Origin of the sequence: Paenibacillus sp. GCM10027630, assembly GCF_042676305.1 — a bacterium.
In the GTDB taxonomy this organism is placed as follows: Bacteria; Bacillota; Bacilli; order Paenibacillales; family NBRC-103111; genus Paenibacillus_S.
The window spans coordinates 230,686-288,356 of the sequence record NZ_JBHTGY010000098.1 but is presented as its reverse complement, the minus strand read 5'-3'; the positions used below and the strand labels follow the sequence as shown (position 1 = coordinate 288,356).

Here is a 57,671-nt window from a genome sequence, read left to right as displayed (position 1 = left end):
TTACAGCTGTACCTACGGGATATTGTGATGGATGCGGATTCCTCTTCGGCTCTGAACAAAAGCGTAGACGATTTAATGAATGTTTCACCTGAAGGTGTACGTGCAGCTACAGTTATTGCTTCTACGATTCCTATTTTGCTGGTGTATCCGTTTTTGCAGAAATATTTTATAAAAGGTGTTCTCATAGGTTCCGTGAAAGGCTAAGCAAGCATTCAATCCTTGTTATTGAGGGGTTAATGATACAGAGATTGTAAATTAAACTAGGAGGGTTTTCTATGAATAAAAAGAAATGGCTCCTCATTACATTGGCTGCAATGACACTGACTTCTGCTGCTTGCTCATCCAAAGGGGGAGATTCTCAAGCGACGGCTCCCGCAGCATCTGGATCCACACCTGCACCCGCTGCCAAAAATGAAGTGAAACCAACGTTGAAATCACTGCAAATTTGGCAAAAGGACGATTACAACACGTATCCCGTAGCCAAAGTGCTGGAGGATAAAACCGGCTATAAAGTACAGTACGAAATGCTTCCTCAGGATAAGCCTCAAGACAAGCTTAATTTGTTGATTGCGTCTGCAGAACCGTATGATGCTATTACGACCGCTGGCGGCAGTGATTTTAAAGCGCTTTATTCAGATTATGCCAAAAAAGGGGCTTTAGTTGATTTAACGCCTCTGATCGATAAGTTTGGTCCGAACATTAAAGCATCCGTGTCCCAGGAAACATTCGATGCTGCCAAAGTGGACGGGAAAATTTATGCCATTCCCACCAAGTCCATTAATTTTTCCAGCACCGGCCTGATGATTCGTCAAGACTGGCTGGATAAGCTAGGCCTGAAAATGCCGACTACATTGGAGGAGCTGACGGCTGTCCTGAAGGCATTCAAAGAGAAGGACCCGGGCGGTAACGGAGATAAAAATGTGGCTTTAACACTCAGGGGAGACGATCCGTTCCTGCAAAATGTGGTCGGTGCGTTCGGGATGCCGAACTTTTGGAATCCGGTTGATGGCAAGCTGACTCCGCGTACATTGGACCCGGCCTTTAAAGAATATGTGGGTTACATGAGCGAGCTGTTCAAGCAAGGGCTGCTGGATAAAGAGTTTGGCGTCAATAAAGATGCTACGATGAAAGAAAAATTCACAAGTGGCCGTGCAGGTGTTATTCCACTTAACTGGTCCGATGTGCCAACCATTGCGGATGCACTGAAAAAAAATCAACCTGACGCCAAAATGGTGTTTGCTCCAGCTTTGAAGGGTCCAAGCGGCAAAATGGGCTTCTCTGCATCATCAGGCTTTGACCGAATCACCTTTATTCCTAAATCCTCCAAACACATTGAGGATACCATTAAATGGATGAATGCCAAGCTGGAGAAGGATACTTTCAAAACGATGGCAATAGGTGAAGAAGGCAAGCATTATACGTTCAAAGACGGAGCCTATAACCCTATTCTGCCGATATTCACTGATGAGCGGAATCAGGCGAACAATTATTTGATGGGCGTTGACGAGAAAAATTATCCGATCTACTGGCAGGCTCGTGTGCGTAAGGATCCGCGTTTGTTTGAAGCCTGGGAATTTCTGAATGTGAAGCAGCCTGCGGAAGTACGCATTATCGACCCGTTGGGGATGGCGCCATTCATGCCTGAGTATTCAAAAAATTTCCAACAGCTCAACACGATGATTAACGATTATACAGTCAAATTGATTTTTGGCGCAGAGTCTGTATCGGGCTTGGAAGCTTTCCAACAAAAGTATAAAGCAGCCGGCAGCGATTCGAGCTATAAAGAAGTTAATGATTGGTATACTACTTTGAAAAAATAACATGCGGCGAACAGAAAGCAGCTTATCTTATAGGCGGTTGTTTTCTGTTTGCTTCCCATTTTCAGCGTAAATTTGAGGAGGAAATCAAATGACTATCAAGTTGATTACGGTTACCATCCCACAGCAGGAGCTTCCGGTATCTTATACACCGGATGTCGTTGTGATCGGCGGAGGAGCTACAGGCATTGCTGCGGCTATTGCAGCTGCAAGGAATGGCGCGGATACGCTGCTAATTGAGCAGCGAGGTTACATGGGCGGTATGGGGACTGCAGCGCTCGTTCCCGCATTCTGTCCTTATACCGATGGAGAGAAGCCGGTAATACGAGGTATCGGATTGGATCTGATGGAGAAGATGAAACAAGCCTCCGGCGATATCTATATGAGCATGCATAAAGACAGGCTGGACTGGGTTCCCATTGATGTGGAAGTATTGAAGCGCATTTATGACCATGAAGTGACTCAAAGCGGAGCCAGGATGCTGTTCCATACTTTTGTTGATCAAGTGCTTACGGAAGGCGAACAGATTCAAGGAATAGTGATCAGCAATAAAAGCGGCCGTTCGGTTGTCCAAGCGAAGCTGTACATCGATGCTACGGGTGATGCGGATTTGGCAGCATTGGCTGGGGTACCCTTTCACATCGGCGGTGAGGAAGGGGAGCTGCAGCCGGGGACGATGTGCTTTATCTTATCCGGTTTGGACAAAGATAAATTTGACAAATTTATCCAAAAAACCGGTCAAGGCGGCCAATTGCCGGATACCGTCACGCAAGCACAGCAAAATGGCGATTTGCCGGAGGGACGCAAGCGGATTTCCGGTACGGCCTGGCTTTCGAAGTCAGTGGCTGGCTTTAATTTCGGCCATGTATTTGGTATTGACGGTACGAAAGCAGAGGATTTAACTTATGCTGCTATCGAAGGCAGGAAATTGATAGAGACGCAGCTCCGCTTTTTGCACAAATATGTGCCAGGCTTCGAGAACGCGCATCTGGTTCATTCAGGTGATCAAATTGGAATTCGTGAAACACGCCGAATAGTTGGTGATTACACCTTGGTGGTAGAGGATTTCCTCCAAATGCGCACCTTTGAGGACGATATTGCCCGGAATTCCTACTTCATTGATATTCATCTTGCGAACGCGCAGAGCACTATGGCAATCAAACATTTGCCCAAAGGGCAATCGCATGGCGTTCCTTATCGCTGCATGCTGCCGCAGGGCAAGGAGAACCTGATTGTAGCCGGTCGTTCGGTTTCCTCGGATCGTCCAGTACAAGGCTCTCTGCGAGTCATGCCGAACTGCTTCGCGATGGGGCAGGCCGCAGGCACTGCTGCTGCCATGGCGGCGAAATCTAATACCGGGTTTCGCGGGATCGATATTCCGACGCTGCAAAATACATTAATGGAGCAGGGAGCTTGGCTCGGTGATCGTACGGAAGCGTCATTGGAAGCTGTGACGGCTGGGATGAACGAGACAGCTCAAGTTATTTTTGATGAAGAAAATTGACAAGGAGTCCGCAACGGATCCGTTCATTCCCGAAGCAAATAGATGGAGAGGTAGGAGCTGGGGGACGCTAGGCGATAGCCTAACAGAGGCCAACGGCTATCAGCCGCTTGTATGCAGCAGGCTAGGATTGAGCCGAGTGATGAATTACGGCAAAAGCGGCTGCACCATGACGGCTGGCGGAGACAGAGATTATGGGGCAACCGTGAATGTTGGTCGGAATATCGATCAAACGCTCGATTGTGTGACCATTTTTGCCGGAGTGAACGATTTTCGCTTGAATAAACCGTTAGGAGAACCAGGCAGCTATGATATCCTGACTTTTATTGGGGCTTACCGAACGCTAGTTGAACATATTTTAACTAATAATCCGGGCTGCCGGTTAAATCTTTGGACTCCATTGCCTAGAGATAAGGACGGTTACGATATATTCAGCACGAACGAAGCAGGCTACCGACTCTTTGATTATGTTCAAGCCATCCAGATGATCGGGCTTAACTATTCTTTGCCATTGCTGGATTTGTATGCAATTAGCGGTTTTAATAAGCTAACGATGCATTATTATACATCCGATGGGCTTCATCCGAACGAGAACGGGCACCTGCGAATAGCCGATTTGGCTGTTGCTTTTCTCGCGCGGCTGTAAAGCATTGTTAGCAGCATTATGTGATGTGAGGGATTAATCCTGGCATTTTGTTGTGCTTGTTATGAAATAATCACATAGCTATGATCACAATTGCTGCAACCGTGGGTCGAGAAAATAGTGGTGGCAACGAACGAAACCGATCGTACTTGGCATTACTTAGGTTAACAGCGGAAGTAACCGTTCCGTTATTGCCCAAAAAATCATAAAAACAGAGAAATAAAGGAAGCACTTCTTCCGTTAACTTTTAAATTTTGGCGTAAGCTGCCCGAATTCTTCCTAATAACGGAACAGCGGCTTCTGTAATCGTCTCGTATTTGACGAGGCCGATTGAATAACGGAAATTTTAGTTCCGCTAAGGTCATTCTTAGCTTAATCCGGTGCCAACCCAATTTCACGAAGGTTCCATTTCGATAAAGCGCCGAATTCACAGAAAAACAAGCTTCCAATTTCCACTTTGACAGTGGTTATGGAAGCTTGTTTAATTTGGCGACTGGCTCGTTCTATGCTTGTGAGACAGCACCTTAACATACAGGGATTAAAACATTTTTGTCGTCCAGGATTCACAATTCCAAGTATCTGTAACGACATCGCGATAAAATTCAGGTTCGTGAGAGATCAGCAGAATGCTGCCTTTATACGCTTTGAGGGCGCGCTTCAGCTCGTCCTTTGCATCCACATCCAAGTGGTTGGTCGGCTCATCGAGCACGAGCAGGTTTGTTTCACGGTTTATGAGCTTGCAGAGGCGCACCTTAGCCTTCTCACCGCCGCTAAGAACAGTAATTTTGCTCTCGATATGCTTCGTTGTTAGCCCGCATTTGGCCAGTGCCGCACGCACTTCGAACTGTGAGTAAGAAGGGAATTCCTTCCATACTTCCTCAATACAAGTATTGTAGTTGGCTTCCTTCATTTCCTGCTCGAAGTAGCCGATACTCAGGTGCTCCCCAAGCTGAACGGAGCCCGACAGCGCTTGGATCTCGCCTAAGATACTACGCAGCAGCGTTGTTTTACCGATACCGTTGGCACCTACCAGGGCGATCTTCTGACCGCGCTCCATACGAAGGTCCAACGCTCTTGATAGGGGTTCCTCGTAGCCGATGACAAGATTTTTAGCTTCAAAAATCAGCTTGCCGGACGTTCTGGCATCCTTGAAGTTGAACTGCGGCTTCGGTTTTTCTTTGGCGAGCTCTATGACATCCATCTTGTCCAGCTTCTTTTGTCTCGACATCGCCATATTCCGAGTCGCGACACTAGCTTTATTCCGGGCTACGAAGTCTTTCAAATCTGCAATTTCCTGCTGTTGGCGCTTGTAGGCTGATTCCAACTGCTGCTTTTTCATTTCATGGACCTGCTGGAAATAATCGTAATCGCCAACGTATCGGTTCAGCTCTTGATTTTCCATATGGTAGATCAGGTTAATAACGCTGTTAAGGAACGGAATGTCATGAGAGATTAATATAAATGCATTCTCGTACTCTTGCAGATAACGTCTCAACCATTCGATATGCTGCTCATCGAGATAGTTCGTCGGCTCATCGAGAAGCAAAATGTCAGGCTTTTCGAGCAGAAGCTTAGCCAATAATACTTTGGTCCGCTGTCCGCCGCTAAGATCATTAACATCTTTATCCAGTCCTATATCGGTAAGTCCCAGTCCGCGGGCAGTTTCTTCGATCTTGGCATCGATCATGTAAAAGTCTTGATTCGTCAAAGTATCCTGAATCGTACCGACATCCTCAAGCAGTCGATCGAGCTCCTCCGGAGATACATCGCCCATCTTAACGTACATGTCGTTCATCTCTTGTTCCATGTCGAACAGATACTGGAAGGCCCCCTTCAGAACATCGCGGATTGTCATGCCCTTGTTGAGCACCGCATGTTGATCGAGGTAACCTACGCGCATGCGTTTGGACCATTCTACTTTTCCTTCATCCGGCTGGAGCTTGCCTGTAATAATGTTCATGAAGGTGGATTTACCTTCACCGTTAGCACCGATGAGTCCGATATGCTCACCTTTGAGCAGACGGAAGGATACATCTTTGAAGATAGCGCGATCTCCAAATCCGTGGCTAAGTTTTTCTACATTTAATATGCTCATGAATGACACCTTTTCTTTTAAACTTTTTTCTCATTTAGGGCTTCGAATAGAAGCTTTTCTTATTATAAGCGTTAAGGGGCGGTCAACTCAATATGGGAGACTATACAAAAGTTTTGTCAATAAATAAAGCTACTATACTAAAGGTTACTTATTGAAGCCGAATTCAGTCCTTATTAAATTGTGAGAAATCGGCTATGATTAGGAAAGCTGTTAAAATTGGAAGCTGCTGGTGGAAAATACGCCTAAAGAATGGAAACGAAGGTGACTGCATGAAAGCGCGAACAAAAGATGAACAACCTTCCGAAGCAGATGAACAGATGGATGCTCCTGAGGCGGCCTTAGCCGATCCAAACGATCGTAAAGCTATTCGTAAAATTATTTTGAAGCTGGCAGGCCCATCGTTGGTGGAGATGCTGCTGATTAATTTTATGCAGATGCTTAGCATGATTTTGGTAGGGAGGGTAGGTCCAGAAGCAGTGGCGACGGTAGGATTAACGAGTCAGCCGTATTTTCTGTTGTTAGCTATTTTCATGACCTTAAATGTAGGCACTACGGTTATTGTAGCAAGATCAGTCGGTTCAGGAAAGATTATGGAAGCTAACCGGGCTGCGAGTCAGGCTTTTGCACTAAATATTGTACTTTCTGTGCTGGTCGTTGCGCTTGGATACTTCTTTGCAGCGGACTTGCTCCGGATGATGGGAGCAGGGGAGGACGTGGTGGCGCACGGGCTGCGTTATGCAGAAATTATTTTCTTGTCCGTCGGCTTTAATACGATTTCGATGGCGTTAACTGCAATATTACGCGGAGCCGGCGATACTCGTACACCAATGAAAATCAACGTGTTATCGAATGTGCTTATTGTTATTATCGGATTCCCTTTGATTTACGGGGTCTGGGGTTTGCCGGAGATGGGCGTTACCGGCGCAGCGGTTGCAACGATCGTATCGCAGCTGGTTTCCATGGTTTGGGTTATTGCTGTTATGTTCAGCGGCAAATATACCATTCGTTTAACAGCGCGCGGCTTATTTCAAATAGACCGTGTGATGATTGGGCGTATTCTCAAAATTGGGCTGCCCACGGCAATTGAACAAATCGTGATGCGGCTTGGAATGCTTGTGTTTGTAAAAGTTGCCGCAAGCCTTGGAACCGTAGCGTTGGCAGCAACGCAAATAGCGTTTAATGTGTTTGGGCTGACCTTTATGCCGGGAATGGCTTTTTCCATAGCGGCCTCTACTTTGGTCGGTCAGGCACTCGGGGCCAACAATCCGGATTTAGCCGAAAAGTATGGATGGCAGGTACGCAAAATTGGGATGGTTGTAGCAGGGGCTATGGGTGTAGTGTTTATCTGCTTCGCCCCTTATATTATGATGCTGTACACGCCAGACCAAGCTGTAATCGAACAGGGAGCTGTTGGGATAAGAATTATGGGCTTTATTCAAGTGTCTCAGGCAACCCAGTTTATTTTGGGCGGAGCCTTGAGAGGAGCAGGGGATACCCGGTACCCGCTGTACTCGACTTTAATCGGGGTATGGGGCTTCAGAGTTGCTTTGAGTCTCTTGTTTGTATTTGGGTTGAAATGGGGTACCGCCGGCATTTGGATAGCAGCTGCTGCAGATCAATTTGTGCGCTCGGTGCTCATATATGGACGGTTTAAGAAGGGAATTTGGAAAACCACCCGTGTATAGCTTGTCGCCTATGATAAGAACATTGGAAACAGCAATTATTTTTACTTAATTATAAATAGAAGGGTTGGGGAAATGTATGAAACACAGAAGTTTGGGAAGAACCGGATTGAAAGTATCGGAGGTTAGCTTGGGAACGATGGCTTTTGGCCGGTGGATTGATGAGACGCAGTCTCGAAATGTGTTCGATGCAGCGTTGGACGCTGGGATCACATTGTATGATACAGCAGACGTCTACGGCAAAGGAATGGATCGTGATAATCCGCTTGAATCTGGAGAATCCGAAGAGATTCTGGGGAAAATTATGCAGGGTCGACGTGATCAAATTATTCTCGCTACTAAAGTACACGGCAAAGTTGGACTAGGTCCCAACGATTCGGGTCAAAGCCGATACCATATATACCGTGCCGTGGAGGCGAGCTTGAAAAGGCTGCAAACCGATCATATCGATTTGTATCAAGTGCACCGGTTCGACTCTCAGACTCCGTTGGACGAAACACTTCGTGCACTCGACGACCTGGTGAAGTCAGGTAAAGTCCGCTATATCGGCTGCTCCAACTTTGCAGCATGGCAGATTGCCAAGTCGCACGGGGTTAGCGCTTTGAATAATCTTCACCGGTTTGAAAGCGTGCAGCCGGAATACAGCATCATTTCCAGAGGCATCGAGGATGAGCTGCTCCCGTTCGTTGAATCCGAAGGAGTAGGGGTTATTGTATACAGTCCGTTGGGAAGAGGGCTGTTAACCGGCAAATACCGGCAAGGTGAAGCTCCGCCGGTAGGATCACGTGGTGCTGCCGGAGAGAGAAGGCTGCAATCGTTGCTCGGAGTAGACCGCAATCTTGCCATTGTAGAGGCGATCAAGCCTATGGCTGATCAGAGGGGATGGACATTGGCCCAATTCGCATTGGCCTGGGTGCTTAGCAATAACAATATTAGCTCCGCCATACTGGGAGCATCCCGTCCCGAGCAAATTGAAGATGCGTTATTGCATATCGGAGAAACGTTGACGGCCGAAGAATTAGCCGAAGTGGACCGTGTATCGAAACAACGATGAGCACTGAAAAATCAGCAAAAGCCACTTACGTATATGTATCCTTTTATTATGCGCTTATGTTTATGGCATTAGGCGCATTCTCTTCTTATATTAGCTTGTATTATAACAAAATTAATTTGGATCTTTTTACGATAGGCTTGCTTACCTCAGTGGGTTCGATTATTGCTTTATTCATACAGCCCTTGTGGGGGCTAGCGGCTGATCGGGCCAAATCGAAGAACGGTATTTTATTGCTAAGTCTATTGCTGACTGCTGCTACGATATGGCTGGTTCCGTTATCAGGTAACCATCTTTGGCTGCTGCTGCTGTCCACCACTTTGTTTTCTGTGGTTCAATGTGTTGTCAATCCGCTTAGCGATACGATTGCATTGGAGCTGGCTAACAAATCGAGATTTAATTTCTCAAGGGTCAGGACAGCAGGCTCTGTCGGCTATGCCGCTATGTCGGCGGTTGCAGGGTGGATATTGGACAAGAACATCGATTATATGTTTCCCGTATTTTCCATTATGATGTTTATCGCTTTTTTATTTGCGTGCGGCATTCCAAAAGTAGAAGGCCATCAACGCAAGGCGAAGGTCAAGCTGAAGGAGCTTTTTAAAAACAAGCCGCTATTATTCATTTATATTTATACGTTCACGATTGAGTCTACGATGGGCTTCTTCTTCACCTTCCATGCCGTCTATAGTCAAGAGCAGGGAATCACCACCAGCTTGATCGGTATTGGAATTATGATCGGTTCCATCAGCCAGTTTCCTTTTATGATCTTCTTTGATCGGCTGTACAGAAGGTTTGGCATTTATAAAATATTGATGTTTTCAGGCTTGATTCACATTCTTAGATGGCTGCTGTATGCGGTCGCTGTTACCAAATTTACCGTCATATTGTCATGGGTGTTGCATGGAGGAACGTTCATATTATTTTACTTATGCCTTGCAGAATATGTGAATCGGTATGTTCAGAAGGAATTGAAGGCGAGCGGGCAAATGATGAATTCCATCATGCTGCTGGGAGGAAGCCGGATTTTTGGTGGATTGGCAGGTGGAGCTTATGCAAGCTGGTTTGGTATGGGCTCTGGGTTCGCTGTTTGTGCAGTTGTTTGTGTGATGGCTATGATTTATTTTGCCTTGTTTGTAAAAAAGCATTTACAGACACAGGTGAAGCAGACCCAGATAGGGGTTTCTTCTTAGTGGTAAGTGGAATGCGATGTTTAATAATTGCAAGAAGAAGGCTGCCAACAGGAATGGTTGGACAGCCTTCTTTGTTTATCTGGCTTGCATATAGGTACGGTTTGAGGCGATGAGTCCAATTGAGAGGGCTCTGAAGCTATTTTCCGCTAAGTCAACCAGCTGTTCCGGTCACTTAATCGACAAGAAAGCCGCAGGTGAGATTAGCCACCGTGCCCGTCATAGCACCAGCTTGATCCGAAGCCATGAAAACCGCTGTGTTGGCTACTTCGGCAAGCGTCGGGAGCCGCTTTAACAGTGTGCTGCTTGCGGCCCCTGCCAGCATCTGATCCAATGTGATGCCGGCGAGCTCGGCGTTGATCTGGAAGATATCGCGGCTATGAGAGCTAACTTCAGTGGCCTCAGGAATCATATGGGGTCTGAGGCAGATAACGCGGATGCCATTGGGTGCGAGCTCGCCTGCCAGATGGCGGGAGAATGATTCGACACCAGCGCAAGCAACGCTGTGTCCCATGAATCCTGGTCCGGCCATTCGCGACACGGGTGTTGACAGAGTAAGAATGACACCTGATCCTTTGTTCACCATGTGCCGGGACACGGCCTTAGAGGTAATGAAATTGGTCCGTGTATAGGTCGTGATCGGGGACATATAGTCCTCGAGGGTCAGTTCCGCGATTGGTGTGCCCTGAACGTGAAAAACCCCGATGGCATTCAATACGATGTCGATACTGCCTGCCTTCATCGCCACGTCATCGGCATGATTCTGGACCGACCGCTCATCAAGAGCATCGACTTGAGCGATATGGGCTGCTCCTCCAGCTGCGGTAATATCTCTCGCCACCGCATCGAGTTTATCAAGCGTGCGGCCGGCTAGGAAAACATGTGCCCCTTCGCGAGCGAAAGCACGGGCAATAGCGCCGCCAATCACTCCACCTCCGCCGTAAATTATCGCGTTCTTATTGTTAAGTAGCATAGTCATTTCCTCCTTTTCCACTATCATAGCACGCATCCTAAATATTGGTTTCTTCTCGATTGCTGTTTTGGATAAGGTTGCTAACGGTCTCAAGCTTGAAGGCCAACCGCTTCCCTTAAATCCAAGTATACTGGGGAATTTCAATTCAACCCTAATATGGTATGATAAGGTAGATTTGTATCACGAGCTCGGAGGTTAGTCTGTGAACCGTTTTTACTTCGCATTTTTGCTAATTGTTACTACTGCTTTAATGGGTTCATCATTTGTGGTGGGCAAAATAGGTGTATCTTACATCTCACCGCTTCTTTTGGCAGGGCTTAGATTTTTTATGGCTGGAGCTTTAATGGCTGTTTTTGTAAGAAAATATACGCACCCTCATCTTTTAGCTGACTGGATAAAAATTATTGTAATCGGGTTGTTTCAAACTGTTGGGGTTATGGGCTGCATATTTGTCAGCCTTCGTACGATCACAGCTGGTGAATCTTCTATTCTAACCTTTATGAATCCGTTATTTGTTGTTATTCTCAGCACTATATTTATAGGGATAAAATATAAACCTGTTCAGTGGCTTGGAGTGGTTTTGGGTTGTATTGGGATGATAATTTTAGGTCTTTTACAGTGGAGTAACGGAACCATTATTGGTTTAATAGGGGGATTATGTTGGGCCATTGCGACTTTGCTTATTAAAAAATTTAATCTCGCTTGCAGCGTTTGGGTTTTGACTGCGTATCAAATGTTATTTGGCGGATTAATATTAACGATGGCAAGCTTTTTTATGGAAAACATAAGGTTAACCGTTAATTTTATTTCCGTTTCTTCGTTAGTCTACTTGGTGTTGTTTGGTTCCATTGCTCAGTTTGCTTTATGGTTTTATTTGCTTTCTATAGGCGACTCCACTAAAACTAGTGCATTCCTGTTTCTTGCTCCGTTTTTTGGCGTTTTATTCGGGTATTTATTTCTGGATGAACCGTTACACAAAGAAATAGCTGTAGGAGCCATATTGGTTTGCATTGGTATTTTTCTAGTTAACAGGTCTTATTCTAAAAGCGATAAAATAATCAAGCAAAACCTGAGTAAACAGGGGGATCATTAATCCCTTATGGAAGTAATGGGAAGCAACAGCTTAATAATCACGATCGAGGCTGCTGATTTCGAATGAATGGGCAGCTTTGTTGTATAAATAATGATTGATGCTGGCGCAGAACGCCAGTCGAAAAAAGCAGTGTCAGTCTGGACTCAGCTCATGTCCGAGGCTCTCACTGCTCTTTTTTGATGAGTGTAAAATTATTATTTAAGACTAGGCCTCTTATTGCTACGAAAGACAACCTCACCTCAAGTATTTTATAAATTGCTGGAAATAGGCATCTGTCCAATCCAAAAATTCATACCTACATACATTATATTAGCCCACTTTAGAAAAGGAGTGAAATCTAATGTCGTTTATGCCACCACCCGGACCTCCGCCTGGACCATCGCATGGTCAGCAACACGGACCTCCACATGGACCACCGCATGGACATGGACCGCAACACGGACCCCATCATGTGCCGCCACATGGACATGGACCGGCATTCCCGCCGCCATCTTTTGAACCGACCATATCTGCTTTTGCTGTTGACCCCCGAGCTATTTCGCGCTGCTTGTTTCGAAATACTTTTGTTTGGCTAACTAATGGAAACCGCTTTTGGTTTTTTCCGACTTTTGTCGGAAACTTTTCGGTTTCAGGTTTTAGGTGGACCGGCAGGTTTTGGGTGATTTTTGGAATCAGTTTAAGAGAAATTAGTTCATTTACTTGCTTTTAGAAGACATAAAAAAAGGGCCCTTTGATCCATTTTCTTTTCTTAATTCTTCGAGAGAAAAGGAAAGGTGGAAATTAGGGCCTTTCTGTTTACGGGATTGGATATTATGTGTTGCAACCTTTACAAGCGAACGTATATTCGCTAAAATTAATGTGGGTATATTTTCCATTTGAAAAGGAGGCATTTTATAATGAAAACTCATCAAGTCGTTACGATGGAAAGAGAAGAGATCAAGTTGGTTGGGTTTACAATAATTGAAAGCTTAAACAATGTTTTAGAATCAAAGATTATTGGAACGTTACGAGAAAATTTGGTGAAACAAATGGATGGAATTGAAAATAGGAACGGATCCGGCATTTATTTAATTCAAATTTACCCTCATGAAGGTCAATGGACTCCCGATATTCCATTTCAACATGTGATTGCCTTCGAAGTGACCTCCTATGGTGAGATTCCTAATGGCATGATAACTTATATTGTACCTTCGGGGCGTTTTGTGAAAATTATACATACAGGTGCAGAATCACAGATTGGTGCAACTTATGATTTTATTAATAAAACGTTTGGAGAAAGACCGATTGATATAGAATATTGGAACGATATTCATACATTAGAAAGTGATGACGGTCAAATTGATATTTATATACCAGCGAAATAATACAATTTGAACCAGTAACAGGCAGGATCACTAACTTTGAAAGGTGTGTGTTCCAAATGGACCCATTGACCTCACTAATCGAAAGTTTTTTATGGAAATTTAGAGGGGAAAGGAAGTGGATGCCTATACTGATCGAACAATTGTCAGAAGAAGATATAGTTTGGAGACCTACTGCAGAAAGCAATAGTATAGCCAATTTAGTGGCACATATATGGGGTACCGTACATCAACGAGTTGAAATTATATTTTTTAATATTCCTGATACTAGGAACAGAGATGAAGAGTTCAAAATTGGACTTGTTATGTCTAAAGAAGAAGCGTTAGGACTGATCATTAGATCTTTTGATATTATTATACATGTGTTGGAAGATATGAAGTCGAAACCGGAAATACTGCTTAGTCAACCTTACATAAATATGGCACCGCTTGAATATAGTGCTTTAAATAATCAATCCACTGTACTTGATGTAATGATGCAGATGATGAATCATCTGCCCTATCATACGGGCCAAATCACATACATAGCTAAAATGAGGAAAGGTCAGCTGAATTGGTAAGCATGAAACAATGAAGTCGAAATGGAATTTGATTGAATACCTGCAATTTTACAGGTTTTTGTTACATGAACGACCTCTTTCGCAAAATTCCTGCTTAAATGCAGGAATCTCATCTTCTACTCCTCAATGGATCCATCTGCGGGTACAAAGCCTGCACAATCGCAGGAAAATGCTCTTCTCATCCATTTTGAACCAATAATTCCTGTATATTAGCAGGCTTATGTATATGTTCGATGGACGACTACCATTGCCTTACTTAACTTCGGAATTAAACGTTGAACTTGAAGCAGGCTTAAAAAGTATTTGGGCTGGAAAGAGTAAAGAAGGGGCCATCCGGATATTTCCAGCTTAGCCGATATTGTGTGTAAGGTGAACCTTATCACAAAAAGTGGTAAAATGAGGTAGAGTGGATAGATTGGTCACTGTTACATTCGATAGATCCAAGCAGCTTATAAGTGAAAGGTGAATTAATAATGAATATAACTATCGATCAACAAGGTAATTCAAAGGTCGCCATTGTAGAAAGCTCTGACATCATAATAAGCGATGTTCAAGGAGCGTTGGATTTGATGGCTTCCGTTAGGTACAATCAGGATTGCGATAAAATAATGATTGAAAAATCGAACGTAACGGCAGAATTCTTCGAGCTAAGAACGAAACTTGCAGGTGAGATCTTGCAAAAATTTGTGAACTACAACGTTAAGATCGCTATTGTAGGAGATTTTGATGAGTATAATAGCAAAAGCTTGAAGGATTTTATCTATGAGTGTAATAACGGCAATCAAATATTTTTCTTAAAGGATAGACAGGATGCACTAGACGCTCTGCACAGGACCACATAAACACATGATCAAGGGAATCCGTAACATTAGGTACAAGTGTGGATCATAAGTGGAAGTGTAAAAAATCTACAAAAACCGCATGTCCACTTCATGCGGCTTAACAAGGATTTTAGCGATGCAAGTCTTGAATGAGCTCCACTTTTATTTTTCAATTGCACCAGTATCAACGACTTCGAAATCGCTGCCTTTGAGCTTGCTCAGTTTATGCAAGTCATCGTCGTCCCATTTGGGATCAGGCGCTCCGCTTACATAGAGATCACTGCCGTTGTCAGCGACTATCATACCGTATTTCTTCATCGCGCGAAGGATCGCCTGATTTGTGGAGGAGTAACTGGATATGTCGAAATCGTCACGCAGCCTGAGCCGTAGTCCCATTGGTGGAAGATTGGGATCTGTACTGTTCGAGGCATAGTGGGTGGCAGGAGCGATGAATCCGCGTTGTGTTTTTCGAACAGTGAAACGCAGCGCATGGTTGATTTCTCCTGATAACGCTTCCTCATACCGGACGAGTCCGGGGAATATTGGCAAGCCCGCTGCGTCAGCGGATGTCCAATATTTAGGCCTCAGCGCGTTTGAATTCAAATCCCATTTGGCCCCGTTCGAAGCTTTCCAACCATCGGGTGTGGAGTGTGCGTTATACAATTCATACAGCATTTGATTGTCTTTATCGACAACGATAACATGACGGTCGCCATCACTATTCGGTCCGCCCTCTATAGGCGCATTTGCCGGTATTGGGTAGGGTCCCGGATCGCTCTCGTCTCCGTAGTCCGTGAAGGTAACATTTACTTTTGGTTGATCGCTGCCTACGATTGAGTAAGGAATCCCTATGGGGGCTCCTTGCCACGTGGTGCCAAAATCAGCATGAATGCTGGTATTGGTGCCAATAGAGGCGATATACTGCTTGGATTTCTGGTGAATAGGATATTTCGAGATATCCGTATTCCATGGATTATCCTTAGGAAATACTTGCAATGCCGCCGTTCCAGGTGATGATTTTTTATTTTCCGCCGAAGGAGTCGGATTTTGTACCGGTTTGTCCCCGACATAAATGGAGCTTGTAGCATCATCCCAGCTTACTGGCTTACCCAAAGATTCCGATAGAAATCGAAGCGATACATAGGTCGTATTTTTGTAAATGAATCCTTGCAGATCCTGCGGTGGCTGCTTGTTCTCTCCGTTGAAATAGTACTTTATGTTGCGAAAATAAACGTCAATACCGACCGCATCGGCCGCGTATGTAAGACTCGAGAAAAATAAGGCGCCACAAATGAATCCGACTGTTCCTGATTTCCATTTGCCCATTGTATATTCACTCTCCATTTTTTTTCTGTGCAGCAGCATTCCCTAATAATTTGGCCTATCAGAATATTCGTAGAAGGATCAATAATTTATGTCCCGTGTCTAAAATTGTTTTATGATCATGGAAAAATCGATAACAAGCGTACTGTTGTCTTGAACAAATGGCAGTAGTCGAAAGGACAAAAGTATGATATTTTGATCCTGTAAATAACGAAGCAATATTATTTTTTTTCCATTTATAATGAAAATCGGTTATTATGTGTAGTGAAATCAAAATAGAAAGTGGGATCAATCGTGGGCCGTAAGTGGAATAACATTAAAGAAAAGAAAGCATCTAAAGATGCAAATACAAGTCGAATTTATGCTAAGTTTGGACTTGAAATTTATGTAGCGGCACGGAAGGGTGAACCGGATCCAGAAGCAAATCGTGCTTTGAAGGTTGTTCTCGAACGGGCAAAAACCTATAATGTGCCAAAAGCGATTATTGATCGCGCTATCGATAAAGCAAAAGGGAGCTCAGATGAAATTTATGAGGAGCTTCGTTATGAAGGCTTTGGACCAAACGGTGCGATGGTCATTGTAGACACACTAACGAATAACGTGAATCGCACAGCTTCAAGCGTACGTGCAGCATTCAATAAAAATGGCGGGAATATGGGTGTAAACGGTTCAGTCGCTTACATGTTCGATGCCACAGCAGTCATCGGTATTGAAGGCAAGAGCATCGATGACATCATGGAGATTTTGTTGGAAGCGGATGTAGACATTCGTGACCTTGTTGAAGAAGATGAGATGGTTATGGTATACGCTGACCCGGAACAGTTCCATGCTGTTCAAGAATCATTTAAAAAGGCTGGCATTACGGAGTTTTCCATTGCTGAACTGACCATGTTAGCTCAAAATAGCATTGCCTTGCCGGAAGAAGGACAAGCCCAATTCGATAAGTTGATTGATGCTTTGGATGATTTAGAGGATGTGCAGCAGGTATATCATAATGTGGAATAAGTTATAGCAGAATAAGCAGTTTATTTCCGCGCATGGCGCGGTTTTTTTTAGGTAACATTTAATATTATTAGATCAGGGGTGAGCGAAGCTTACCCTTATTTGTCTATATAGCATTTATATGTTACGGGCTCCCTGCAAAGTATCTGAATCAACTTCGAAGCAATTCCCCACTTTGTGGGGATTTTTTATAGGCTACTACCCTAATTTTAAACGAGCACATTCAACGGTTATTCAGCAGTTTCTCCCGAAAAATTCACTATTCATTCAAGGTTAGCTTCGATGCTAAGTGATCGATATGCTCTTTTACCTCAATCCAGTTTGAAGCGCGAAGTACGAAGTCGTTGGTTACGGCCAAATTATAGGGCTGCTCGTATAAAATAACCGGCTTATTTACTAGGGCAAACTCTTCAGCATAGTGAGGGCCATCATCAATCAACACATCTATTTTGGAGTTCATACATTCTTGGAGTTTATTTTCTATAAGCGTAATATTGTGATAATTAATCTTATGATGTTGAAGCCATTTAATAGTAACCTCACGAAAAAGTAAAGGTCGAGCCGTAATGATTGATATTTGATGCTGATTAAATAATTGCTGTAATATTTCTACGGCCATTGGTAAAGGTGATGAGTTCCAATGAATATCATGTCCGTATTTGTTATAAATGACATTACGTTCTGCCTCGTCCCACCCATATAAACGATATATATAAAAATCATTAACATCATCAGGTGTAAAAGACAAGCCGGACGCTATATTATAGTAATGTAAATGAGCTGAAGTGGCATCAAGAATGGTGTTGTCCAAATCTATTCCAATATGCAAAGGTTAGCAGCTCCTAACTAGAATTACTAAATTTTTAGTAACCCTATTGTACCATATGTTGGGTTCTGCTTTTATATATGTGTTATTAATCTTATCTAAAAAAAGAAACCGCCCATGTGGCGGGTTTTAGCTACTTGATGGCGGCGCCGCATGATGCAGCGCCTCTTTTTTGTCTCTGGCAGGAAGGGAAGCCTCAGTCCCTTGGGCCTATCATTTTCTGCGCGAAATCGGGGTCTTCAAGCAGCGGTCGTCCGATAGCGACGGCATCTGCCAGCCCATCCCCAATGATCCGGTCGGCAAAGCTGCGGGTATAGATTTTGCCGACAGCGATGACGGGTACGTTAAGATGCTGCTTAATGGCGGCTGCGTCAGGCAGTTGATAGCCTGGATGAACATCCGTCGGTTGGATGGGAAGCAGACCGCCGGATGATACGTCAATCGCGTCTAGCAGTCCGTCTGCTTCGAGTGGTTTGAGCATCAGCGCCAGCTCCTGCGGATTTAGACCGCCGTTGATATAATCGGTCGAGGAGACTCGCACAATTATTGGATAATTGCGGCCGGTTTCGGAACGGATTGCAGCAAGCGTGTCTTGCAAAAATTTGGTCCTACCGCGAGGTGTTCCACCGTATGCGTCATTGCGGAGATTGGAGAGCGGCGACAAAAATTGATGAATCAAAAACCCGTGTGCCGCATGCACCTCAATCCCATCGAAGCCCGCCGCAATGCTGCGTCTGGCAGCGATTCGGTAATCGTCAATGAGTGTCTCGATTTCGGAGACCGACAATTCAGAAGGGTTTCCGTAAGAGTCGTCATAGGGAATCGCACTTGGCGCAATGAGCCGCTTAGTCACTTCCGGTGCTGATTTTCTTCCTCCATGGGACAATTGAACGAATATCGGTGTATTTTGGTTATGAACGGGATCGGTTACTCTTTTCAAAGCATCGGTATGTCGATCCGAATAAATGCCAATGTCGTTCGGCCACAGTCTGCCGTTATCGGACACTGCCGTCGATTCCACTATAATTAATCCAATCAAGTTAGCCCTTCTCGAATAATGCTGAATATGATGCTCTGTCGCATAACCTTCCGGCGAGCCTTTGTACTGCTGCATAGGCGCCATAATTAACCGGTTGCGAAGCTCCATACTGCCAATGGTAAGAGGGGTGTCGAGAGTAAGTGATTTTGCCATTATCATTTGTTTTCTTCTCCTTCAAATCTCTTTTAATGACATTTTATAAGGTTGGATATATAATTTACATACATAAAACAAGTTATAAAGATGTTATTATCTTCATATTAAAGTTAAAAGAACGAGTATAGCGTATAAAATAAAGGAGATCACTCGTAATGGACAAAATCGACAGTCAAATACTAACGCTGCTGCATGAGAACGCGCGAATGCCAGTTGCCGAAATCGGGCGGACGATCGCGATGACACAGCCGGCCGTTACCGAACGAATGCGCAAGCTTGAGGAACAAGGGATCATCGAGGGCTACAAAGCGATTCTCTCACCCAAAAAGCTCGGCAAAGACGTTACAGCATTCGTGCTGTTCAAGACGAGCAATTGTTTGGATTTCCAGGGATTCTGCATGCAATCCCCGGATGTCATAGAGTTGTATCGAATTAGTGGAGAGTATAACTTCATGATGAAAATAATTACCGCATCGATGGAATCGTTAGCCACTTTTCTCGATTCGTGCAGCCCGCACGGTTTCTCTTCTACGCTTATCGTGCTTTCTGCGGCGATTGAGAATAAGCGGATGGTCGCTGATAATGTCGATTAAAAAGTCACTTAAAACTTAAAGGATTCAACTTGCGAAGGATTAATGGTAATGACAACGCAAAAAACCTGCCAAATGGCTCTAATGGCAGTTTTTTTGCGTTGCCGGATCAATCAATCTCCCAATATCGCCAGATCGAGCTGGCGTATCCTTTCGGGGTCAGAGATCAAGTCAATCTCGGTAATTTTATCGTTCTTTATTGTATATTTAAGGATGTAGAGCAGTTTCCCGCGAGGAGCGACGATAACTCCTACCGATCCATTTACGAGGGCTGGTTGCGAAGCTTGTACACGGCCTGAAACTTGCTTGGCGAGAGATATTGCGCCTCTAGTTACCCTTGAGGCAGCTGACTGTCGATCATCCCGAAGCACAACCTCAGGATCGAGCGCTGCTACAAGCGTATCGAAGTCGCCGGCGTGAGCCGCAGCAAGGAAAGCGTTAATGAGCTTGCGGTGACTAGCAAGGTCGGCTTCGGGGGCCGTTCGTACCCCCTGAACCCGTCGGCGTGCACGGCTTGCAAGCTGCCTGGTTGCGGTCTCGGATTTACCGACAATAGCAGCAATCTCGGTGAAGGGCATGGCAAATATATCGTGCAGTACGAACGTGATACGTTCAGTCGGATTCAGATTGCCAAGCACAACAAGCAGCGCGAGACCGACAGAATCAGCAAGCAGCGCTTCATACTCGGGATTGCCTTTGTCCTCATGGCTCGCAAATGTATCGGTGAAGAGCGTTTCTATCGATTCCTCTCGCCTTGATTTCCGTGATCGTAGCATATCGAGGCACACCCGCGAGACAACTGTAGTCAGCCATCCTACTAGGTTCTCGACACTGCTCGTATCCGAACGGCTAAGCCGCAGCCAAGACTCCTGTACAGCATCCTCCGCTTCACTCAATGATCCTAGCATTCGATAAGCCACCGCCTGCAAATGATTTCGGTGCGTTTCGAATTGCTGGGCCAACCCTTCATAATCGCTCATTATTCTAATCCCTTCTTAATATAAAATTAGCCTCTATAAATATTGACGAACCAAATCCAGCCGATGTGACAAGATTGCCAAATATTCATTGAATTTCCGTGTCTCATACAAACCTGTCACACTCCCGATGCTTGATTCGTCATTGTAGAGAAGGGCCGAATAATCGGCTCCAATCAGAAAGAGAAGGAGTGTTTCCTATGCAATCAAGAATGAACAGCCCCGCTATGATCGTACCCGAAGCCATCCAAGCCCTGCAATCACTGGGCAAATCCCTGTTTGCTTCCGCAGAGACAACCGGCGTTCCAAAGCGGACGCTTTTCCTTGCCTATCTTCGGGCAAGCCAAATCAATGGAGACAGCGTCTGCGTTGAGCTTCATTCACGCAATGCTTTAGCGGCAGGTGAAAAGGCAGAGAGGCTTCTGGCCGTATCGGCATGGCGTGAAACACCACACTTTACCGACGCCGAACGTGCTGTTCTGGCGCTCAGCGAGGCGGTTACCCGGCTCAGCGACAGAACAGACCCGGTGCAAGACGAGATCTATAACGAGGCTGCCCGGCATTACGATGAGCAGGCGCTGGCTACTCTCATCACCGGTATCGCCACGGCCAACCTCTGGAATCGCCTGAACGTCTCTACAAGGCAGATGGTCAGCGTTTCTTACGGCTAAATGCGCCTGCCAGTGCGGTCGTTATGGACGAAAAAGGTCGTCCACCATTGGCTGTCTTTATCTTTTTGTTTTCTATAAAAAATTGAAGGTGGTAATTATATAATGGCAACTGTTTTATATATCACAACAAATCCAAATGACCATGAAACTTCATATAGTATGGCTGTAGGCGAAGAATTTGTACAGGCTTACCGCTCCGCAAATCCGAATGACGAAGTCGTTCATCTGGATCTATATAAAATAGATATTCCGCAGCTTGATGCCGACGTTTTTAGCGGTTGGGGGAAACTCGGAGCAGGCACTGCTTTTGAAAAATTGACCTATGCAGAAAAATCGAAAGTAAGCCGTCTAACTGAACTAGTAGATCAATTTGTTGCTGCTGATAAATATGTATTTGTAAATCCCGTATGGAATTATTCATATCCACCTGTTATGAAAGCATACATCGACTCCATCTGCGTTGCGGGCAAAACCTTTCAATATATTCAGGGTAAAGGGCGGGTTGGTCTACTGAGCGATAAAAAAGCAGTTCACATTCAGGCGAGCGGAAGCGTTCTGTCTCCTAGTTCAGCTGCCGGCGACTTTGAAATGGGTCATCGCCACCTGGATATCATCATGGAGTTCCTTGGGGTTCCAAGCTTTGAAGGCATTTTTGTAGAAGGTATGGCCGTGGCTCCTGACCAAGCACCAATGATTAAAGAAAAAGCGATCCAACAGGCGCGCGAGATTGCCTGGAGCTTCTAACGACTTTTGCACATGACGGCGGTCAACAAGTAACAGCAGTGGAATAAGGATGTAAGCTGGAACTACAGATTTAATATGAATAAGGACGGTACTCTGGAGATTGTTCCCTCTGGGTATTGTCCTTTTTTAATGGTTCATGCAGTGGAGCTGAGATGATGAATATGTTCTTCCATTGACTGTGCTTGTTTTGGCTTTAGTTTATTGAATTAATCAAGCTGATCAGGAATGACAGCAGGACTTGTGTGGAATTATAATTGAAATGGCAATAAAAGTGGAGGGAACAAGAGTCGATGGTAAAGGGCAATAGCATGGGCGTTATTATTGCAGGTCTGCTGCTGGCCATTCTTATGGCATCGATGGATAACACCATTGTAGCAACAGCAATCGGTACGATTGTCGGCGAGCTAGGCGGCTTTGACAAATTGATGTGGGTGACCTCTGCTTATCTGGTAGCTGAGATGGCAGGTATGCCGATTTTCGGTAAATTATCAGATATGTATGGCCGCAAACGTTTCTTTATTTTCGGAATCATTGTATTCATGGTCGGGTCAGCTTTATGCGGTACTGCAGATTCTATCATCCAGCTGAGTATTTATCGTGCAATTCAAGGTATTGGCGGCGGCGCTCTAGTGCCTATAGCTTTCACTATCATGTTCGATGTCGTTCCTGCAGATAAACGCGGTAAGCTTGGCGGTTTATTCGGAGCCGTATTTGGTCTTTCCAGTATTTTTGGACCGCTTCTTGGAGCCTATATTACGGATTACATCAATTGGCCATGGATTTTCTATATTAACCTGCCGTTAGGTCTTATCGCATTCATAATGATTGCATTCTTTTACAAAGAGTCTGTGGAGCATTCGAAGCAAAAAATTGACTACCTCGGCGCATTTACGCTTGTAGCTTCAATTGTTTGCCTGATGTTTGCTCTTGAGCTAGGCGGCAAGCAATACGCTTGGGGTTCCAGCATGATTATTGGTTTGTTCGCAGCTTTTGCAGTGCTTGTCATTGGTTTTATTTTCATCGAGCGCCGTGCAGAAGAGCCAATCATTACCTTCGGTATGTTCAAGAACCGTCTCTATGCAACAAGTAATGTGATGGCTATGTTCAGCGGCGCGGCTTTTATAACTGCTTCTATCTACATTCCAATATTTATCCAAGGTGTTCTTGGCGGCTCGGCCACGAATTCAGGGCTTGTTTTGCTTCCGATGATGGTCGGCTCCGTCGTTACCGCCGCGGGAGGCGGCTCCTTACTTACCAAGTTTAAATATCGCTCGATCATGATTCCAACCTTAGCGCTGCTTGTTGTCGGAATTGCGCTCCTTACAACATTAACGACCAGTTCCTCGCGCTTTATGGTTACGATCTTTATGATTCTGATTGGTCTTGGAATAGGCGCTTCGTTCTCCGTATTAAGCAATGCGGCGATCCATGGGTTCGCAGCAAGGCAGCGCGGTTCTGCCAGCTCGACGCTTAACTTCTTACGGTCATTGGGTATGACGCTGGGTATTACGGTATTTGGTATAATTCAAAGCCATACCTTTACAAATAAATTGGCTGCCGTGTTCGGCGGAGGCGGCCAAATGCCGCAAGGTGTCGATCTAAGCGATCCGCGGAAAATTTTGACTCCTGAAACTCGTGGCCAAATTCCTGCTCAGGTTCTTGATAAGATTACAGAGGCACTTTCCTCGTCTATCGTTCATACCTTTGCCTGGGCGATCATCCCGTCTGTTCTTGCTCTTCTTGCTGCATTCGCCATGAGCAAAGAGAAATTAGATCCGGCTGCCGAGCTGGAACAATATTCGGCTTCTCATTAGCAGAATTGTATAGGCTAGCCCCAAAAGCCCCGCTGATTGCAGCGGGGCTTCTTCACGCGCACACCGAGTCCATTCCATTCGTGTATCGAAGGATAAAGTTATCTTATAGGGTAAACATCCAAGGTCTGAAGCCGACTCCGTAAAGATTTGTCTCCAGTGAGAGTTTCGCGAATATTTTTCGTCTATATGGTATAGAAACTCCAAGGAGGCTTTAAGGTGGAGAAATGGAGAGATCAGGATGAGAAAAATAATGAAAAACAATGGATTCATAATGTACTAGAGGGCCATAAAGAGGATTACGCCTTTCTTGTAAACCGATACAAAAATAAAATATTCGGAATTTTACGCGGGATGGGAGCGGATCATCAGGATGCCCAGGATCTGACTCAAGAGACCTTTATTAAGGCTTATCGTAAGCTGGCTTCGCATGACCCTAATAAAAGCTTTGCTGCGTGGATATATACAATTGCAACGAACCTGCTGAAGGATCTGCGGAGAAAAACACGTCACACGGAGTCGTTAGCGCATCCTCCCCCCGACCCTTCAACACGCGACAATCCGGAAGCTACTCTGCTGCAGACAGAGTACCGAACGGAGCTTCAGGTCCTAATTCAGCAGCTCCCTCCCAATTATCGCTTGGCGCTTCTGCTTCGTTATACGAACGATTTGAGCTATGAAGAAATAAGCGAAGTTCTGAATATTCCAGTGAACAAAGTCCAAAATGACCTTTACCGGGCTAAAAAGAGATTAAAACAAATACTAACCGTCGAGGAGGTGAGAACCGGTGCAATGCTTTAGCTCCATTGAGATTGATCAATACCTTTTGGAAACTGCATCGCCCCATAAACAGGAAATGGCCAAGCATATCGCAAATTGCCCTCGATGCCGCTCTCTCTATCAGGAGCAATTCGAAGAGCAAGCGCTTTGGTCTACAGAACTGTTTGTTGAAGCTTTGCCTGATTCATTCACCATTAACGTGATGGCTGCGCTGGAGCATGAGGAGTTGGATTCTGAGGCAACGAGAGCCGCGATGTCGGGGACTAAGTCATCATTGTTCCAACAGGAAATTGAAAGCAGCTCAGCTCGCATGACAGTCACTGAAAATCCATCTACCGTAGCAGCAAAAGGCTTGCATAAGCGAAGAGCTGCAATCTTCTGGAAGCCAATGATTGGAGCGGCATCGCTATTGATTCTTTTTAGCGCTGTCATTTTATATTCCGTTCCAACGCTAGCAGAGACGCTCCGCTCCCTATTTACGCATAAAAACGTCGATATCGGGCTGCTTCGGGCACAAGAGCTTGGTCTGGTGGAGCATCCCAATATTAAGGTGAAGGATAAAGGCTATACCGTTATAGTTAACGAAGCGGTAGCAGATCCAACCCGCGTGGTTATGGCCTTGCAGTTGTACGGACCTGATGGAAAGCATGATAGAAATCGGTTGGTTTTTGGCTCGGAGAATAGCATTAAGATTAAAGATGATCAGGGAAAAATCGTAGGAAAGATGTACGACATGGGGGCAACGAATGATTTTTACTATCTAGTCGCCTTTTTCCCCGAACCTCTACAAACAGACCGAATTACGATAGAAGGCCGACTTACCCAGCTAGGTAATCCAATGGCCAATATACCATTAAGTCAAGGACGGTGGAATTTTGATTTTTCCATCGATATGAAGGAGGCTAATAAAAAGACAGCTATTACCCCGCTGAAGGGAAGCTATACCGCACCGGACGGGATGACGATTCGTTTGAAGCGGTTGACCCGGATGGTGCAGGGGGTTCGCTTAGAACTCGACACCGAACTTAGTGAGGAAGCACTTGCCCGTTCTCCCAGCGAATTATGGAAGCAGCAGGGCTTAAGATTTCATCTAGAGGACATGCATGGCGAGGTCATTCAAACTGTTAACACGAGAAATGTGACAAAAGGGCGAGGAATGGTGATGACTCAATCATCTCACTCCGGGGATAGGCCAGGTTTGATGCATTTGAGCTATACGTTTGAATATTTGCCTATGGATAGACCTTACACCTTTGTATTTGATGGGTATTTTATCTCAGAGCGCGACGATGCTTCGGTCCAGTTTGAACCGTCCAAGCTAAAAGCGCAGCCTGTTCCCTTCCATTTTGACGGTGACGAACTCCTGTTAAGGGATTTCACTGTGGAATCCCCACCGAATACGAATGGCGAGGAAGTAGAGGGAGCCTTGCATTTGGATGGAAAGCTGCGCAATGAGAATTTGCAAAGCGAATGGACGCTAAAGGCTTTCAATAACAAAGAGTATGCGATCACAATGCGCGGCGCTTCAACGACAGAGAACTCTTCTGGATGGAAAGACGGTTATATTCGGCTCGGCGGACCTGATTTAGGCGGTTTATTTGAATTCCGCGCCAAGGGTCTTGCACAGATTCCGGATCGGCTGCAACTGACTCGGACGGTAGTGGATCGCCTTTATACTAATGTGGATTGGTCCGCACAGATCAAGGAAGAAATTAAGAAACCGTAGAGGTAAACATTTCATAGACCAAGCTCTTGTCGAAATCCAATGACAAGAGCTTGGTCTATTAGTGCTGTTCCGAACAATCAGATCTACCTAGTCAGAAGCAACGCTATAAACTAAACGATAAATTTACATGAAATCTTGTAAAATGATAACAAATTGCTGTCACAAGTTAGAAACAGGAGTTGAATTTATGAAAATGTCTATTGTCAAGCAAGTTGTTATCGGGTTTCTGATATCTCCGCTTTTGCTCGGATGTATCGGCGGTATGTCCTATTACTTTTTGCAAAAGGTCAATGAATCGTATTCGAATCTCGTCAATCACCAAGCTAGGGCTGCATTTGATTCACATGTCATTCAATTTGACTCGATTCAACAAATGAACTTTTTAAATGCCTACTTTGTTGTGAATGAGAGTCAATACTTGGAGGGGTTTAAACGGACTAATATTGACTTGAATGAACTGGCTGTCAAAGTAGCTCCGAATTTATCTGGCGATGGTCAAGTCAGCTTAACACAAATAAAGGAACTGAATGCCAAGCTGCAAGCTCAAGCTGATAAGGTCGCGGGTTTGCTTAAATCTGATCCTCAGGAAGCACAGCGGATTATACGGCAGGAAGTTCTGCCTGCTGGCAGTGAAATTAACAATCTGTCCAAAACCATTGTCGACCAGCAGGAACAATTAATGAAAGAGGCTTATGACAATAACTCCATACTGGTGGATTCCATTAGAAATATGATTTTGCTAGCCAGTGTTCTCGCAATTATTATTGCTCTTACATTTGGCTTAATATTAGGGAGCAAAATATCCCGACCTTTATCCATTGTAAACCGGCAGCTTAAAAATATTGCCCAAGGAGAAGGTGATCTCACACGGCAAATTGTTATTCAATCCAAGGGGGAGTTTGGGGAAATAGCTGCTTATTTTAATCTGATGGTTCAAAATTTACGTAAGCTGATCCAACAAATTGGTTCTCATGCAGAACAATTTACTTTTAAAGCAACGCAATTGAAGCAAAGTGCTGTTGATTCTGGGATTGCATCTGAACGGATTACGAAAACCGTCCAAGGATTGGCTGTTGGTTCGGAACGGCAGCATAATAAAGTCGATGAAAGCTCGCGTATTATTGACTTGATTTCGGATCGGGCCCGACAAGTTGCAATAAATATGGAACATGCCTCATCAGCAGTCGACCGGACGAAAAAAGCGGCTTTTCAAGGAAATGAAGCGATAAATTCAGCAATGATTAAAATGTCATCTGTTCATGATTCTCTTGGGATTGTCAATGGAATTGTCCAGCAATTGGATGAGCGATCGAAGGAGATTGAGAAATCCATTCATCTGATAACGGATATTGCACGAAGAACTAACCTTATTGCTTTAAATGCCGGTATAGAGTCCGCCAGAGTTGGTGAGCATGGTAAAGGCTTCACCGTTGTAGCTAATGAAGTCCGCACTTTAGCCGTTCAATCCTCAGCAGCAGCAGAAACCATCGTTGAATTAATAGTTGGCATACGTGAGGAAACGCAACAAGCGGCCCGCTTCATGCTAGAGAATGCCAGAGAAGCAAGTGAAGGGCTTCAGGTTGTAAACATCGCAGGTTCTTTTTTTGATCATATTGTTCAATCGATTCAAGATATTCATCAGGAGTTTGGAGAAGTATCCGTAGCGTCTAGCCGGATGGCGGCAGATACTGAACATATTGCAACGGCAATTCATTCCATTGCTGAGGTTGCTGTCGAAAATATGGAAGGTACGAGCCGTATTTTATTATCAACTGAGGAGCAGCAAGCTGCTGTGGAATCCATTTCTCTCTCCATACAAGAGCTTTCGATAATGGCGGAGGAACTTCAGGCATCCATTGGTCGATTTAAGGTATGAAAGACCAATTTTAGTAGAAGAATAATAAGGATATAAGTTCTTGTCTGTTGCTTCCGACAAGAACTTATATCAATAGTGTCGTTACCCAGTAAACTCCTGAACCCATTCACTGTTGTAATAAGCAACACCGATATGGGTATAACTACTATTCAGTATATTGGCTCTGTGACCTGGACTGTTCATCCAATCGTTCATAACTTGGGTAGGGGTGGATTGCCCTTTTGCGATATTTTCTCCAGCTGTGCTGTATGAGATTCCATACTCCTTCATCATATCGAAGGGGGAACCATGCGTGGGAGAGTTATGATCAAAGTAATTGTTATTGTACATGTCTTGTGCCTTGACCATAGCCATGTTGGACAATTCGCTACTCATACTAAGGGAGCTTAAGCCTGCTTTGGACCTTTCTTGATTGACTAAATCCAGAACCTGCTGAGCGAATTGGGAAGAATCCTTGTTGCCTTGTTTCGCTTGACCAGTCGAATCTGTAGGTGTCTGACTGGATGGATAACCGGTAGGTGCTTGGCCTGATGGATATCCGGTAGGTGTCTGGCTGGATGGGTAACCTGTAGGTGCCTGGTTTGATGGATAACCTGTTGGTGTCTGGCTTGATGGATAACCTGTCGGAGTTTGGTTTGTCGGATACTCGGCTGGTGTTTGGTTTGCCGGATACCCAGTTGGTGTTTGGTTTGCAGGATTTCCAGCCGGCGCTTGAATCAGATCCAACAAATACGATGGAATTCCGCTTGGTGCCCCTTTTATTGTAATAGATTCTTTACCTGCATTGGATGTAGCTGTTGATGATGCCTGAGTTATAACAGGAGTTGGTGCAGCAGTGTGAGCATGAGTTGAAATTTGGCTTTGCTTAGGAGTCACTTGCTTTTGGGTCATATTTTTGTTGGCCGTACAGCCTGTTACCATTAATAATACCGCTAATAAAATAAACTTTAACATAAGTCAACCTCCTCGATGCGTTATGAAGTTACTGGCTTTAAGATTTCCTGACTGTTCTTGATTTATTCTCGAAATCAGGTTCACCTTATCCCTATTCTGACCAAAACAGCCTAATTGGGATATATTATCCATATAAGGTAAGTGAATCGGAAAGGGCATAATGAAAAGAACAGGAGGTGACCAATGAAAAAGCATCGGAAGGTTTTGATTGCTGCAGTTTGCGGATTTGTATTTTTTTCGGGATCTGTTATAGCGGCAGTAACGGGACCGCGAATTTTTATCAATAACGTTGAATTTGCCGGCAGCGCCTTTAAGTTGAATATGGACGAAGGAACAGCGATGGTATCCTTGAGATCTATAGTAGAACAGCTGCGTGGAAAAGTGACTTATAAGGATAACACCATCTATGTCACTATGCCCGAATCATCCAGTTTATCTATGCAGGTGAGCAGTTTGGAGAATGCACTTGAAGCTGCGTCTCCTGAAGAAGCGGTTCGGACTTGGATCCGTGGTGTGCAAAAAAGAAGCGGGGCTATGCAGTACGCTGTATTATCGCCTGATCTTCGTCAAAAGACGAAGCAGGAATTCGAGGACAATTTCTGGGTGACAGGGGTTTCTAGCCCTCATATGGGAAAAGTCGAACAATTGCATACCAAGGAATTGTCACCGGATAAAGTTCAAGTTTCATTTAATTACCCGTTAGTGATGATGAATGGACCCATTGGAATGGGGAATGCTTCCATTATTGTGGAAAAAATTAAACGGGAATCATCTGATTACTGGGTGATTTCGGATATTGCGTTGAAGGATCCTGAGGATACAGGGATTATGATCGGGGCTAAAAAGCTTGAGAAATGAGCTGGGTAAACAAAGGGTTTATGGCCTGATATAGGGCTATAAGCCTTTTTGTGGTTTTAAAGAGTTGCGGTGAAGCTCACAGAATCCGTTGGGTGTTTTGGATATTGAGGATACAATCGTAGACCTGCATATTGCTGCAGAAGCATTGTTCCTGTTCTAGACAAGCAATAATTCCAGACTAGCTATGCGTGCTTAACCGATTCCCCCTTACTTATGTGGCTCTTCGTCTTCGAAATGCCCCTAGAGGCTAAACTATTGACGAGCAAAAGAGGTGAACGCCGAACGAATGAACGTAACGTAGGTTCACTACCGATCAAAGGCTTATCTAGAGGAACGTGGATCCGCTATTTCGCTGTGCACACGTGATCATTGAAGTGAAACGGAAGTACGATCCCTTATTTGCTTGGAATGGGGCAATTCGGCAGGTCGGAGGCGAAATAGCGGATCGTAGTTCCGCGAGATCATGAATTCTAGGGGATTCCAAGCAAATAGCGGAATGACGTTCCGTAAGAAAGTGAGTAAGAGTGAAAGATTCCCAAGATAGCATCTCAATTACCGATTCACGATAACTATGTGAACAGTTTATATACAGTTTGTTTAAACTCGGCCATACTGGTCGGAGGAATTATCCCAGAGCGTACTTTTTCAGGCAGCGATTGCCAAATTTCAAGCAGCATGGGAAGCTCCAATCCGATTGATTTGAGCTTGTCCTCATCCTTGAATACCTCCTGTGGAGAGCCCTCCATGAGGCATCTTCCTCGATCCATAACGAGTATATGCTCAGCCCATGTATAAGCGAGGTTCATATCATGTGTTGCCATAACAACGGTAACGCCGCTATCATGAACCCGGTCTAGCTGTGCGACTAGCTGCTGCTCGGATACGCGGTCCAGATAGGCTGTTGGCTCATCCAGCAGCAGAAGCTCGGGCTCCAGCACTAACACTCCTGCGAGCGCAACTCTTTTTTTCTGACCGAGACTTAGATGGTGAATAGGTGTGTCTGCCAAATGTGAAAGTCCCATTGCTTGAAGAATGTTTTGTGTACGGCTGCTAATTTCCGTTTCCGGTACCTTGGCATTACGCAGACCATAGGAGACATCCTCATGAGGCGTATTGAGAATCAACTGCTGCTCCGGGTCTTGAAAGACAAGCCCAATTCGCTGTCGAAGCTGCTGCAAATCTTTGGAATGATAAGATATGGCATGGTCCTTCCATATCATTTGGCCTGATGCAGGGCGATGTATACCAATGGCATGAAGAAAAAATGTCGATTTTCCTGATCCGTTATGCCCGCAAATAGCGGTCTTTTTACCCTGAGGTATTCGCATATTTAATTCCTGGAGAGCAGCAGTTTTGGCGCCTTGATATATATAGCTCACATCATGCGCCTCCAAAATTGAGTTCATAACATTTCCCTCCAACCAAGCCATAATTCAAACAGTATTAAGATGATGATCCCTGTACAGCTTTCCCATAAGCAGCGGGATGGGACCGGTTTACCCTGATACGGAGCCATGTGAATTTCATCGATAAATCCTCTTGTGATCAAGCCGTGTGAAACTCCTTTATAGCGCTGCATCGACTTAGCGAACAAGCGCACGATCAGGATGGCCGTATCATTAAGCCTGTTGGTAAATCCGGTCTGTCCGCCGCGCGACTTCTGGGCTGTGTACATATCATAGGCCGTGCTCTCAAGCAAAAACAAAAAACGGTACATAATCAGCATCACTTCCAATACTAATGCCGGCACCCGCAGCTTTTTCATAACCTGAAACAGCTCGGAAACAGGAGTGGTCAGCATTATAAAGGTCATGCATGACAAGCAGGCTATTATTCGTGTGAGTAAAATAATGGCTGTATGCACTCCATTGTCAGTCAAAAAGGCTGTCCAATGTAGAAATGTAAAGAGTATGGTGCTCGCTTGTGCAAGGGTCGACAGCTCAGTTGAACGTTGAAATTCAATAAGGATGGCTGGAACACTGGCTGCGTAAAACAAACAGGGGGCAGCGATCAGCCGCAAATAATATTTGGGCCGTATTTGGGCATAGCTGACTGTCCATACAAACAACCAGCCGCTTATAACAAGCTGTGTGACAGGATGGGACAAGTAAGACAACAGAAATAGAACGGCTGCAAACCCGATCTTCCACATGGGAGAAACGGTCCGCAGCTTGTTATTGTAAGAGAGTGAATCGATGAATTTGATCATTGTGTTTTTGTTTTGGTAGCTCTTCCTTTGAACAACCCGATTACATATCCAATGAAGCCTGCCCCCAGTGCCGCTTGTAAGGCGAACAGCATACTTTCAGTTTCTGCAGGCGGCTCCAATAATGGGGTAAACCAAGGCTTGTAAGTAGGAGACAGCGTTGCAATCATTTCCTCGGCAGCCCCGTCTGCGCCCCCGAATTCCCCATTGACAAGTAATAAAGGGAGAGCAGCTAAGAGGATAACTGCACTTATAATTAAAGCGTTCTTAGTGCCGGTTTTCATGATTTTTGAACTCCTTTCATTTTACGCTGCAGCAATGATAATTCCTCTGAGCTGTAAGCTTGCAGCCAATTCCAGATCAAGATAGTGAGCAACCCTTCGCTGATTGCGAGAGGAATCTGTGTAAAGGCGAAGATCGCTCCGAATTTGCCGAAGGACGCAGCAATTCCGCCTACCTCTGCTGGAAAAGCAATTGCCAGCTGGAACGCTGTAACGACGTAAGTGGACAGATCTGCAAGCGCCGCAGCCAAAAAGATGGCAAGCCGTTGTTTTCCTGTGCTTTTCATTATCCATTTATAGACGCCGTAACCAACCATTGGACCGGCAACGGCCATCGAAAAGGCATTAGCACCAAGGGTGGTTAAGCCGCCATGCGCCAGAAGCAGCGCCTGAAACAATAGGACGATAGAGCCGAGTACACTCATAGGCAACGGTCCGAACATAACAGCACCAAGACCTGTTCCTGTCGGATGGGAGCTGCTCCCCGTTACGGACGGGATTTTGAGCGCCGAGAGAACGAAGGTAAAGGCTGCCGCTAATCCCAGCATAATTTTCAACTCCGGAGTTTCCTTCGTAATTCGGGTTAAAGCTCTTAGGCCTAGAATGAAGAAAGGAATAAAGACCGCCCACCAGAAAATAGCCCATCCTACAGGCAGAAATCCTTCCATAATGTGCATAGCATAGGCCGATTGAGGCTCATTAAATGTCAGGTACACCGTAAATCCCAACACTAAGAGTGAAGTGCTTAGCCATTTTTTTGTTTGCATTGTGAAATCCTCCTGATTCAAAAATAGGTGAAAAAACTAAAAAACCAATCCCTTTGGAATTGGTTATGGGTACGCGGCAATAGACGACAGCAGGTGGAAGAAGCTGAATCCATGTTCGTACACCGCTCCTTTCCGCGAAGGCCTGTGGGTGTGCTAATCAGGTAGGTCTCCTGGCTCCCGGCTCCTCATCATTCTCCATCTTCCCCGATATGCGTTCATCGAGTGATACATTGGAAAAAAACTCCCCGGTTACAGTGGCGGGACCGCTCGGGATTTGCACCCGATTCCCTGTTATCCTTTTTTAATACAAAGGCACCTGACTAGTAAATATGCGATTTTTTTAGCTGCAATCTAAGTCTATTCGATATGAACAGGCTAATTCCTTTTTTGTAACATAATTTTTTGAAAAAATAACACGGGGTAGTGACTCGGAATTTCAAGTGTGTTACTATTTTAATGATTCGTGCTACTGGGTGATTTTTCTATTCGTGAATTCATCATAGGCTTGTGGACATGAAAACAGATAAAAAGGATTAGGAGTGGGATAGTGTGAGAAAGAGATTTGCATTTATTTTTATTATCAGTTTGATTGCAGCAATGGTAATGAACGGTTGTACAGCGAAACCGAAGGAAGAATCGTCTAAAGCTGCTAACGAATTGGTTCTGGCAGTCGGTGGTGAGCCGGAAGCTGGCTTCGATCCTACAACAGGTTGGGGACGTTATGGCTCTCCGCTTTTCCAGAGTACTCTGCTGAAGAGGGACTCTGATCTGAAAGTTGTAAATGATCTGGCTACTGGTTATGAAATCGGAGATGGTGGATTGGTTTGGACAGTTAAGCTGCGTAAGGACGCCAAGTTTTCTGACGGTAAACCCTTGACGGCTGCAGATGTCCAGTATACCTACGAGACAGCGTCCAAGAGCGGTTCGTCCATTGATCTCAGCTACGTGTCGAGTGTAGAGGCGGTAGATGATTACAGTGTAAAATTTACTTTAAAAGAACCTAATTCCACTTTTATTCAAATGCTAGTCGCGACTGGAATCGTACCCAAGCATGCCCATAGTAAGGATTATGCCCAGAAGCCTATAGGGTCAGGGCCTTATAAGCTTGTGCAGTGGGACAAAGGACAGCAAGTCATCGTAGAGGCTAATCCGGATTATTACGGTACCAAACCTGTGTTCCAAAAGCTGACCTTCTTGTTTCTGAGTGAAGATGCAGCATATGCAGCAGCAAAGGCCGGGAAGGTTGATGTCTCTTATATTCCCGCTGCATTCAGTAAACAGCCTGTCACCGGGATGCGGCTGGAGACTGCCCGTACTGTAGACAATCGCGGAATCATGTTCCCTTACGTAAAGTCCGGCGCCAAAACCAAGGACGGCAATCCGATAGGTAATGATGTAACCTCTCAATTATCCATCCGTAAAGCTATTAATATCGCTATCGACAGAAAAGCTCTTGTACAAGGAGTACTGGAAGGACATGGAACGCCGGCATTTACCATCAATGACGGTTTGCCTTGGTTTAATCCGAAAGTGGTCATCACTGATGCCAATTTAAAAGAAGGGCAGCAAATCCTTGCCAATGACGGTTGGAAGGACAGCAACGGAGACGGCATTCTCGAAAAGGGCTCCTTGAAGGCCGAATTCAGTCTCTTGTATCCTTCGAACGACGTTACCCGCCAATCTCTTGCGATTGCCGCAGCTGATATGATCAAGCCGCTTGGGATCAACGTTAAGGTTGAAGGAAAGAGCTGGGATGAGCTGGGAAAGCTTATGCATGCGAATGCTGTGCTTTTTGGCTGGGGAAGCCATGACCCGACAGAGGTATACAGTGTTTATAGCAGTAAATACAGCGGCATTGATTATTTGAATCCAGGTTACTATACGAATCCGACTGTCGAGAATTATATGAAGCAAGCATTGCTTGCTCTAAATGACAAGGATGCCAATGAATTCTGGAAAAAAGCTCAGTGGGACGGCAATACAGGGTTAAGCGCGCTAGGAGATGCACCTTGGGCATGGCTTGTCAATATCGATCATTTGTATTTGGTCAAGGATGGGTTGGATATCGGCAAACAGCAGATTCATCCTCACGGACACGGTTGGCCGGTTACCAGCAACATTGAGGAATGGCGCAAAAAGTAAGCAGGGGGATGTCGTTGATGCATAACATCATGTTATATGGACTGCAGAAAAGCTTGAAGCTGATTATTCTGCTGCTTGCGGTAAGCGCCCTCTCATTCGCGCTAGTCGAATTTTCACCAATCGATCCTGTCCAAGCTTACGTGGGAGCAGATATGCTGCGAGTTAGTCCTGAGCAGCGTGAGGCCATAGCAGCACATTGGGGATTTGACCAACCGCCTGCTGAGCGTTACATACGCTGGATTACTTCATTGATCGGTGGTGACTTCGGTATGTCGATGATATACCGAAGCCCTGTGCTTGAAGTTATCCAGCAGCGGTTTCTCAGCTCGGCTGCTCTGATGGGAACGGCTTGGCTCTTATCCGGCATTATTGGTTTTAGTGTTGGTGTCGTTGCCGCTATGAAAAAGGGTACGTGGATAGATCGGGTGATTCAGTGGTATTGTTATACATTGGCTTCAACGCCCACCTTCTGGCTTGGGCTTGTATTATTGCTCCTATTTGCTGTGTGGCTGGGCTGGTTTCCCATTGGCTTGGGCGTTCCGGCAGGTGTATTGGCCCAAGATGTTACGTGGCAGGACCGGATGGTTCATATGTTTTTGCCTGCTCTTACCCTAAGCTTTACCGGTATTTCTACTATAGCACTGCACACCCGTCAGAAGCTGATATCTGTGTTAGACAGCGATTATATTCTGTTTGCCAGAGCGAGAGGAGAGAGAGGGTTTACTTTGTTCTGGAGACATGGCTTGCGCAACGTGGCACTGCCTGCGGTTACGCTCCAGTTTACCTCCTTCAGTGAATTGTTCGGAGGAGCCGTGCTGGCTGAACAGGTTTTCTCCTATCCCGGGCTCGGACAAGCAACAGTAGAGGCTGGACTGCGCGGAGATGTACCGCTGCTGCTGGGCATCGTGCTGTGCAGCACGTTGTTTGTTTTTACCGGAAATTTATTGGCCGATCTTATATACCGTAGGGTAGATCCGAGAATGAGGGAAGGAGATGTCCTATGAGCCGAATAAACGAAATGGCGAGGAGCGGTTTTTTCCATCTGCCCAAGCTTCATCGAAGACATAAAACATGGCTGTCTGCTCTTTTCACAGCTGTGTTATTAACGGCAGTTTGGCTTGGATCTTCGCTGCTTGGAAACGATAATCTATCCATCAGCCTGAACTCCCGCAACCTGCCGCCATCGTTGGCGCATCCTTTTGGCACCGATTGGCTCGGGCGGGATATGCTGACGCGTACACTCAAAGGGCTTGTCCTAAGCATCAAAACAGGTATGCTCGCAGGAGCGGTCAGTGTCATAATTGCTGCTCTATTGGGGCTGCTGGCGGCTACTATGGGCAAGATCACGGACCGTTTAATTACATGGCTGATCGACCTGTTCTTGAGTGTCCCTCATCTTGTTACGTTAATTCTGATTGCTTTTGTAATGGGAGGCGGGGCAAAGGGGGTAATAGTAGGTGTAGCGTTGACCCATTGGCCGAGCCTTTCCAGAGTTATTCGCGCTGAAGTCATGAACCTTCGAACCGCTGAGTATGTGCAGGTATCCCGACGTTTAGGCAAATCCCGCTGGTGGATCGGTACGAGGCATATTTTACCGCATTTGCTTCCACAGCTGCTGATCGGGCTGCTGCTTATTTTTCCGCATGCCATACTGCACGAGGCTGGCGTTACCTTTATAGGAATGGGATTGTCTCCGCATGAGCCTGCGATCGGGATTATTTTATCGGAATCCATGAGATATCTTTCTACCGGGATGTGGTGGTTAGCTGTATTCCCTGGATTATGCTTATTAATTATTGTGATTGCTTTTGGCCGATTAGGTGAAAATCTTCGACTGCTTGCTGATCCGAACAGGGCTCACGAGTAGACAGGTTGATTCAATGACTGGAGTAACCCTTAACTGTTTAGCCGTAGGTAATTAAGGAGAGACGTAAGCGGAGTGGCAGCAAATATTCAACAAGTAATCAACAAGAGTGAAGGAGGGGCTGCTATGTCCTTGCTTAAGGTTAACGATTTATGTGTAGGATTTACCCAATATATTAGTCTTTTGCGCCAAAAGCGTCTTCAGGTTATACATAACCTCGAGCTTGCTGTGGATGCAGGTGAAGTAGTTGCAGTAATTGGCTCCAGTGGTTCGGGTAAAAGTATTCTGGCTCATGCGGTATTAGGCATTCTTCCAAGCAATGCTCATGTATCCGGCAATATCTCTTTTGGAGGCGAGGAGCTGACTCCGTCCAGACAGGACAAGCTGCGGGGGAGCGAGATTGCATTGATTCCCCAATCCGTGCAGTACTTGGATCCCTTAATACGTGTGGGAAAGCAGGTTAGGCATTCTGTGAAGACAGGAGACCCTGTTAAGGCCCAACGCGCTATTTTCCGGCGATATGGGCTAAAGGCAGAAGTCGAAACCATGTTTCCGTTTCAGCTTTCCGGCGGTATGGCGAGAAGAGTTCTCGTATCAACGGCAACGGTAAGTGGAGCAAGGCTCGTCATTGCTGACGAGCCGACTCCTGGGCTGGATGCAGCCTCGATCAAAGAAGCACTTGGTCAGCTGCGCGAGCTTGCGGATCAAGGCTGTGCGGTAATGCTGATCACTCATGATATCGAATCCGCCCTAACCATATCGGATCGGATTGCCGTGCTCTATGCAGGGACAACGGTCGAAATAGCCAACCGAGAGGACTTCAGCGGTAAGGGAGAGCGGCTGAGGCATCCTTATACGCAAGCTTTATGGAGGGCGCTTCCGCACAATGATTTTGTTCCTATTCCCGGCTCACAGCCACTATCGGGAGCTGTTCCCGCAGGCTGTGCATTCGCGCCACGCTGTCCATTGGCGGTGCAAGCATGCATGGAAAGCTTGCCCCAGGCTAGTGAGCTTCGCGATGGGATGGTGAGGTGCATCCATGCCTCTTGAAGGAAGAAAGCTTGGTTATCGATATAATACGAAACATTGGTTATTTGAGAAGTTTGATATTCGCATTGAGCCTGGCGAAATTATCGGGCTTGCGGGGCCCAGCGGCTGCGGCAAGTCGACCTTGGGACGACTGCTGGCAGGCTACGCCGAGCCTATTCAAGGAGATGTCACGCTTGGCGGCGCTCCGCTGCCCCGAAGCGGTTACCATCCGGTGCAGATGGTGTTCCAGCACCCGGAGAAGGCGGTCAATCCCCGCTGGACGATGCGGAAGACGCTGCTGGAGGCGGGGGAGCCTGATCCGCAGCTCCTGTCAGCGCTAGGGATCGGTCCGGCTTGGCTGGACCGGTGGCCTAATGAGCTGTCCGGCGGTGAGCTGCAGCGCTTTTGCATTGCCCGGGCTCTAGGACCGGGCACCCGTTACCTCATTGCCGACGAAATGACGGCCATGCTGGATGCTATAACGCAGGCGCAGCTATGGCAAGCTGTTCGAGACAGAGTGAAGGAGCGCCGATTGGGTGTGCTAGTCATAAGTCATGAACGCCATCTGCTGGAGAGGCTGTGCAGCAGATTGATTGACTTCAGCTCTACCCATGATAGATGAATGGGTTCAATCTAATTCTAGTAGTGGCGGGCTGTAATATAACGCGTGCTCCAGTAGCCGGTATTCAGAGATGAGATGACAACTCCAGAGCTTTTAGTATTGCTGATGAACTCTCCATTTCCAATATAAATACCAACATGATCGATATGGCCGGGCTTATTCACACTGAACATGATAAGATCACCAATGGATAACTGCGCTTTATTAGGTACTCGAGATCCGAATTGTGCTTGTGCGCTTGATCCCCAAGGGAGATTAATTCCGTTCTGACTGAAAACAAATTGAGTAAACGCAGAGCAGTCAAAAGTCAGATGCTGAGGATCTCTAGTACCAAAGCGGTAGGTGACTTTACCGATATAAGATTTAGCTGTATTAACAAATTTATGACCGTTAGTAGCATAACTCTCTTGTGCCGAAGCCGCCGTAGGCATCGTTAAACCAATGGCAGGAAATAAAAGTGATAAGGCAACTGTGGAAGCAATGACTAATTTTTTCATTATGTAGGCTCATCCTTTTCCATATATGGTATTGTGAAGCGCTTTCAGGTTTAATGTACCATAGGGAATGCTGGGTTGGCTTTAGAGGATTAATGGTTATGAAGGGCATATTTCCCAACATCTCATAATGAGGAGGTCTCAGCTTTTCCGTTATTTTGGACGGTATAAGAATGAATGTCCCTCTACAGTCATAAATATGAGTAAGGCAAGTGAGGTCAGTACATAGCGTACTTTTATATGACTAAAAATAATTACGAGGTGATTCTATTATGAGTACTGAAAAGAACAAGCTTACTACCAGTTGGGGCGCTCCCGTTGGAGACAACCAAAACTCAATAACAGCAGGCCCGCGCGGTCCCGTACTTATTCAAGACGTACATTTATTAGAAAAGCTCGCACATTTCAACAGAGAACGTGTTCCTGAACGAGTAGTTCATGCTAAGGGAGCGGGTGCACACGGATATTTTGAAGTCACGAACGATTTATCTGCTTATACCAAGGCTAATTTTTTGTCAGAGGTAGGAAAGCGCACTCCCATGTTCATTCGGTTCTCAACCGTTGCCGGTGAACTGGGTTCTGCAGATACGGTGCGTGATCCGCGTGGATTTGCCGTGAAATTTTATACAGAAGAAGGAAACTATGATTTGGTGGGCAACAATACGCCTGTTTTCTTTATTCGTGATGCCATTAAATTCCCTGATTTTATTCATACACAGAAACGTCATCCGCAAACACATTTAAAAAACCCGAATGCCGTATGGGATTTCTGGTCCTTATCTCCTGAGTCCTTGCATCAAGTTACTATTCTAATGTCTGATCGAGGAATTCCGGCAACGCTAAGACATATGCATGGCTTTGGGAGCCACACCTTCAAATGGGTAAATGCGGAGGGTCAAGGCGTATGGGTTAAATATCATTTTAAAACCGAACAAGGGGTTCAAAACTTAGCTCCTGAGGTTGCGGCACAAATCGCCGGTGTTAATGCCGACTATCATACGGAAGATCTCTTTAATGCCATTGAAAACGGCGATTACCCAGCGTGGAAGCTCTGTGTTCAGATCATGCCTCTGGAAGACGCTAATACTTATCGGTTTGATCCGTTCGATGTAACCAAGGTTTGGTCTCAAAAAGACTACCCATTAATTGAAGTAGGACGAATGGTTCTGGATAGAAATCCGGAAAACTATTTTGCGGAGGTTGAACAAGCTACGTTCTCTCCTGGAACTCTCGTGCCCGGTATCGATGTTTCCCCAGATAAAATGCTTCAAGGCCGATTGTTTGCCTACCATGACGCGCATCGTTATCGTGTAGGAGCCAATCATCAGGATTTGCCAATCAATCGAGCGCGGAATGCTGTGAACAACTATCAGCGGGATGGACAAATGCGTCATGATAACAATGGCGGAGGATCTGTGTATTATGAGCCTAACAGCTACGGCGGGCCAACAGAAACACCGGAGACTAAGCAAGCTGCCTACGAAGTGTCGGGATTAGCGGATAGCGTGGCCTATGATCATAATGATCATTATACACAAGCTGGAGATTTATACCGTTTGTTAAGTGAAGATGAGCGTGCACGGCTGGTTCAAACCATTGTTGGCGCTATGCAGCCTGTGGAGAAAGACGAAATTAAGCTTAGACAAATCGGGCACTTTTATAAAGCAGATCCGGAGTACGGTCAACGCGTTGCGGAGGGTCTTGGTTTATCAGTACCTGAATGAATTTAATAGTTGGAGGCAGCTATCTATTTCTCATCCAAGATAGCTGCCTTTCTTTTTCTAACAGTAGCATTATAAGTGAAAACGCAATCATAAAAATGGATAAAACGAGGTGATCGCAGTGAGGACCCGTTTATTATCAGAGCAATTGATTAAAAAACGTTTCCCGCATTTAAGATATGTAAGGGTGCATACTCAAGGGAAAAATGCAGCGACCATTTATGCGTGGAATGATGATTTGCAATTGCCCCAAAAGGAAATACGCAGCTTGAAATTATTTGCTTCCGACCATTTGCACCCCTATGTGTGCTTTAAAGTGAAATCGTACAACATGGTCCAATCCGACAGGGTTCCCCAAGCCCAAGAACTGCCTCAATCCGTAATAAATTCAGCTATGAGCAGAAAATTAGATCAGGATGAAATAGTGACGTTAATCAACCGTCTATTCTCATACGGCCAATTGACCTTTAATAGGTATGATTCGACTAACGCCACCAATCATTTTGATTTTCACTCGACCGTATTTGTAAACCAAATAGATAAGGAGTTGATTTACCATTATTTATGTGAGCTGATTCCGTTGGGTTCCAGCTGTGAAGTGACTTTTTATTAGTCGAAAAACCCGCGAGCTTCGCGGGTTTTTGGGTTGGTTAGGAGTTTTTATTAAAGATTGTGCCGGATCAGTTTTGGTCAGCATATCGGGCAATCGCTTTAGATGAGGATTCCAGCATGCGCCTCTTGAGATAATCACCTTCAACAATTTTTACTCGCAGTCCGAGGAATCGAATTTTTGACAATAAAAACTCGCTTTCGTCTGCAAGGTAGGTTACATGAATTTGATAGATACCGGAGTCTTCATCAAAGGAGACCGACTTTTCAAAGCAGGAAAAAGCGTATAAAATTCGTGACAGTTCAGCATTAAAGGTCGGAATGACTTGAACCACTGCGTATTCTTTACGTGCCTCTAACAGGCGCTCTAACGTTATCTTCAACGTTAAAACCCGATCGTCAGGCAGAATCGTTTCCTCTACCGTTACGATATTTTTTAATTTTGTAGACATAAGAGAATGAATGCGCGTATTGTACCATTGCAGGTACCATTCTCTTTTCACCATGTTGTATTCCAGCTTATGAGGGAAGCCGGACTGATTTGTTTTAACTCCGCCATGCTTAATACGGTAAGTAAGAAGGATCCCTCTGTCCTGCATAATTATTCGACGGAACGTGCGAAGTAGTGGATGGTAGACCTGCCGCTCCTGGCTTTTGGCTTTTTCAACAATAATCTCACTTAATTCGGTTAAGGCCTCGGTATTTAAAAGGAGGTTGAGCTTGCTCAATGTATCCGGTGTGAAGGCTTCGGCGGAGGCCGAGTGTACCAGCATCGTTTTCAGCCATGACCTCTCTTGGGAAGTTAGCGCCAAGGAGCCTGCTGCGTCTAGACGTGAGATGATTTGGAAGTTAAATATTTTCTCGAATGGATTCATAGTAGTTGTGAATCTCCTTCCATTCTGCAATGAATTCCTTACGAAGCCATGCAGGTTCCAGGACCTCACAGCTCGAACCGAAGCTCCGCAACCACGGCTTTATTTCATAGATTCCGTTTACATTGATTTCGTAGCGGAACGTTGCTTCCGATTCATCCGTAATGGTTCCCCACTGTCCTTGCGTCTCAACCCGTTCCCGAATAAAATTAGCACCAGATATTTCAGGATTATAAAATCGAGCGACCACTTTAATAGTGCGCATGGTATCCGTAACCCAGCTTGTTTTCATCTGTTCTTCTACAGCGCTGAGTTTTCGAGCAAACTCTTCTTCTTGAACGGTGTCGCCTTCTTCAATCTGAGTAAGTCCCTCCATACGGAATTTCATTATTCCTATGCGGGTATTATGTCCGATTAAATACCAGCGCCCGTATTGATGGTCATAGATGACTCGGAGTGGGAGTACCGTTTCTGCAATACCCTTCGTTTCTCGCTCAAAGAGTGGATTTGTATTTTGAGAAGCGTAGTTCTTACCCTTTTTAGGTGATAGATAAAGAAAATGGAGCTTTTTTCGCTGCTGAATGGCGCGGAAAATCGTATAGAGATGCGCCTCGTCGAGAATGCGTGAATGGTAATTGTATTTGTATCGGTGGGTTTCCGCAGCCTCAGCATTAAATCCCCGATTTCGTAAAACCTTTTTCAAGGTATCACGAAGCAGATAGCCCTGCACGGACGGAATCTGCGTGTTGGCGATGACATCTACATAGTCGAAAAGATCCATGAGTTCATCGTCGGATAATTGGTCGACTAGGTCGTTAGCTGCCCTGTATCGATAGGGACGCCCTCCGTTTGTACGGATAATAACGCCAACTTCCTCCAGATATTTCAGATCTCCTCGGATGGTCTTTTCATCGGGGAGTGGACAGTCGGCTGGCATTTGCTCGCTGCAGATGTCCTGCAAATCTCTGGCAGTTAGCTCCTGCGATTGGACTGCGGTTAATAGTAATGTAAGCCGGATGCTTTCCGTTTCTTTAATGGACTTCGCGCGAAACAAGAAAAGGAGCAGCGGCTCGGCAGATTCATAATAATTATAGCGGAGCCCCTCTGAGAGTTCAGTTCCTTGTTCCAAAGGGAGACCTTGTTGTAGGACGGTTACCATTTCTTTAAGATTTCGCAGCGTTTTATCATAGGTATGTACAGAAATGCCGAGACGATCGGCAAATTGTTGTCTGCTATATGCTCCCCCAGCTAAAGCCAGCATGCGAAGAAATTGAATCTCCTTGTCGAAACTTTCACGAGCCATTTGCTTTCCCCCTGCATGTAGCGATTCCGTTAATATTATGATTTTCATTATATCAAGCGCTCGAGTTGAAGAAAATGGAAAAGTTTTTATGGTTCGCCATACATTCGCCCTGTTCGTGAGTTCTTAAATCAGCGAAAATCAAATTGTGAAACCGAGGTCGTAAGGTGCCGGGGGCGCAAAATCATTATGTGAAAAGAGGTGCAGGACAATGAAAAATTTCAATCCATGGGGAATGAAGAATCACCAAGATATTAAGAGAAGTCCAATACAGACTCAGGAGCATAAACAACATCTTTCCTGTAACCAATTTCATAATGGCATTCTTTACAGACGCAGAAGCATTGCGGTCAGTAAGTTGTGCACAACAACTTGACCCCAGCTTTAAATTTTACATAAGCGTTCATGTAAAGACTGCTTGATACCAAGTGGTCTTTTTCTATGGCTAAAATGCTGTAGGGAAGGATCAGTGGGTAAAGGGGGTCTTTTTTTGATCCCTTCAAAGTACATAGGGCAACAACACAAAACTTATGCAGGCTGAACTTACAGCCAATTGAAAGCGAGGTGAGAAGGATGATGATGATTAAAAACGATTGGCAGCATCAGGAAAAGCATCAGGAATTCAGTAACAGGTATAGCCGATTCATAAAAATGAGGTATGATCCGCCGGACCATAGGCATGAACGCTCCCTTTGCCTACTGGTGAAGAAGCACCCTCATACGTGAATTGAGCTATCTATGCACGATGATTCGTCTCTGCCTTTTGCAGAGGTGAATCCGTGAACAGATAGCTTTTTATTTGGCAACACATGGAGACCATGGCGAAAGGGCGAACGCGGCGGATTGTGACTCCGCAAGTACCAGTTCGAGTCTGGTTGGTCTCCCCAAATATTGCTCGGTAGCCAAGTGGGAAGGCAGATGACTTTGAATCATCGACCGCAGGTTCGATTCCTGCCCGGGCAGCCAAATTTTATCTCGGATGGGTGACATCACATAGGCTGCTGCACAAGGTGGCTGACAGATTTGCGGGATATACCCGCTCCTATCCACCAATGGGATTTTCATCTTTTTACTTATCGTCATACTTTCACCATGTTCGTGAAGGTGAAGATGAGCGAAGATAGATGCATAAAGCCAAATCCAATAGGGATGAGGCAGACAATATTGTTGAGGCGCATGGATGGGTTACTTCGACTTTTAATCGGCTTGTCGTTGGTTCGAGTCCAACTCTCACCGCAGGGTGAGGTAGCTCAGATGGTAGAGCAGCATGTTCCTTTCCGCACTTTTTCCTCAACAATGAATTGAAAAAAGATTTCTTAGGTGTGAGGCGCCAGAGAGGGCTACTTCGTCAAAAAGGACGGTATAGAGCGCACAAACGCTGTACCGATGTCTTCTCAACTTATTTCCTCACACCACCACACAAGTGAATACCGGCGAGGCGCCGGGGAGGGTTTCTTCGCTACTTATGCGCCACAATGATTTACCCGGTCTTTATGGCAGGTTCGACTCCTGCAGTTAACCTTCTCTGCTTTTCTTCGCCGGTTTTTAATTAAGGAGGCTATAATCATGAGTTTTGCGAAAAAATTGTTCTCAACTATAAAGAATAAAGAAGGTTTCCCAGCCTACACCCGCTCCGCCGAGGAGCAATACGTACAGACACTGGTAACCAATACATTTGGCAACACCTTCTACGCTGATCAGCAACAACTTTTAACTGAAGCGGAAGAAATGCACCGCGAAATGGCACAAAGTAACCCATTGTTTATGGCTAAAGCCATTGTCTATGCCCGGAATGAAGGATATATGCGCTTGCAGCCTTTGTTCGGATTGGCAATTCTGTCGGCTTACCGACCAGATTTGTTTTCGAAAATCTTTCTGAATGTCGTGCGGATTCCTTCCGATTTGACCGATTTCCTAATGATCTTGAAGGGTTTGGGTCGTGGGGAAGGTGGGCGTGCCGTGAAAAGGCAAGTTAACCGTTTTCTAGCAAGTATATCTGAGTACTGGGCAATCAAGTATAACGGCCGAGGACGAGGATACAGCTTGGGCGATGCGATTGCAACAGCTCATCCGAAGCCAGCTGATCTAAAGCAGCAAGCGCTATTTCGTTACTTGCGAGGTCAAGAGGCCAACTTGTCTTTGCTCCCCCAAGTGCAAGCACTGGAGCAGTTGAAGAAGGCGGATTCTGAAGCAGAGCAATTAAACTGGATTGAAACTGGAAAATTGCCACATGAAGTGGTTACTGGGGCTGTTAAGCCAACAAAGGCAGTTTGGGATGCGCTTCTTCATCAAATGCCGACATTTGCGCTGCTTCGCCACTTGAATACGCTCGAGCGAGCAGGTGTTTTTGAAAATCGATACAACTTGGAGACAGCGGTAGAACGCTTAACGGATCAACGAGGATTGCAAAAATCTAAGATTTTGCCTTTCCGATTCGCTAAAGCATTTCGGCAAGTCCAACATCCCGTTCTGCGCGATGCGCTTCGAGATGCTGTAGAGTATACGTTCGCGAATTTGCCGGATCTGGAGGATCGGACGGCTATCTTCTTGGATATATCAGGATCGATGAATGGTGAGTATTTGCAGATTGGGTCGGTGTTCGCTCTGGCCTTGTACAAGAAAACGCAAGGAAACTCGCTGTTCTGGTTGTTTGATACCGAGGTAGAGGATGCCAAGCCGTCCCGGCGCGACAGTATTTTATCACAAGCTGACCGGATTCAAGCCCGCGGTGGTACAGATACTGGAGCACCTGTGCGGAAGCTGCTCGCTGAGCGGCGCAAGGTTGATCAAATTATCATTATCACAGACGAACAGCAGAACAGTGGCAGCCCATTTTATGAAGCCTTACAAAAATACCGTACTAAGGTGAACCCTCAAGTTAAAGCATTCATTATTGATATCGCCCCTTATCGCAGTGCGATGGTTCCACAGCAAGATCGAAATACCTTTTATATCTATGGTTGGAGTGATATGGTGCTGAGCTACATTATGCAGACGGTGAAGGGCTATGGCTCGATGGTGGAAAAGATTGAAACGATGGACTTGGAGGAATGACGATGGATCATATACAAAAGGTTATCAAGGAACAGCTGGATCAGATAGAACAAGAGGAGCAAATAACAATCCTGTATGCCTGTGAATCAGGCAGTCGGGCGTGGGGGTTCCCATCACGGGATAGCGATTACGATGTACGGTTTATTTATCTTAGGAAGCCGGAGTGGTACTTGTCCATTTTTGATAAGCGGGATGTCATAGAACGACCTATTAACGATATGCTTGATATAAGCGGTTGGGATTTGCGGAAAGCACTAAATTTATTCCGCAAGTCGAACCCTCCGCTGCTCGAGTGGCTGCAATCGCCGATTTCATATGCCGAGAAATACAGTGCGGCTGAGAAGCTGAGAGGGATTTCTCCATTTACATTTTCACCGAAGTCTTGTATGTACCATTATTTGAACATGGCTCGGGGAAATTACCGTGAGTATTTGCAGGGAGAGCAGGTCAAGATCAAGAAATACTTTTATGTGCTTCGACCCGTTCTCGCCTGTGAGTGGATCCATCGATATGGTGAGATGGCGCCGATGGAGTTCGATGTCCTGGTAGATAGACTCATTCCAAAGGATGAGGAGTTATGGCAAGTGGTAAATCAATTGCTGACACGGAAAAAAGCAGGTGAGGAGCTAGACTACGAGCCGCGGCTTAATCCTATCAACCATTATTTAGAAGAGCGGTTTCATGTGTTGGAAAAGGCGGCAGCATCCTTGAGTTCTAAAGGTGATTCATTACGAGATAGCCAGTTGGACGCCTTGTTTCGGGAAGCTTTACAAGAAGTAGGGGGATATTAATTCCCCATTTAGAATGATATATAGGAGGAAGACTCTGTTGGCAATTGTTCAGTTGAAATCTACGAATCCGAAATTCACTTTTTTAATCAAGAAAAACCCAGGTACAGGTATGCAGCTTCGTCCTGTTCGCCAAGGGATGGCATACGGCTGGTATTCCGATGACGCAACTTTTAACGTTTATTTTAAGGATGCGGACAATGATATATCCTACAAGCAGCATGAAAATGAAAGTTTTGAGTATTTAAATGTTTCTAGATTTAATACACTCTTATTTCCGCTTAATGCGGTGAATGAGTTTTTCTCTGCAGCTTTCAAGGCGCAGGACGATCGGGACGAGGAAGGATATGAGCACTCCTTTTTCATCAATTTGGTTCAAGTTGAACGGGTGCGATATATTGAATTTTTCCAGAAGCACTTGAAAGAGTATTCCTTTTCCTTGCAGCATCAGGCACATAAGAGTTATTCACTGACCATTACAACGAATAAAAGCTTGTATCACCTCTTGCATGTTGTCGGTGTGCTGTGCCTGTTTTTGTCTATGTTTGGAGACGAGTATATGGATATTTCGGATGCCATTCTAGATAAATATATTCGAAGCCTTAACGTCATTGATGCTCCATTTTATATCCGGAGTCTTTTTGCGAGGAACTTTCTCAACACAAAGGAGCGGTTTAAGAAATACAAAGCACACATCGAACAAACAAACCGCTATTCAATCGGGCTGGAGTATGGCGGTACCGCCATGCAGCGGCGTAATTATATTGCAGGCGTGGTTCCGTTTAACAAGCCGATCTTGGATGTGGGATGTGGCGAGGGATTTTATGCCATTCCTTTTTCCAGGAAAATAGATGGCACCTATTACGCGGTAGATGTGGTTGATGAGCTGCTGGAGGTCGTGAATCGCAAAGCGAGAGCTAAGGAAATCGATAACATTGCGACTTTCCACTCTCTGGATCATTTTCTGGAGTCGTACAATGGGGAGCAGGTTGATGTTATTTTAACGGAAGTGATTGAGCATATGAGTGAGGGTGCGGCCGCGGAGCTTATCCATCAAATTTGCAGCGGTGTCGATTTTGAAAACTTCATTATAACAACACCGAATGCCGATTTTAACCAGTACTACGAGTTGGAAGGATTTCGGCATGAGGATCATAAGTGGGAAATGGGTCAAGAAGCATTCCAACTATGGTTTGCTAAGACGATTGAAGGATTGCCTGTGGAGATTGAGTACTTGATGGTTGGTGACCGGGTTGAACAGTTACATACGACGCAATGCGTTATTGTTCGTAGAAAGGAGGAATAGAGAGTGGACATTCAAACGCGTGTACATACGATATTTCTGCTCGTAGGGGCAACAGAATGCGGGAAATCGACTTTTGCTAAAGAAGTGCTGATCCCGCAGCTACAATTAGAGGATGCTTCCAGGGGCTTACGGACGAATGTGCAGTACCTGTCATCAGACGGAATCCGGCAGGAAATATTGGGCTATGACTATGACAAGTATGACCAGGTAATGTTAGAGGCGAGCTCGCATACCTTTCAACTTTTGTTTGAAAGACTGAGGCTTGTCACTTCTTTTCCGATTAATGCGGAGTTTGTGGTGATGGACACGATTGGACTGGCTGAAGATTACCGAACTAAAGTTCGTGAAATCGCTCATGAGAATAATTACAATCTTGAGGTTATTCTGTTTGATTATCGTAAACGAGAAGATTACTACGCTTCTGAAAGATCAAAAAAACTAATTTCTAATCACCTAAATCGACTGAGAAAGGAGGTTCTACCTGTCCTGTCACGGGAAGGTTACAGCAAAATTCATAAGGTGCGCGCTAAAGATTTTTACATGCCGAACGAAGGGCTGCCGAATTCGAACTATCGAGTGATTGTGCAGGATTGGGAGGCGTATATATCCTCGATACTCCCACAGGGGCTAGGGTACATTGTGGTTGGGGACGTTCACGAATGTGTTCAAGAGCTCCAGGGACTGCTTCGTGACTATGGTTACCGGGTGGCCGATGGTAAGCTGTTCGCGACGGATAAGCTCACTAATACAAAAATCATTCTTGCTGGCGACTGGATTGATAAGGGGAAACAAACGCGGGAGACGATCGAGTTCCTCTATGAAAACCGTGAGCATTTTCTGCTTGTCATGGGTAATCACGAGAACTTTGTTTACAATTACGTAAAGGGTCAGATTCAAGGTGTGGATCCGGAACTGCTGCACAGTTATTTCGATTCGACGCAAGTGCTTATAGGAGATTGTGAGCTTTTTGAAAAATTCTCATTTTTGGTAGAGTTATCTAAGCCATTTTATCACTATGTTGGCATGCAAGGACCTTCATATTATGTAACACATGCTCCTTGCCGTAATAAATACATTGGTAAGCTGGATACGAACTCGACTCGCCAGCAACGCAACTTTCGGATTGATCGAGAGGCTGCTTTTGAGGAGCAGCTCGATTTTCTAAAGCAAGAAGCGGTTGGCAACCACCCTTACCATCTGTTCGGGCATATTGCAGCTAAGCAGACTTTTCGGATAAAGAACAAAATCCATCTCGATACGGGAAGTGCGCACGGTAATATGCTGACTTCGGTTCGCATTTCGTCAAGGCCATTTTACAAAAATCATAAGTCACAAGTGGCTGTAGTGCAGGAAGAACTTCCGATCCTGTTCAGAGAAGAGAGAAAAGTATCGCTTCAGGACCTGGATGACGAAGCCGTTCGCAGATTGCAATATTGCTCAAAGAATCGCGTCAATTTCATCTCCGGTACGATGTCGCCGGCGGATAAAGATGAGGCTACTGGAGAGCTCGAGTCTCTAAGGAAGGGCCTGGATTATTTTGCTGAACGCGGTGTAACGGAAGTTGTGCTTCAGCCTAAATACATGGGTTCACGCTGCAATGTGTATCTTCATCACAATGTGGAGCAGAGCTACTCGGTTAGTCGTAATGGATATAAGGTTCAGGCCGTTGATTTGATTCCTATTTATGAACAGCTGCTTCACAAATTTGGAGCCTATATGACTGAGCATGGTATAGCCGCGCTTATTCTGGATGGGGAACTTTTGCCATGGAAAGCGCTTGGAGATGGGCTAATTGAGCGACAGTTCCGGCCGATTGGAAAGGCTTTAGAGACGGAGCTTGATTTTTTAAGACAAAATGGCTTTGAGGAAGCACTTGGCAAGCTTGTTCAGGAATTTGAAGCCAGCGGCTTTGAAAAGGATCAGCATCATTTATCGAAAGAGACGCTGAGTGATACATACGGATCTCATGTATACCAGAACTTTAAGCATATTCGAGCAATCAGAGAAGCGTATGTGACCTTGGATCAGCAGGATGAAGCTTACCGTACATACAAGCGTCAGTTGGAGTTGTATGCATGTGATGCGGAATTGGCCTACAAACCGTTTGCAATTTTAAAAGAAGTGCTAGAGGATGGGGAAGAGCGGGTACCTGAAGGCAAAACCTCCGAACTCTACCGTTTCTTGAATGATGATGAGTATCTGATTCTCGATTTGCAGGAGCAAGATGCATTCATCAGAGCGGAACAGTTTTTCTCTAAATTAACGGTCGAAAACCATATGGAGGGCATTGTCATTAAGCCGGAGCAAGAAGAGCGGAGTGTGGTTCCTTATCTAAAGGTTCGTAATCCCGGCTATCTGTCGATCATTTACGGGTACGACTACAAATTTCCACACAAATACGCCAAGCTCATGAAGCAAAAAAATATTTTTTCTAAATTGCGAACTTCGGCAAATGAGCACCGTATAAGCAGACAAATGCTTGAAGTGAGGCTGAATGAAATTACTCCAGAGAACGAGACTTACAAGCAAATAGCGGCAAACCTGCTGTTCGAGGTTTCTAAAGAGAAAGAGATCGACCCGAGATTATAGTAGGAATTTGAGGAGTGTTATAAGCAAATGGCATATCAAACGATAGATGGTGTACGCGTCTGGGGTAACCCCGATCATGGCGCGTTGTCGCAAGCCAAAACGTGTGCGGAGCACGGCAATGTGGTTCAAGCCCTGCTGATGGCGGATCATCACAAGGGCTATAGTCAGCCAATAGGTGGCGTGATTGTATATGATGGACAAATATCGCCTTCAGGTGTCGGCTACGACATTGCGTGCGGTAACAAAGCGGTTCGGACGAACCTGCTAGCGGCGGATATTAAACCTCGATTACCTGAGATTATGAATCAGATCGCCCGGAAAGTCTCCTTCGGAGTAGGGCGTGTTAATAGTGAGAAGGTTGACCATGAATTATTCGATGACTCGGACTGGGGTGTTTATGCTGCAATCGGGAGGCAAGAGCATGATAAGCTAAAGTCTTTGGCCCGTGATCAATTGGGAACAGTGGGTAGTGGCAATCATTTCGTGGATTTGTTTGAAGAGGATGGCACGGGAAGGTTGTGGATTGGCAATCATTTCGGGAGTAGAGGGTTTGGTCACAAGACAGCCAGTGGATTCTTGAATTTGGCCGCTGGACGAGATTTCCTGGCTAATGCACCAGGTGAAAAAATGGACCAATCGCCCGTCCTTTTTGAAATGAATAGCGAACTAGGCGACATGTACTTTCGAGCGATGAAGCTTGCTGGGCGGTACGCCTATGCCGGACGGGAATACGTTATCAAACAAGTGCTTGCTATTGTTGGGGGGGAGGCGGATTATGAGGTGCACAATCATCATAATTACGCATGGCGGGAAACACATAATGGCAAGGATACCATTGTAGTCCGCAAAGGCGCAACGCCATCAGCTCCAGGCCAAGTAGGCTTCATAGGCGGCAGCATGAGCGATATCTCTGTCATTGTACGGGGCAAGGATTCGGATGAGAATCGTGATTCGTTTTACAGCACGGTGCACGGAGCGGGGAGGATCATGAGCCGTACGCAAGCAGCCGGCAAAATGAACTGGAAAACCCGTAACCGATCTGGTGGTCAGATTTCAATGGATCAAATGATGCAAGCTGTGCATGACTTTGGCGTAGAGCTTCGGGGAGCCGGTACTGACGAAAGTCCGTTTGTTTATCGGAAGCTGCAAGAGGTACTGGATGCGCACTCAGAGACCATTGAGCTACTACATGTGCTTAGGCCGATTGGGGTGTGTATGGCAGGTGCGGATGAATTTGATCCATATAAGGATTAGAAAAAGCGGTTAAGCCATTTAGTAAATTAACTTATAAGTAAATAGCAAAGCAAAAGAATCAATTTAAATGATGGATATTGAACAAATAATTAAGAGGCCTAGCAGTTGGGAATACCCAGCTGCTATTTTCTTTGAAGCAATAATGAGTATGAAGTATATAACGAATTGCAGCAAACGGTTCCAAAATTAAGAATTGATTTCTGATATTCATAAGACGGCTATTGCTGGAGAGATTACAATGAGAGCAAGCAAAACATATTAAGTCCCCAATCTGAAAGGAGCAATAACAATGGCAACTATTAAAGTGGGTATTATAATGAACGGTGTAACAGGACGTATGGGAACGAATCAGCATTTGATCCGGTCTATTGTTGCAATCCGCCAGCAAGGAGGCGTTGCACTGCCTAATGGTGATGTTATCATTCCGGATCCGGTTTTGGTAGGTCGTCAAGAAAGCAAGCTGAAGGCATTGGCTGAAGCTCATGGAATCGAACGCTGGAGCACGGATGTAGATACATGCCTGGCAGATCCATACAATCAAGTTTATTTCGATTCCCAAACTACAGTGCTTCGTGCACAAGGCGTTCGTAAAGCTATTGCAGCAGGCAAACATATTTATTGTGAGAAACCAACGGCTGAAAGCTTGGCTGAATCGTTGGAGCTTGCAAAGCTGGCACGTGATAAAGGTATCAAAAACGGTGTCGTTCAAGATAAGTTGTTCCTGCCAGGCCTTATCAAGCTGAAAAGATTGATTGATTCCGGTTTCTTCGGCCGCATTTTGTCCGTACGTATGGAATTTGGCTACTGGGTATTTGAAGGTGATATGATTCCTTGCCAACGCCCTTCATGGAACTACCGCAAGGAAGATGGCGGCGGTATCATCACAGATATGTTCGCTCACTGGCGTTATGTGTTGGACAACTTGTTTGGAGAAGTAAAATCTGTATCCTGCCTTGGTGTTACTCATATTCATGAGCGTTTTGATGAGAAAGGTGATAAATACGAATGTACGGCTGACGATGCAGCGTATGCTACCTTTGAAATTGAGGGAGGCATTGTAGCACAAGTCAACTCTTCTTGGACTACACGTGTAGATCGCGACGATTTGGTTACGATCCATGTTGATGGAGTAAACGGCAGCGCGGTGGCAGGACTTCGTGAATGCAAAACCCAACATAAAGTAAATACGCCTAAGCCTGTCTGGAATCCGGACATTGCGAATCCTTTCAACTTCACAGCGCAATGGGAGAATGTCCCGGATAATCAGCTTTTCGATAATGGCTTTAAAATTCAATGGGAGCTGTTCTTGAAGCACGTTGTAATCGACACGCCGTTCCCTTGGGATCTGCTCGAAGGGGCAAAAGGTACACAACTGTCTGAGCTTGGGCTTCAATCGTGGAAAGAACGCCGTTGGATCGACATTCCTGATTTGAAATTGTAAGAGGGGGTAATTAACTTGGCTCAAACGATACAATTGCCGCGTGCCGGAGGGGAGCTCTATACCTATGAGCTCAGTCGCTCCGAAGCGTTTGAAATACCGAAGGGTCCATTGAAAAACCGCATCGCCTTTTCCGCGGCGCATGTAGTTTGCGATCCATTCTCCAATACAGACCCATTGGCGCAGTCCAGAATCGATTTCAAAGCGACAATGGAGTACCGTCATTACCTGTGGTCGCTTGGCCTTTCCGTTGCGGAAGCGATGGATACGGCACAGCGCGGCATGGGCTTGGACTGGAATGCTTCCAAGGAATTGATCAAGCATTCCATTGCGGAAGCTCGTTCAGTAGGAGGCAACATGGCTTCCGGAGCGGGTACGGATCATCTGGCTCCCGGTGCAAATGTAACATTGGAAGACGTAGAGGCTGCTTATGAGGAGCAGTGCTCCTTCATAGAAGGCGAAGGCGGACGCATTATTTTGATGGCAAGCCGCGCCTTGGCGGCTTGCGCCAAAAGCCCGGAGGATTATGAGCGGGTTTACGGCAAAGTATTGAGTCAGGTTTCCCAGCCGGTAATTTTGCATTGGTTGGGCGATATGTTTGATCCTCAATTAGCGGGCTATTGGGGGCATCAAGACCCGGATGCCGCTATGGAGGTTTGCTTGCGCGTAATACGCGCAAATGCAGATAAAGTGGACGGCATCAAAATCTCGCTGCTTGATGCGAGCAAAGAGATCAAAATGCGCCGCCTGCTGCCAGAAGGCGTGAAAATGTACACGGGTGACGATTTCAACTATCCGGAATTGATCCGTGGAGATGAGCAGGGCTTCAGCCATGCGCTGTTAGGTATATTCGATGCGATCGCTCCTGCTGCCGCCGCGGGGCTGCATGCATTGGACGCTGGAGATACCGACCGCTTCCACAGTATTTTGGATAAGACATTGCCGCTATCGAGGCATATTTTCCAAAGACCAACGTTTGCCTACAAGACAGGTATCGTATTCATGGCCTACTTGAACGGCCACCAGTCCCACTTCCGTATGATTGCCGGAGCTGAAGGCGCTCGTTCTGTTGTCCACTTATCCGACTTGTTTGTAATGGCTGATGAAGCTGGCTTGTTTACCAACCCTGATCTTGCAGTAGAACGTATGCGTAAAGTTCTAGCTTTGTCTGGGATTTGATATACCCACCCAAACCCTCCCTATAGGGAGGGCTCCAAGGGCTCTGCCCTCTGGACACCCTTTAAGGGCTTGGGGAGGTAGATTCTTTAGATGCTCCTTTGTTACTAAGGTGAATGATCACTTTCGTCCCTGAAGGACACGCTTAACTTGGAGTGGTGCTTAATATTTATATCCAGAAGGGAATCCAATTTCTTTTGCGATCATTCACTTTGGTAAGGCAGCTGAAATTCCTTAGCAAAGTTGAGATTCAAAGAGAAGGTTTGAGCAAGTCAGTCTATAGAAAGTAAGGAGGTTGTTACTATGGAGAAACTTCAAAATTTCGATCGTCTCAGCTTAAATCAGATCACAACCGATCGCTGGAGCTTGCGCGAGGCAGTAGAGGGCAGTGTACGTGCGGGAATTCCTTGGATCGCTCCTTGGCGCAACAAGGTTGCCGAAGCGGGTCTGGCTGAAAGCCGCCGTTATATTCGCGACGCTGGACTTCAAGTATCCAGTCTTTGCCGCGGCGGATATTTCCCGGCTGCAACAGCGGCTGAACGCCAAGAGCGGTTGGATGACAACCGCCGTGCGGTTGAAGAGGCTGCTGAGCTGGGTGCGGAAGTGTTGGTACTCGTCTGCGGTCCATCCGCTGATAAAGACATTGCTACAGCTCGCCAATATGTAGAGGAAGGCATCGAGCAGTTAATTCCGCACGCACGCGCGCATGGAGTTAAGCTGGGTATCGAGCCGCTGCATCCGATGTACGCTGCAGAGCGCTCGGTTATCGTGACGCTAGGACAGGCCAATACGTTAGCCGAGAAATTTAACGCAGAGGATGTCGGCGTTGTTGTCGATGTATTCCATGTATGGTGGGATCCTAATCTATACAGTGAAATTGCACGTGCAGGTGATCGGATTAGAGGCTTCCACGTCTCCGACTGGCTTGTACCGGTACCAGACCTGCTGTTAGGTAGAGGAATGATGGGCGATGGGGTAATCGAGCTTCGCCGCATTCGTCAAGCTGTTGAAGCTGCAGGCTACAACGGTCCAATCGAAGTGGAAATTTTCAACCAAGCTATCTGGGATACTCCGGGTGATGAGGTTCTTGCACTTATGAAAGATCGGTATCTGGAGCACTGCTAAAAGTTAGAGAGCCGATCAATCCAACAACACGACTCCAGCAGCCGACATAATCCCAAGCCGACTGCCTACCGATGCACCAACTTATGGGTTTAAACAATGACAAGAGGCACAGCCTCACGTCTATCATTGGAATATATTACTTGTGAGCAGGTTCCCAAAACGTTAAGATGAATATATCATTGCTATTTTCGGGCATTTTGGGGGCCTCTTATGAAGTTGAAAAGGATTGAACTGCCATTGCGCGGGATTCATTTATATGAAAGCAAACATCTGGACGGGGATGTCGTCGACGAGCATCATCACGTGATTCACCAGATCTTATATGCCTTGGAAGGCGAAGGAACCATTACACTGGATAACAAGCAGTATGAGTTTAAGCAGGATAGCGTTGCTTTGATTGTGCCGCATTCGAATCATTCCGTATTTTCCGAGTCCAAGCTGACCTTGCTTGTTCTTGCTTTTGAGGAGACGGTACTGGATGCGAATGCACGTTCAGGCCTGCTGTATTCCTGCTTTAAGTCGTCTGCATTTTTACAATTAAACCCTTTTGCCGCGGCGGATTTAAGACAATTGCTGCGTAAAATGCTATTCGAGCAGACGCATCAGGATGATTTGAATCAATGGGCGCTGCAAATATTTATTTTGGAAATTATATTGGTACTCGCACGTTCGAGTCAAACGTCACTGGTAACGGATTCCAACAGTCTTCGTGCTGAGCGGATCCGCAGTTATATTGACAGGCATTATTTTGAACCGCTTACAGCGAGTGATATTGCTGCCAGGTTAGGTATTGGGGCCAGGCATGTGAATAACATTTTCAAAGATCATTACCGGATTACTCCGATTCAATATTTGACTGAAATACGTATTAGTCTGGCTAAAAAATTGCTTGTCGAGACGGATAAGGACATTGTTTC

General features: G+C 45.5%; 50 protein-coding genes, 3 tRNA genes and 1 riboswitch (2 of these 54 only partly in view). Of the genes, 39 read left to right on the top strand and 14 right to left on the bottom strand.

Going from position 1 to position 57,671, the window contains the following annotated elements; all coding sequences use genetic code 11:
• The 4 genes from ACFQ0C_RS38875 to ACFQ0C_RS38860 all read left to right on the top strand — a co-directional run.
• On the top strand, positions 1 to 204 hold the 3' portion of the coding sequence (locus ACFQ0C_RS38875) for a carbohydrate ABC transporter permease (protein ID WP_379375292.1). Its footprint begins 672 nt before the window's first position; 204 of the gene's 876 nt are visible here — the last part of the coding sequence; its start codon lies off the left edge, out of view; its stop codon occupies positions 202 to 204.
• A gap of 71 nt (positions 205 to 275) precedes the next feature.
• On the top strand, positions 276 to 1,820 hold the full coding sequence (locus tag ACFQ0C_RS38870; protein WP_379375290.1) for an extracellular solute-binding protein: 1,545 nt from the start codon (positions 276 to 278) through the stop codon (positions 1,818 to 1,820).
• Between the two features lie 88 nt (positions 1,821 to 1,908).
• Positions 1,909 to 3,321 carry an FAD-dependent oxidoreductase gene (locus tag ACFQ0C_RS38865; RefSeq protein ID WP_379375288.1) on the top strand — a complete coding sequence of 471 codons (1,413 nt, stop codon included), beginning with the start codon at positions 1,909 to 1,911 and terminating at the stop codon, positions 3,319 to 3,321.
• Entirely contained in the window at positions 3,308 to 3,964 is a 657-nt protein-coding gene (locus tag ACFQ0C_RS38860; RefSeq protein WP_379375286.1) for an SGNH/GDSL hydrolase family protein, read from the top strand. Before ACFQ0C_RS38865 ends, ACFQ0C_RS38860 begins: the two co-directional genes overlap by 14 nt.
• A gap of 535 nt (positions 3,965 to 4,499) precedes the next feature.
• On the opposite strand, the gene ACFQ0C_RS38855 is transcribed toward ACFQ0C_RS38860, so the two are convergent.
• Complete coding sequence (locus tag ACFQ0C_RS38855; protein WP_258213169.1) at positions 4,500 to 6,056, bottom strand: ABC-F family ATP-binding cassette domain-containing protein; 1,557 nt, start codon at positions 6,054 to 6,056, stop codon at positions 4,500 to 4,502.
• 269 nt (positions 6,057 to 6,325) lie between these two features.
• Between ACFQ0C_RS38855 and ACFQ0C_RS38850 the strand changes: the two genes are divergently transcribed.
• From ACFQ0C_RS38850 to ACFQ0C_RS38840, 3 genes are all read left to right on the top strand, one after another.
• Entirely contained in the window at positions 6,326 to 7,741 is a 1,416-nt protein-coding gene (locus tag ACFQ0C_RS38850; protein ID WP_379375284.1) for an MATE family efflux transporter, read from the top strand.
• Between the two features lie 76 nt (positions 7,742 to 7,817).
• Positions 7,818 to 8,792 carry an aldo/keto reductase gene (locus ACFQ0C_RS38845; RefSeq protein ID WP_379375282.1) on the top strand — a complete coding sequence of 325 codons (975 nt, stop codon included), beginning with the start codon at positions 7,818 to 7,820 and terminating at the stop codon, positions 8,790 to 8,792.
• Positions 8,789 to 9,979 carry an MFS transporter gene (locus tag ACFQ0C_RS38840; protein WP_379375280.1) on the top strand — a complete coding sequence of 397 codons (1,191 nt, stop codon included), beginning with the start codon at positions 8,789 to 8,791 and terminating at the stop codon, positions 9,977 to 9,979. The genes ACFQ0C_RS38845 and ACFQ0C_RS38840 overlap by 4 nt, the downstream gene beginning before the upstream one ends.
• Before the next feature lie 172 nt (positions 9,980 to 10,151).
• On the opposite strand, the gene ACFQ0C_RS38835 is transcribed toward ACFQ0C_RS38840, so the two are convergent.
• Positions 10,152 to 11,093: an SDR family NAD(P)-dependent oxidoreductase gene (locus tag ACFQ0C_RS38835; protein ID WP_379375278.1), complete on the bottom strand. Its 942-nt coding sequence runs from the start codon at positions 11,091 to 11,093 to the stop codon at positions 10,152 to 10,154.
• Positions 11,094 to 11,151: 58 nt separating this feature from the next.
• Between ACFQ0C_RS38835 and ACFQ0C_RS38830 the strand changes: the two genes are divergently transcribed.
• The 4 genes from ACFQ0C_RS38830 to ACFQ0C_RS38815 all read left to right on the top strand — a co-directional run bounded on the left by ACFQ0C_RS38830 (position 11,152) and on the right by ACFQ0C_RS38815 (position 14,805).
• Positions 11,152 to 12,042 carry a DMT family transporter gene (locus ACFQ0C_RS38830; protein WP_379375276.1) on the top strand — a complete coding sequence of 297 codons (891 nt, stop codon included), beginning with the start codon at positions 11,152 to 11,154 and terminating at the stop codon, positions 12,040 to 12,042.
• An 896-nt stretch (positions 12,043 to 12,938) separates the two neighbouring features.
• Positions 12,939 to 13,406, top strand: a complete 468-nt coding sequence (locus tag ACFQ0C_RS38825) for a GyrI-like domain-containing protein (RefSeq protein ID WP_379375274.1) — start codon at positions 12,939 to 12,941, stop codon at positions 13,404 to 13,406.
• Between the two features lie 56 nt (positions 13,407 to 13,462).
• Positions 13,463 to 13,963, top strand: coding sequence for a DUF1572 family protein (locus ACFQ0C_RS38820; RefSeq protein ID WP_379375272.1), 501 nt, complete (start codon positions 13,463 to 13,465; stop codon positions 13,961 to 13,963).
• Positions 13,964 to 14,436: 473 nt separating this feature from the next.
• A complete protein-coding gene (locus tag ACFQ0C_RS38815) occupies positions 14,437 to 14,805 on the top strand; it encodes a DUF4180 domain-containing protein (RefSeq protein ID WP_379375270.1) in 369 nt (122 codons plus the stop codon).
• A gap of 141 nt (positions 14,806 to 14,946) precedes the next feature.
• Here the strand turns inward: ACFQ0C_RS38815 and ACFQ0C_RS38810 are convergent, their stop codons facing one another.
• Positions 14,947 to 16,110: a stalk domain-containing protein gene (locus ACFQ0C_RS38810; protein WP_379375269.1), complete on the bottom strand. Its 1,164-nt coding sequence runs from the start codon at positions 16,108 to 16,110 to the stop codon at positions 14,947 to 14,949.
• Positions 16,111 to 16,401: 291 nt separating this feature from the next.
• Here ACFQ0C_RS38810 and ACFQ0C_RS38805 point away from each other — a divergent pair, with 291 nt between their 5' ends.
• Positions 16,402 to 17,112: a YebC/PmpR family DNA-binding transcriptional regulator gene (locus tag ACFQ0C_RS38805; RefSeq protein WP_258213158.1), complete on the top strand. Its 711-nt coding sequence runs from the start codon at positions 16,402 to 16,404 to the stop codon at positions 17,110 to 17,112.
• 256 nt (positions 17,113 to 17,368) lie between these two features.
• On the opposite strand, the gene ACFQ0C_RS38800 is transcribed toward ACFQ0C_RS38805, so the two are convergent.
• Both ACFQ0C_RS38800 and ACFQ0C_RS38795 read right to left on the bottom strand, forming a co-directional pair.
• Positions 17,369 to 17,938 (bottom strand): 5' nucleotidase, NT5C type, encoded by a 570-nt coding sequence (locus ACFQ0C_RS38800; protein WP_379375268.1) that lies wholly within the window; start codon positions 17,936 to 17,938, stop codon positions 17,369 to 17,371.
• 193 nt (positions 17,939 to 18,131) lie between these two features.
• Positions 18,132 to 19,133 (bottom strand): oxidoreductase, encoded by a 1,002-nt coding sequence (locus tag ACFQ0C_RS38795; protein WP_379375266.1) that lies wholly within the window; start codon positions 19,131 to 19,133, stop codon positions 18,132 to 18,134.
• Between the two features lie 152 nt (positions 19,134 to 19,285).
• On the opposite strand from ACFQ0C_RS38795, the gene ACFQ0C_RS38790 reads away from it, so the two are divergent.
• The gene (locus ACFQ0C_RS38790) at positions 19,286 to 19,723 is read left to right on the top strand and encodes an Lrp/AsnC family transcriptional regulator (protein ID WP_379375264.1); all 438 of its coding nucleotides are present in this window, start codon (positions 19,286 to 19,288) and stop codon (positions 19,721 to 19,723) included.
• 110 nt (positions 19,724 to 19,833) lie between these two features.
• Here ACFQ0C_RS38790 and ACFQ0C_RS38785 read toward each other — a convergent pair whose 3' ends face one another.
• Positions 19,834 to 20,700, bottom strand: a complete 867-nt coding sequence (locus tag ACFQ0C_RS38785; protein WP_379375262.1) for a sigma-70 family RNA polymerase sigma factor — start codon at positions 20,698 to 20,700, stop codon at positions 19,834 to 19,836.
• Positions 20,701 to 20,897: 197 nt separating this feature from the next.
• Between ACFQ0C_RS38785 and ACFQ0C_RS38780 the strand changes: the two genes are divergently transcribed.
• The 6 genes from ACFQ0C_RS38780 to ACFQ0C_RS38755 all read left to right on the top strand — a co-directional run bounded on the left by ACFQ0C_RS38780 (position 20,898) and on the right by ACFQ0C_RS38755 (position 28,305).
• Positions 20,898 to 21,368: a carboxymuconolactone decarboxylase family protein gene (locus ACFQ0C_RS38780; protein WP_379375260.1), complete on the top strand. Its 471-nt coding sequence runs from the start codon at positions 20,898 to 20,900 to the stop codon at positions 21,366 to 21,368.
• Between the two features lie 102 nt (positions 21,369 to 21,470).
• Entirely contained in the window at positions 21,471 to 22,112 is a 642-nt protein-coding gene (locus ACFQ0C_RS38775; protein ID WP_379375258.1) for an NAD(P)H-dependent oxidoreductase, read from the top strand.
• Between the two features lie 290 nt (positions 22,113 to 22,402).
• Complete coding sequence (locus ACFQ0C_RS38770) at positions 22,403 to 23,926, top strand: MFS transporter (RefSeq protein ID WP_379375256.1); 1,524 nt, start codon at positions 22,403 to 22,405, stop codon at positions 23,924 to 23,926.
• Positions 23,927 to 24,142: 216 nt separating this feature from the next.
• Positions 24,143 to 24,724 carry an RNA polymerase sigma factor gene (locus ACFQ0C_RS38765; protein WP_379375254.1) on the top strand — a complete coding sequence of 194 codons (582 nt, stop codon included), beginning with the start codon at positions 24,143 to 24,145 and terminating at the stop codon, positions 24,722 to 24,724.
• Entirely contained in the window at positions 24,711 to 26,429 is a 1,719-nt protein-coding gene (locus tag ACFQ0C_RS38760; protein ID WP_379375252.1) for a DUF4179 domain-containing protein, read from the top strand. Before ACFQ0C_RS38765 ends, ACFQ0C_RS38760 begins: the two co-directional genes overlap by 14 nt.
• A gap of 187 nt (positions 26,430 to 26,616) precedes the next feature.
• The gene (locus ACFQ0C_RS38755; RefSeq protein WP_379375250.1) at positions 26,617 to 28,305 is read left to right on the top strand and encodes a methyl-accepting chemotaxis protein; all 1,689 of its coding nucleotides are present in this window, start codon (positions 26,617 to 26,619) and stop codon (positions 28,303 to 28,305) included.
• Positions 28,306 to 28,386: 81 nt separating this feature from the next.
• On the opposite strand, the gene ACFQ0C_RS38750 is transcribed toward ACFQ0C_RS38755, so the two are convergent.
• Complete coding sequence (locus ACFQ0C_RS38750) at positions 28,387 to 29,259, bottom strand: CAP domain-containing protein (RefSeq protein WP_379375248.1); 873 nt, start codon at positions 29,257 to 29,259, stop codon at positions 28,387 to 28,389.
• A 183-nt stretch (positions 29,260 to 29,442) separates the two neighbouring features.
• Here ACFQ0C_RS38750 and ACFQ0C_RS38745 point away from each other — a divergent pair, with 183 nt between their 5' ends.
• Positions 29,443 to 30,117, top strand: coding sequence for a hypothetical protein (locus tag ACFQ0C_RS38745; protein ID WP_379375246.1), 675 nt, complete (start codon positions 29,443 to 29,445; stop codon positions 30,115 to 30,117).
• Between the two features lie 569 nt (positions 30,118 to 30,686).
• On the opposite strand, the gene ACFQ0C_RS38740 is transcribed toward ACFQ0C_RS38745, so the two are convergent.
• The 4 genes from ACFQ0C_RS38740 to ACFQ0C_RS38725 are packed head-to-tail and all read right to left on the bottom strand — an operon-like array spanning position 30,687 to position 33,371.
• Complete coding sequence (locus ACFQ0C_RS38740; RefSeq protein ID WP_379375244.1) at positions 30,687 to 31,523, bottom strand: energy-coupling factor ABC transporter ATP-binding protein; 837 nt, start codon at positions 31,521 to 31,523, stop codon at positions 30,687 to 30,689.
• On the bottom strand, positions 31,520 to 32,326 hold the full coding sequence (cbiQ, locus tag ACFQ0C_RS38735; RefSeq protein ID WP_379375242.1) for a cobalt ECF transporter T component CbiQ: 807 nt from the start codon (positions 32,324 to 32,326) through the stop codon (positions 31,520 to 31,522). Before cbiQ ends, ACFQ0C_RS38740 begins: the two co-directional genes overlap by 4 nt.
• Positions 32,323 to 32,607, bottom strand: coding sequence for an energy-coupling factor ABC transporter substrate-binding protein (locus tag ACFQ0C_RS38730; protein WP_258213141.1), 285 nt, complete (start codon positions 32,605 to 32,607; stop codon positions 32,323 to 32,325). Before ACFQ0C_RS38730 ends, cbiQ begins: the two co-directional genes overlap by 4 nt.
• Positions 32,604 to 33,371: an energy-coupling factor ABC transporter permease gene (locus ACFQ0C_RS38725; protein ID WP_379375240.1), complete on the bottom strand. Its 768-nt coding sequence runs from the start codon at positions 33,369 to 33,371 to the stop codon at positions 32,604 to 32,606. The genes ACFQ0C_RS38730 and ACFQ0C_RS38725 overlap by 4 nt, the downstream gene beginning before the upstream one ends.
• A 143-nt stretch (positions 33,372 to 33,514) precedes the next feature.
• A riboswitch (cobalamin riboswitch) is annotated at positions 33,515 to 33,706 on the bottom strand.
• A 262-nt stretch (positions 33,707 to 33,968) separates the two neighbouring features.
• On the opposite strand from ACFQ0C_RS38725, the gene ACFQ0C_RS38720 reads away from it, so the two are divergent.
• The 5 genes from ACFQ0C_RS38720 to ACFQ0C_RS38700 all read left to right on the top strand — a co-directional run bounded on the left by ACFQ0C_RS38720 (position 33,969) and on the right by ACFQ0C_RS38700 (position 39,028).
• Entirely contained in the window at positions 33,969 to 35,513 is a 1,545-nt protein-coding gene (locus ACFQ0C_RS38720) for an ABC transporter substrate-binding protein (RefSeq protein WP_379375382.1), read from the top strand.
• A 17-nt stretch (positions 35,514 to 35,530) separates the two neighbouring features.
• Complete coding sequence (locus ACFQ0C_RS38715; RefSeq protein WP_379375238.1) at positions 35,531 to 36,517, top strand: ABC transporter permease; 987 nt, start codon at positions 35,531 to 35,533, stop codon at positions 36,515 to 36,517.
• Positions 36,514 to 37,380, top strand: coding sequence for an ABC transporter permease (locus tag ACFQ0C_RS38710; RefSeq protein ID WP_379375236.1), 867 nt, complete (start codon positions 36,514 to 36,516; stop codon positions 37,378 to 37,380). The genes ACFQ0C_RS38715 and ACFQ0C_RS38710 overlap by 4 nt, the downstream gene beginning before the upstream one ends.
• Before the next feature lie 123 nt (positions 37,381 to 37,503).
• The gene (locus ACFQ0C_RS38705) at positions 37,504 to 38,427 is read left to right on the top strand and encodes an ABC transporter ATP-binding protein (RefSeq protein ID WP_379375233.1); all 924 of its coding nucleotides are present in this window, start codon (positions 37,504 to 37,506) and stop codon (positions 38,425 to 38,427) included.
• On the top strand, positions 38,417 to 39,028 hold the full coding sequence (locus ACFQ0C_RS38700) for an ABC transporter ATP-binding protein (protein WP_379375231.1): 612 nt from the start codon (positions 38,417 to 38,419) through the stop codon (positions 39,026 to 39,028). The genes ACFQ0C_RS38705 and ACFQ0C_RS38700 overlap by 11 nt, the downstream gene beginning before the upstream one ends.
• Before the next feature lie 17 nt (positions 39,029 to 39,045).
• Here the strand turns inward: ACFQ0C_RS38700 and ACFQ0C_RS38695 are convergent, their stop codons facing one another.
• Complete coding sequence (locus ACFQ0C_RS38695) at positions 39,046 to 39,525, bottom strand: C40 family peptidase (RefSeq protein WP_379375229.1); 480 nt, start codon at positions 39,523 to 39,525, stop codon at positions 39,046 to 39,048.
• Positions 39,526 to 39,794: 269 nt separating this feature from the next.
• Between ACFQ0C_RS38695 and katA the strand changes: the two genes are divergently transcribed.
• Positions 39,795 to 41,246: a catalase KatA gene (gene katA / locus ACFQ0C_RS38690; RefSeq protein ID WP_379375227.1), complete on the top strand. Its 1,452-nt coding sequence runs from the start codon at positions 39,795 to 39,797 to the stop codon at positions 41,244 to 41,246.
• Between the two features lie 118 nt (positions 41,247 to 41,364).
• On the top strand, positions 41,365 to 41,856 hold the full coding sequence (locus ACFQ0C_RS38685; RefSeq protein ID WP_379375225.1) for a hypothetical protein: 492 nt from the start codon (positions 41,365 to 41,367) through the stop codon (positions 41,854 to 41,856).
• A 67-nt stretch (positions 41,857 to 41,923) separates the two neighbouring features.
• On the opposite strand, the gene ACFQ0C_RS38680 is transcribed toward ACFQ0C_RS38685, so the two are convergent.
• Together ACFQ0C_RS38680 and ACFQ0C_RS38675 are read right to left on the bottom strand one after the other, a co-directional pair.
• On the bottom strand, positions 41,924 to 42,727 hold the full coding sequence (locus ACFQ0C_RS38680; protein ID WP_379375222.1) for a WYL domain-containing protein: 804 nt from the start codon (positions 42,725 to 42,727) through the stop codon (positions 41,924 to 41,926).
• Positions 42,702 to 44,027, bottom strand: coding sequence for a helix-turn-helix transcriptional regulator (locus ACFQ0C_RS38675; RefSeq protein ID WP_379375220.1), 1,326 nt, complete (start codon positions 44,025 to 44,027; stop codon positions 42,702 to 42,704). Before ACFQ0C_RS38675 ends, ACFQ0C_RS38680 begins: the two co-directional genes overlap by 26 nt.
• Positions 44,028 to 44,836: 809 nt before the next feature.
• Here ACFQ0C_RS38675 and ACFQ0C_RS38670 point away from each other — a divergent pair.
• The 12 genes from ACFQ0C_RS38670 to ACFQ0C_RS38615 all read left to right on the top strand — a co-directional run.
• Positions 44,837 to 44,911 (top strand) — tRNA-His (locus ACFQ0C_RS38670).
• A 5-nt stretch (positions 44,912 to 44,916) separates the two neighbouring features.
• A tRNA-Gln gene (locus ACFQ0C_RS38665) sits at positions 44,917 to 44,990 on the top strand.
• Positions 44,991 to 45,190: 200 nt separating this feature from the next.
• Positions 45,191 to 45,260, top strand: a tRNA-Ser gene (locus tag ACFQ0C_RS38660).
• Positions 45,261 to 45,590: 330 nt separating this feature from the next.
• Positions 45,591 to 47,078, top strand: a complete 1,488-nt coding sequence (locus ACFQ0C_RS38655) for a TROVE domain-containing protein (RefSeq protein ID WP_379375218.1) — start codon at positions 45,591 to 45,593, stop codon at positions 47,076 to 47,078.
• A gap of 2 nt (positions 47,079 to 47,080) precedes the next feature.
• Positions 47,081 to 47,869, top strand: coding sequence for a nucleotidyltransferase domain-containing protein (locus tag ACFQ0C_RS38650; RefSeq protein WP_379375216.1), 789 nt, complete (start codon positions 47,081 to 47,083; stop codon positions 47,867 to 47,869).
• Positions 47,870 to 47,906: 37 nt separating this feature from the next.
• Complete coding sequence (locus ACFQ0C_RS38645; protein ID WP_379375214.1) at positions 47,907 to 49,172, top strand: class I SAM-dependent methyltransferase; 1,266 nt, start codon at positions 47,907 to 47,909, stop codon at positions 49,170 to 49,172.
• A gap of 3 nt (positions 49,173 to 49,175) precedes the next feature.
• On the top strand, positions 49,176 to 51,761 hold the full coding sequence (locus ACFQ0C_RS38640) for a metallophosphoesterase (protein WP_379375212.1): 2,586 nt from the start codon (positions 49,176 to 49,178) through the stop codon (positions 51,759 to 51,761).
• A gap of 27 nt (positions 51,762 to 51,788) precedes the next feature.
• On the top strand, positions 51,789 to 53,015 hold the full coding sequence (locus ACFQ0C_RS38635; RefSeq protein ID WP_379375210.1) for an RtcB family protein: 1,227 nt from the start codon (positions 51,789 to 51,791) through the stop codon (positions 53,013 to 53,015).
• Positions 53,016 to 53,304: 289 nt separating this feature from the next.
• On the top strand, positions 53,305 to 54,456 hold the full coding sequence (locus ACFQ0C_RS38630; protein WP_379375208.1) for a Gfo/Idh/MocA family protein: 1,152 nt from the start codon (positions 53,305 to 53,307) through the stop codon (positions 54,454 to 54,456).
• Positions 54,457 to 54,471: 15 nt separating this feature from the next.
• Positions 54,472 to 55,632, top strand: coding sequence for a dihydrodipicolinate synthase family protein (locus tag ACFQ0C_RS38625; RefSeq protein WP_379375206.1), 1,161 nt, complete (start codon positions 54,472 to 54,474; stop codon positions 55,630 to 55,632).
• A gap of 300 nt (positions 55,633 to 55,932) precedes the next feature.
• Positions 55,933 to 56,754 carry a sugar phosphate isomerase/epimerase family protein gene (locus ACFQ0C_RS38620; RefSeq protein WP_379375204.1) on the top strand — a complete coding sequence of 274 codons (822 nt, stop codon included), beginning with the start codon at positions 55,933 to 55,935 and terminating at the stop codon, positions 56,752 to 56,754.
• A gap of 210 nt (positions 56,755 to 56,964) precedes the next feature.
• Positions 56,965 to 57,671, top strand: partial view of a helix-turn-helix domain-containing protein gene (locus ACFQ0C_RS38615; RefSeq protein ID WP_379375202.1) — the 5' portion only. It continues 106 nt past the right edge of the window; only the first 707 of its 813 coding nucleotides appear in the window; the start codon lies at positions 56,965 to 56,967; its stop codon lies off the right edge, out of view.

Excerpts from the sequence above, each read along its gene's own strand:
- ACFQ0C_RS38700 (WP_379375231.1), top strand. The coding sequence starts at position 38,417 with ATGCCTCTTGAAGGAAGAAAGCTTGGTTATCGATATAATACGAAACAT.
- ACFQ0C_RS38755 (WP_379375250.1), top strand. The coding sequence starts at position 26,617 with ATGAAAATGTCTATTGTCAAGCAAGTTGTTATCGGGTTTCTGATATCT.
- ACFQ0C_RS38820 (WP_379375272.1), top strand. The coding sequence starts at position 13,463 with ATGGACCCATTGACCTCACTAATCGAAAGTTTTTTATGGAAATTTAGA.
- ACFQ0C_RS38715 (WP_379375238.1), top strand. The coding sequence starts at position 35,531 with ATGCATAACATCATGTTATATGGACTGCAGAAAAGCTTGAAGCTGATT.
- ACFQ0C_RS38790 (WP_379375264.1), top strand. The coding sequence starts at position 19,286 with ATGGACAAAATCGACAGTCAAATACTAACGCTGCTGCATGAGAACGCG.
- ACFQ0C_RS38680 (WP_379375222.1), bottom strand. The coding sequence starts at position 42,727 with ATGAATCCATTCGAGAAAATATTTAACTTCCAAATCATCTCACGTCTA.
- ACFQ0C_RS38710 (WP_379375236.1), top strand. The coding sequence starts at position 36,514 with ATGAGCCGAATAAACGAAATGGCGAGGAGCGGTTTTTTCCATCTGCCC.
- ACFQ0C_RS38740 (WP_379375244.1), bottom strand. The coding sequence starts at position 31,523 with ATGAACTCAATTTTGGAGGCGCATGATGTGAGCTATATATATCAAGGC.
- ACFQ0C_RS38795 (WP_379375266.1), bottom strand. The coding sequence starts at position 19,133 with ATGATAATGGCAAAATCACTTACTCTCGACACCCCTCTTACCATTGGC.
- ACFQ0C_RS38865 (WP_379375288.1), top strand. The coding sequence starts at position 1,909 with ATGACTATCAAGTTGATTACGGTTACCATCCCACAGCAGGAGCTTCCG.
- ACFQ0C_RS38815 (WP_379375270.1), top strand. The coding sequence starts at position 14,437 with ATGAATATAACTATCGATCAACAAGGTAATTCAAAGGTCGCCATTGTA.
- ACFQ0C_RS38775 (WP_379375258.1), top strand. The coding sequence starts at position 21,471 with ATGGCAACTGTTTTATATATCACAACAAATCCAAATGACCATGAAACT.
- ACFQ0C_RS38825 (WP_379375274.1), top strand. The coding sequence starts at position 12,939 with ATGAAAACTCATCAAGTCGTTACGATGGAAAGAGAAGAGATCAAGTTG.
- ACFQ0C_RS38780 (WP_379375260.1), top strand. The coding sequence starts at position 20,898 with ATGCAATCAAGAATGAACAGCCCCGCTATGATCGTACCCGAAGCCATC.
- ACFQ0C_RS38725 (WP_379375240.1), bottom strand. The coding sequence starts at position 33,371 with ATGCAAACAAAAAAATGGCTAAGCACTTCACTCTTAGTGTTGGGATTT.
- ACFQ0C_RS38750 (WP_379375248.1), bottom strand. The coding sequence starts at position 29,259 with ATGTTAAAGTTTATTTTATTAGCGGTATTATTAATGGTAACAGGCTGT.
- ACFQ0C_RS38745 (WP_379375246.1), top strand. The coding sequence starts at position 29,443 with ATGAAAAAGCATCGGAAGGTTTTGATTGCTGCAGTTTGCGGATTTGTA.
- ACFQ0C_RS38655 (WP_379375218.1), top strand. The coding sequence starts at position 45,591 with ATGAGTTTTGCGAAAAAATTGTTCTCAACTATAAAGAATAAAGAAGGT.
- ACFQ0C_RS38635 (WP_379375210.1), top strand. The coding sequence starts at position 51,789 with ATGGCATATCAAACGATAGATGGTGTACGCGTCTGGGGTAACCCCGAT.
- ACFQ0C_RS38650 (WP_379375216.1), top strand. The coding sequence starts at position 47,081 with ATGGATCATATACAAAAGGTTATCAAGGAACAGCTGGATCAGATAGAA.
- ACFQ0C_RS38730 (WP_258213141.1), bottom strand. The coding sequence starts at position 32,607 with ATGAAAACCGGCACTAAGAACGCTTTAATTATAAGTGCAGTTATCCTC.
- ACFQ0C_RS38855 (WP_258213169.1), bottom strand. The coding sequence starts at position 6,056 with ATGAGCATATTAAATGTAGAAAAACTTAGCCACGGATTTGGAGATCGC.
- ACFQ0C_RS38770 (WP_379375256.1), top strand. The coding sequence starts at position 22,403 with ATGGTAAAGGGCAATAGCATGGGCGTTATTATTGCAGGTCTGCTGCTG.
- ACFQ0C_RS38810 (WP_379375269.1), bottom strand. The coding sequence starts at position 16,110 with ATGGGCAAATGGAAATCAGGAACAGTCGGATTCATTTGTGGCGCCTTA.
- cbiQ (WP_379375242.1), bottom strand. The coding sequence starts at position 32,326 with ATGATCAAATTCATCGATTCACTCTCTTACAATAACAAGCTGCGGACC.
- katA (WP_379375227.1), top strand. The coding sequence starts at position 39,795 with ATGAGTACTGAAAAGAACAAGCTTACTACCAGTTGGGGCGCTCCCGTT.
- ACFQ0C_RS38850 (WP_379375284.1), top strand. The coding sequence starts at position 6,326 with ATGAAAGCGCGAACAAAAGATGAACAACCTTCCGAAGCAGATGAACAG.
- ACFQ0C_RS38695 (WP_379375229.1), bottom strand. The coding sequence starts at position 39,525 with ATGAAAAAATTAGTCATTGCTTCCACAGTTGCCTTATCACTTTTATTT.
- ACFQ0C_RS38720 (WP_379375382.1), top strand. The coding sequence starts at position 33,969 with ATGGTAATGAACGGTTGTACAGCGAAACCGAAGGAAGAATCGTCTAAA.
- ACFQ0C_RS38840 (WP_379375280.1), top strand. The coding sequence starts at position 8,789 with ATGAGCACTGAAAAATCAGCAAAAGCCACTTACGTATATGTATCCTTT.
- ACFQ0C_RS38675 (WP_379375220.1), bottom strand. The coding sequence starts at position 44,027 with ATGGCTCGTGAAAGTTTCGACAAGGAGATTCAATTTCTTCGCATGCTG.
- ACFQ0C_RS38630 (WP_379375208.1), top strand. The coding sequence starts at position 53,305 with ATGGCAACTATTAAAGTGGGTATTATAATGAACGGTGTAACAGGACGT.
- ACFQ0C_RS38705 (WP_379375233.1), top strand. The coding sequence starts at position 37,504 with ATGTCCTTGCTTAAGGTTAACGATTTATGTGTAGGATTTACCCAATAT.
- ACFQ0C_RS38870 (WP_379375290.1), top strand. The coding sequence starts at position 276 with ATGAATAAAAAGAAATGGCTCCTCATTACATTGGCTGCAATGACACTG.
- ACFQ0C_RS38620 (WP_379375204.1), top strand. The coding sequence starts at position 55,933 with ATGGAGAAACTTCAAAATTTCGATCGTCTCAGCTTAAATCAGATCACA.
- ACFQ0C_RS38860 (WP_379375286.1), top strand. The coding sequence starts at position 3,308 with ATGAAGAAAATTGACAAGGAGTCCGCAACGGATCCGTTCATTCCCGAA.
- ACFQ0C_RS38785 (WP_379375262.1), bottom strand. The coding sequence starts at position 20,700 with ATGAGCGATTATGAAGGGTTGGCCCAGCAATTCGAAACGCACCGAAAT.
- ACFQ0C_RS38845 (WP_379375282.1), top strand. The coding sequence starts at position 7,818 with ATGAAACACAGAAGTTTGGGAAGAACCGGATTGAAAGTATCGGAGGTT.